The sequence below is a fragment of the Acetobacteroides hydrogenigenes genome, assembly GCF_004340205.1.
GTDB lineage: Bacteria > Bacteroidota > Bacteroidia > Bacteroidales > ZOR0009 > Acetobacteroides > Acetobacteroides hydrogenigenes.
In genome coordinates, this window is record NZ_SLWB01000002.1 from 57,672 (window position 1) to 115,342 (window position 57,671).

A 57,671-nucleotide genomic window follows, 5' to 3' on the forward strand; every position below is an offset into this window, starting at 1 on the left:
GCACCGCACTCAGGGCATTTAGTTCCAAGTTTTGCCTTGGTTCCGTTAGGAATAAAGCGCTTAAGGGCACGCTCTACACCGTTTCTCCACGAGTTGATGGTGTCACTATCCAACCGGAGCGAGGATACCAGATTCACAATGTCATTGATCGGCATTCCGTTGCGGAGTACACCCGAAATAAGTTTGGCATAGTTCCAGTACTCCTTGTTAAACATGTGCGATATGCCACCTAGGGTGTTGGTGTATCCGTACTTATCAACGTATTGGAAGTCGTAGCGGCTACCCTTATCATCCTTTACCTTAATAATTTTACCTTTAGTGATGGTCTTAGGGATTGGACGAACCTCTTCGTCAACAATACCGGTAAATATTTCGTAAGGTCGGTTGTTGATGATACCAACAAAAGCGATCCACTGCTCGTCGTTATTTTTGAAGCGGATTACCTCGCAGTCAACCGAGTTTGGACGCTTGTTAGGGAATTCTGCGCTATTCTCCTTGGTTTCTTTTTTGCTCGAAACAAGAACTCCAGCTCTTGAGCCATCGCGATATACGGTAACACCCTTACAGCCGCTTTCCCAAGCTGTTTTGTAAACCTTTGATACCATCTCTTCGGTAATATCAGCAGGGAGGTTAACGGTAACGCTGATGGAGTGGTCTACCCACTTCTGCATGCGTCCTTGCATCTTTACCTTGCTTACCCAGTCAACATCGTTTGAGGTTGCCTTATGGTATGGCGATTTGGCGATAACCTCGTCCATTTGTTCGGGATCGTACTGCTTTACCGCTTCTACATCGTAGCCGTTAATTTCGAGCCAGGTGATGAACTTGTGGTGGAATACGTAGTACTCTTCCCACGAATCGCCAACCTCGTCAACAAAGGTAACCACAACGTCCTTGTCGTTAGGGTTAACCTTGCGGCGGCGCTTGTAAACAGGAAGGAATACGGGCTCGATTCCCGAGGTAGTTTGGGTCATCAAGCTGGTCGTTCCAGTTGGAGCAATGGTAAGCATAGAAATGTTACGTCTACCAACTTCGCTCATCTCTTTGTATAGCGCAGGATCAGCCTCTTTTATACGGTTGACGAAAGGATTCTTCATCTCGCGCTTTGTGTCGTAGATTGGGAACGAGCCACGTTCGCGGGACATGATAACCGACGAACGGTAGGCTTCAACAGCAAGCATTCGCTGGATATTTTCGGAAAAGTCGATAGCTTCATCGCTGCCGTAGCGAATGCCAAGAGCAGCAAGCATATCGCCCTCCGCAGTAATTCCTAAACCTGTACGGCGACCGTTGATTGCCTTCTCACGAATTTTCTCCCAAAGATGGCGTTCAACAAACTTAATTTCTTCGTCTTCAGGATCATTATTTACCTTTTCGATGATGGCTTCAACCTTTTCGAGTTCAAGATCGATGATGTCGTCCATCATGCGCATGGCAATGATAACATGGCGCTTGAAGAGGTCGTAGTCGAACTTTGCCTTAGGAGTAAACGGATTTTCTACGTAGCTGTATAGGTTAAGAGCCAGCAAGCGGCAGCTGTCGTATGGGCAAAGAGGAATTTCGCCGCAAGGATTGGTGGATACGGTGCGGTATCCCAAATCTGCATAGCAGTCTGCTACCGATTCGCGGAGAATGGTATCCCAGAAAAGAATGCCTGGTTCTGCCGATTTCCAAGCGTTATGAACAATCTTTTTCCACAGCTTTTGGGCATCAATTTCTACCCTATACTTTGGTGTTGTTGAGTTAATTGGGTACTGCTGAACGTATTTTCGGCCAGTTTGTACGCACTTCATAAACTCATCATCAATCTTTACCGATACGTTGGCTCCGGTAACCTTTCCGGTTTCCATTTTTGCATCGATAAAGCGCTCTGCATCGGGGTGCTTAATGGATATGCTGAGCATAAGAGCTCCACGGCGGCCATCTTGGGCAACTTCGCGGGTAGAGTTGGAGTAGCGCTCCATAAAAGGAACAACACCTGTTGATGTGAGCGCACTATTTAGTACGGGGCTGCCCGTTGGGCGTATGTGCGATAGGTCGTGGCCAACACCGCCACGGCGCTTCATTAGCTGAACCTGTTCTTCGTCAATTCGAATGATACCTCCGTATGAGTCAGCAGGATTGTCTTGCCCAATAACAAAGCAATTCGAAAGAGAGGCAATCTGCATGTTATTGCCAATTCCGGTCATTGGTCCTCCCTGTGGGATAACGTACTTGAAATCTTTAAGCAGCTCGTAAACCTTGACGGCGGTAAGCGGGTTGGGGTAGTTTTTTTCAATACGCGCAATTTCGTTGGCAATCCGCCAGTGCATTTGATCGGGATTTAACTCGTAAATTTTACCGAACGAATCCTTTAAGGCGTATTTGCTTACCCAAACAGTAGCGGCAAGGTCATCGCCCCGGAAGTACTCTTTGGCAGAAGCAACGGAGTCCTGATACGAGTAAACCTTCAACTCGTCAGGTGTTGTTTCTAGTTTTGCTTTGGCTGATTTGGCTGCTTCCATTATTCTGTATTTATAGTTATCCTTTAATTGCTTTAGGAAAAAAGAGTTGTCGCTTTACGGCTCGTTTTACGAACACCTTTGCAAGATAGTAAGGTTATTTGGTGCAAGCCAAAGGCTTTTTACTTTAGATATCAACAATAAAGAAAAGTTATTAACAATACTGATTTTGAGGTATATAACCATTTATTAAATAAAATTTACCTCTTGCATTATTCGCTATCTTGATTAAATAATAGTTTGCTAAAGCCTTGCAATAGCAATCTTTTGAATTAACACGAATAAACAAAAACAGTAGTATTATCACGTAGATTAACACACAAAAAAGGCAGAGCTAATGCTATAACCCTGCCTTATCAATATACTTTATGTAAAGTAAAATTCTGCTTACTCCTTCCAGTCTCCGTTTTCTTTTATAAGGCTGATAAGCTCTTCCAATGCTTCTTCTTGAGGAATGTTTTTCTTAACGGCTATTTTACCCTTGTAAAGGGTAACTTTTTTAGGACCTGCTCCAACGTAGCCGTAATCGGCATCAGCCATTTCGCCAGGACCGTTTACTATGCAGCCCATTATGCCTATTTTTAGTCCTGTAAGGTGCTTAGTGCGCTCGCGGATAAGTGCAGCGGTTTGCTGGAGGTTAAACAGGGTACGGCCACATCCGGGACAAGAGATGAACTCTGTTTTGGAGATGCGGACTCTTGCTGCTTGCAGAATGGAGAAGGCTGTAGATACAACTTGAGCGCTGCCGATACCTCCATCATTAGATATCATAATGCCATCGGGTAGGCCATCAATAAAAAGAGGGCCACAGTCGGCAGCAGATTTGAGCTGCAACAGGCTTACATCGTTTTCGGAGTATTGGCGCTGTATAATAATCGGGTTAAACACCTTTTTGCTCCTTAGGTTGAGTATTGCTGCTCTTTGTTCCGCAAGTCCATTAATGTTTGATGTGCGAATAATTGCAATAGCCTGAGGATTCTGACTTAGGTTGCTAGCAATAGTATCCATGTTATCAGCAGCATCCAACCAAACAAACAAAGGTGTATTGTGTGGATTATCAATAATATAAAGGCCAGTCTTTGTGCTTAGGCTGATGTCTGCTTTCCCAACAAAAAGGTAGTCGGGAGCAGTATCAATCTCTTTTTCCCAGCCGTTTTCTTTTTCAGTAAGCTGATATCCAAGGTTGGAAATTATGTCGTTGGTTATAGACTCTTGTGCAGAGAGATCGCATACTACTACAGGTGGGTTATCTCCACCAATGTTTGCAACAGCCCTACTTTCGATTTTTAAATAGGAGTAGGGATTGTAAAATGATGCGTCAACTTGGGCAATCTTTCCATGGTTTTGGCGATTGTTGAAGTAGCCTACAAGAGCTTTAGCAACGGGAATTTCTGCTTCTGGTTCTTCGGTAAGCGAAACACGGATGGTATCGCCAATTCCATCGGCTAAAAGCGCTCCAATACCAACAGCTGACTTAACACGTCCGTCTTCGCCTTCACCAGCCTCCGTAACACCAAGATGTAGTGGGAATTGCATTTCTTCCTGCTTCATTCTCCTAACGAGCTGACGATAGGCGTGTACCATTACCCTAACGTTGCTCGACTTCATGGAGAGGACTACATTAAAGAAGCCTTCTTCTACGCAAATTCGCAGGAATTCTATTGCCGATTCAACCATTCCTTCTGGAGTATCGCCGTATCGGCTCATTATTCTGTCGGAAAGGGAGCCATGGTTTACGCCAATGCGAATAGCAGTATTGTTGTTCTTGCAGATATTAATTAGGGTAACAAACTTTTCACGGAGCCTAGCTAATTCTTCTGCATACTCCTCATCGTTAAGGTTAATGTCAATAAAGCTAGCTCGTTTATCAATAAAGTTACCAGGGTTAATTCTAACTTTCTCAACGTGGAGGGCTGCAACATCAGCTGCGTTGGGATTGAAGTGGATATCAGCAACCAGAGGTTTGTTGTAGCCTTGCTGCAGCAGCAAATGCCGGATATTTGCCAAATTTTCGGCCTCGCGAACACCCTGTGCGGTGAGCCTAACCAAATCGGCGCCTGCATCGAATATTCGCTTGCATTGAGCTACTGAATCTTCGGTGTCGAGCGTATTAGTGGTTGTCATCGATTGAACCCGGATGGGGAAATTACTACCCATCATAAGGTTTCCTATACAAACGTCGTTGGTTTTGCGACGCTTGTACTGGCTTAGGCTTTCAAAAAATTCCATAGCAATTAGTTGGCAATTATAAAGGCCGTTCGATAGGTTTTCTTAAGGGCTTTTAAAGGTTCCTTTGCATCTTCGCGGTTAGCAAATGATCCTACAAAAACTTTGTAAAGCGTTTTCTTTCTGTGCTTCACTTTTCGGAAGCTGGATGGCATTCCGTAGGTTTCGTTTAGCTTGTCGGCAAGCTTCTTCGCATTTTTAAGAGAAGCCACACTCGCAACCTGAATGGTAAAGAGATTTTCTACACTGGCTGTTGAATCGGTGGATGTCAATAGTGAATCAGCACCAACTTTTGCTGAATCTGCCATCTCGTTTTCGAGATAGAGAGATTTTATGCTATCACAAGCAACTTCTATTCTAACTTTTTGTACGCCTGCAGCAATCATGTCTATTTTTGCAGCAGCTGCACGGGATAGATCGATTTTAATTTTGCGAGGGGAGCAACGATCGTTTATCTTCACTATAACCGACTTATTGTTGCTTAGGTTGGTAACAAGCACATCGGTTCCAAAAGGAAGCGATGGGTGTGCCGCAGTAAGCTTTGTATGGCGATAAATTTCTCCGCTCGAGGTTCTTCTTCCGTTGAATTTCTTGCTATAGAAGGTAGCCAGACCCTCTTCGGTAGGCATTTGTGCGTAGTTCAAAAACGAAAATGCCGAAAAAAGAATAATCAGGACAACATTCCGCATAAATTTAGTTTTTGGTTAGCTTAGGTTCGTTCTTTGTGGACGATCCTAAGTTGTAAAGTATAGCTGCCGAAAATTGCAGCTGGTAAAGGCGCGAACCATATGGACGGTTGTTGGTATAGTCTGGATTATAAAGATTTGTAAGACCGTAGTAGTAGCGTGATTCTACCTGTATTGTAATAGGATCGAGTTTGAATCCTAAACCAACTCCACCTAAAACACCAAACTCGTAGCGTCGGTCGCGCTTAAGAAAGAAATCGTAGTCGTTCTTATAGGTAATGCCCTTGTTTTTTATTTGATCTTTTGAGTCGATCATGTAACTAGCGTAGGCGCCAAGGTTTAGCAAAACCGAAACCCTTTTATAGCTTACATTGCCTTGAGCCATTATTGGTAGCATGATTGAATTGTAGGTACGCGTGTAGATTGAATCGCCTATTTCAGGCTTTTTATAGCCTCTATGCGTATAGTTCAATTCTGCCTGAAAAGCCATGTACTTTTCAGCCATATACTTAAAAGAAAGTCCTCCGCTGTAGCTTCCTGCATATGATGTTTGCTTGAGATCGGGTTGAAACATAATACCGGCAATGCCATACCCAACGTTTATACCAACGTATTTTTTAGCAGGCTTACTTGGTTTTTGAGCAGCTGCAGTAGCTGCTATTCCAGCGATGAGGATAAGTGTATATAGTTGCCTTTTCATTAGCTCAAAATCAATTATTAACATTGCCAATTATTTGTTGGATTGCTTCCACCTTATGCTGCATTCTGTCGCTTTCTCCCTTTCGGAGATCTACGTTAATGCTAAGGTAAATGCGATCTGCAAAAGGCTCGATTGCCTGATTTGCTTTTACAACAATGGCAAGGGCTTCCTCCAATGTTTCCGTTTCGATAATGGTACTCATCGAGGTAAGTTGGTAGGGTACTCCTGCGCTTTTAACGGCCTCTATGGCTTTGCTTACGTAGCTGCTTACGCTTGCGCCCTTGTCGGTTGGGAATATAGAAAATTGTAGTATTACAGACATAAACTAGTAGTTAGAGAAAATTTCGTTAACATCAACGCTAATCTCATTCTCCCAACCCGAACGAAGTGTGAATATCTTTTCCTTTTCTTTTTGAAGGTAGCACACACGCTCGGGAGAAAGCTGGTTAAGGTAGTTTCCTGTATCCCAGAGGCCGTTTTTGTTTGAATCCTCGATGATGCGGATAAGGTAGGAATCTGCCTTAATGTAGGGGAATCGTATTACATCGCTCTTTGTTACCGTTTTTTGGCGGACAACCTTATTCTTTTTGTCGAGAACCTGAATGATTAGATTTTCTTTGACATTCTTTACATCGAAAATGAACATTCCGAATTTTGAAGGACTCGAGGTGTTAAAGGAAAAAAGTGTTGAGTCGTTTACCTGCCTTAGTATGTCTTCAACAGCATTAGAGTCAGCAACAATCTCGTAGCGGCTATCTTCCACCCACTTTGATGTTATTGAATAGGTGAGAAGATTTTTAGGGTCGACTTTAATGTTAAACGGCACCTTCGATTTTTTGTCGTTATCGTTGATATTGTAAAGGGTTATTTTGCTTGTGTCTATGCGGGTAAGCGGAACGCTTACTTGCATAAAGAATCCACCATCTTCGTTGGCAGTACCGTCGGGCATGCTAAATGAAAGCTTAACGGGCTGAACCTTTTCCTCTTCTTTTTTCTTTTCCTTCTTTACAGTTCTATCCGATTTAGAAAGAGGAAGCTCCCATGATATCTTTTCAAATGTTTCAACAGGTTTCCCGGTGCTGTCGCTCTTCATGTAGGTAAAATTGGCGAGAAGCGTATCGGCTATTTTTCGGGTTGCATCCTTTAGCCAATAGGTTATGGTGTCGCCTTCGGCATCATTTTCTACAAAGAAATCGTTTGTGGTTAATCCATCAAACTCGATCTTCTTTATTTCAGGTTTTGGGCTGTTGAAGAATAGCTGGAACTTGTATTTTTCAGGGCGCGTTTTTCCTGTGATATACTGTCGAGTTTTTGTTTCAGCGAACATTTTAAGCTTAACCTGAGGTAGTAGCTGCGAGCGCCAAAGTGAGTCTGGCATGGTGTCTGGTCGCGTTGAAATATCAATAGGGCCAAACATTTCTTTCTCAAAGGCAATTCGATCAACTCCAGGATCGAAGAGGTAGTTACGGTTTACATCTTCTATTGCAATAACCTTGTACTGCCTATTTTTGAGCGTATTGGCAATAAAGATTCCCTCTTTGTCTGCTTTTGTAATAATGCTAGGCTTGTACTTTAATGGCACCTGAATGCTGTCGTTTTCGTAGAAAAACACGTATGCACCAGCAGCAGGAAGCATTGTACGTGCATCATAAACGATTCCGTTGAACTTGAGGGTATCTATGTTGCTGCCGGTAGAAAAGGTAAGCGAGTAGTTAACAATAGGGTTACCCTCGTTATTGTCAACAATAGAGTTTCCAAAGTTAAAGGAGTAGGTGGTGTTCGCCTGTAAGTCCTTGTCTAGAACAATTTCTATTCTCTTCCCCTTTTCTCGAACCTCTGGGAGTTCTTCCATTGGGGGAGTAATGTAGAATGATTTTTGTAGATCCTTAAGGGTTACATACTCGTCAAATGTAATTTCGAACTCCTTGCCTGATACGTTACGGCTGAACTGGGTAGGAGTGCTTTTTAGAATAACAGGAGCAAGAGTGTCTTTAGGTCCTCCTGTTGGGCTAACCATTCGAGCGCATTGGCTAAACGAAAGCAGGAGAAGGCCTCCTATAATGAGTATAAATGGTGTATTTTTCAAAGCAATAATGTCTTTGTTTGAAGATAGTATTATCCCACAACTGGCAAAAGTAAGAAAGATTGCTTGATTTCTTAGGGATTTATTAGCTCTTTTAAGGATTGAATTCTAATTTCGAGGTTATATATTGCACTAATTTAGGACTTAATAATAAAGTTGATATATGTTTTCAGGAATTGTAGAAGAAGCCGCCAAGGTGGTTAGGCTCGAGAAGGAGAAGGACAACCTGCATATTACGGTGAGCTGCTCGTTTGCCGATAAGCTAAAAATCGATCAAAGTGTGGCTCATAACGGCGTGTGTCTTACGGTTGTAGATATTAAAGAAGGTGAGTATACTGTTACTGCAATCAAGGAGACGTTGCAGAAAACCAACCTAGGACTACTTGAGGTTGGCGATAAGATAAATCTGGAGCGAAGCATGCGCCTAGAAGCACTTCTTGATGGTCATATAGTACAGGGACATGTCGATCAAACTGCTGTATGTACCTCTATTGAGGAGGTAAATGGAAGCTGGTACTTTACGTTTAAGTACGATCCTTCTTTAGGGAATATAACGGTAGAGAAGGGATCTATCTCCGTTAACGGGGTAAGCCTAACCGTTGTAAACTCTAAGATGGATGCGTTTTCGGTAGCCATAATTCCGTATACTTACGAACATACAAACTTTCATCAGTTTAAGGTTGGAACAGTTGTAAACCTAGAGTTTGATATTCTAGGCAAGTATGTTACAAAGCTCATGAAGCAGTACGCTGGCAAGTAGCGGGAAGTACCATGCAAATTACGTCGCCAAAGCAGATGTCTGTACTGATATCGGGGATTACCTCGGTATTAGTAGTTGTGGTATTCTGGTGGTCGCATGCTTCGCAAAGCTTAGTTGATGAACTCTTATTGGGTATCGCAATTGCGCTTATTGCGTTTTTGCTTGTGTTTATTATTGTCTACTACTTACTTAATGAGCTTATATTCGGCAAGATAAATCCGATTTACAAAACTATTCAGCAGCTTAACCTCTCCGATTCGGAGTTGAAGGAGTTTCTGGAAGGAAAGGATATTGGAAAAGAACTTGAAGAGGAGCTGACAAAGTGGGCTGCCAAGCGGGGTAACGAGTTAACGCGCTTGCGCGAGATGGAGCGCTATCGCAAGGAGTTCTTAGGCAACGTATCGCATGAACTTAAGACTCCAATTTTCAATATTCAAGGATATATACTAACGCTGCTTGATGGGGGACTTGAGGACGAGTCGATAAACCGTGTATATCTCGAGCGTGCTGAAAAGAGCATCAACCGAATGATTTCTATAGTAAAGGATCTAGAGGAAATATCGAAGCTCGAATCAGGAGAACTGACGTTGAACCCTGAGAAGTTTAATGTTGTAGCGCTAGTTCAGGAAATTGCCGATAGCTTAGAAATGAAAGCGTTGAACCGTGGAATAAAGATAGTAATTGCACGGAGTAAGGATACGCCCATTTATGTGAGCGCAGACAAGAAGAGCATCTCACAGGTTATCGTAAACCTTTTGGTAAACTCAATTAACTACGGAAAAGATGGTGGAACTACAATCGTATCGTTCTCAGATATGTTCGATAGTATTCTTGTTGAAGTTTCGGACGATGGCGTTGGCATTGATCAAAAGGATTTAAACCGTATTTTTGAGAGATTTTTTAGGGCCGACAAAAGCCGATCGAGAGAGTCGGGAGGTACTGGCTTGGGGCTTGCCATTGTGAAGCATATACTTGAGGCTCACAGGCAGACTATTAACGTAAGAAGTAAGTTAGGGGAAGGCAGCTCGTTTGCTTTTACCCTCGACAAAGCATAAAAAAAACAAGCATGAATCTTTTGTTTATTAATTGGGATCTTGACCCGGTGTTTTTTACCGTTTTTGGATTTCAGGTTCGCTACTACGGGATACTATTTGCAATTGCATTTGTTGCCAGCTACTGGATCTTTACCCGAATGTACAAGTTTGAGAGTATAAAGGTTTCCGAAATAGATAATCTTGCATTCTACGTTGGAATAGGCGTTGTTGTTGGGGCTCGCTTGGGGCATGTGCTATTTTATCAACCCGATTACTACTTTTCGCACCCTTGGCATATACTTAATATTCGGGAAGGAGGGCTTGCTAGCCACGGAGCTGCTATCGGTATACTGATTGCTCTAGGATTGTATTCGCGAAAGTATAAGCGACCATTTATTTGGCTTTTGGATAGGATTTCGCTGGCTGTACCTCTTGCAGGGATGTTTGTGCGTTTAGGAAACCTAATGAATTCAGAAATCTATGGTCATGTAACCAACTTGCCATGGGGATTCGTATTCCTACGCGAGGGCGAAACGTTGCCAAAGCATCCAACACAAATTTATGAGGCATTAGCCTATCTTGCAATCTTTTTTGTACTATATTGGATGCACTTCAAAAAGGAATATGCCTTCAAGAAGCCAGGTATGCAGTTTGGCCTATTTTTAATGCTGCTGTTCTTAGCCCGTTTTTTAATAGAGTTTATTAAGAATGATCAAGTGGGGTTCGAGCAGGAAATGGCTTTAAATATGGGACAAATTCTTAGCCTACCATTTATTTTAGCGGGTATTGGTTTTATGATTTACGCAAATAAATATGCAAAGCCCAATGCACGTCCACAAAACAGTAAGGGGAAATAGGCTAAAAATAGCCTTGTTCTCTTTGGGTCTGTTTATTGTTGCAATAGCAGGCCTTTACTACTTTTTGAGCTTTAAAAAAACGCACATCACCCCAACGCTAGAGGGTACGTGGATTTGTCAGCAATTCTTAGACAGTATTGCCGCTAAACGTTCGGTTGCAGCAGTAAAAGTGTCTCCTATGTTTGTGCAGATATCCTTTAAGAAGGGATGGACCGATTCGGTTATGTGCACAGGTATAGCGTCTACCTATAGAATGCAGCTCATTAAGCAAAAGAAAGGTAAGTATCTTTTAACTCGTTTTACTGACACCCTAGGAACGATTAAGCTTAAGAAAATTTTCTCTTTTGAGGAAAAATGGAGCGGTATGAAGTGGACCTACATAAAGGTAGACTCCGTTTTTAAGGGAATGGATCAGGGGAAGGTATTTCATCGATCTTTAAATAGAATCCTTATTGCGGGGAAATATCAGCCATTAAAAGGGACATCCTTATTGAAGGAAATTGTATTTAGCGATTCGGGGTCGGTTGAGGGTATAAAAGGATTTGCAAAATATAAGCTCTGCTACGGAAAAGATTGCTTTAGAGGTACGTTGCCCAAAGATGTAATTTTTATGGAAGGTTCAAAGAGAACTGTTCACTTGGCCTTCGATTTAGCAGCCGATACGCTAAACGTATATACAGTTTCGCGATCAGATACTGTTACCCAATTTAAGCTATACTGGAAATTGCTTAGAATAAAATAGCACGTACTAGATAACGCTATCAAAAATGCTATCGGCAATTGCAAGATCGATGGGGTTTGTTATTTTTATATTTTCAACGTTACCCTCTACAATTGTTATTGGAATCCCGTAAGCTTCCACTACCGAAGCGTCATCTGTAAATGTGGAGGTGTACTGCTGCTTGTAGGCATTGGTAAGCATCTCAGAAGGAAATACCTGTGGAGTTTGAACCAATCGAATGGAACTTCTATCAATGGCCGAATTACCCTCGGCTGTAACCATGCGAAGTGAGTCGACTGCAGGAATTGCAGGAATAACCGCTTTGTTAGCGCTAGCCTCCTCATAGCACTTTTTAATTACAGCAGTTGAAACTAGGGGTCTAACACCATCGTGGATACCTACTATAGTGCCGTTTTCAGCTAGTGCCAATCCGTTTTTTACGGAATGGTAGCGCGTATCTCCTCCTTGAGCAACTTCATGCTGTATGGTAAAGTGGTAGTCGAGGCAAAGGTGATTCCATCGCTCAATTTCATTTTGAGGAAGAACCACAATAATTTTAATATTGCGACAGTAACTGTAAAAGCGTTCGATAGTATGCATGAGGATTGGCCTTCCGCGAAGCAGTAGAAACTGTTTAGGAATGTCGCTGCGCATGCGGCTTCCGCTGCCACCAGCTACAATTACAACCGCTTTTTTCATTACTTTTTACGATTACTATTTAGGTAACACCTGCAGGCGAAATCAATGGTTTGGCTAATAGGTGTATACTTTACACCAAATTGTTCTTCAAACTTTCTTCCACTATAGTAGCATTTTCGCCAAGCCGATCGAGCGCTTTGTGGCGTTACCAAGGGATCGCGACCAGTTATGTAGGAGTAGAAGCTACTTATGGTAGCAATCGATTTCAGCAGAATTGGATAGGCCTTAAACTTTGGGGTAGGTTTGTTGAGGCTTTTAGCAATGTTGCAGAATAGGTTGTAGTAGCTGATATTTTCTGCAGATAGGACGAACCTTTCTGCAGAAACCGTACTTTCTAAAGCAAGTCGGCTTGCGAGGGCAACATCGCGTACATCAACAAAACCGGTTACTCCGTTACTGTAGAACGAGAGCCCCTTTGCTATGGTAGATATAAAAGTTGAGCTGCTGGTCTTCCAATCGCCTGCACCAAGAATAACAGAAGGGTTTAGAATTACGGCATCTAATCCCGAATTTATGGCACGCCAAACCTCCATTTCTGCATAAAACTTGCTGGTAGAGTAGGCGCTTTGATCTTTCACGGATGCGAGCTTTGTTTCCTCTGTGATAGGTTCCCCATTAATGGTGCTTCCGAGTGCGGCAATAGAACTTATGTGGCACAGCTTCTTGATTCCGGCTTCTATGGCAGCATCGGCTATATAGGAGGCCATAAGCGTATTGTTCTCGATGATGCGGTGCTTGAATCTAGGGTTGAACGAAACTTCGGCAGCTGCATGTACTACGTAATGAACGCTCTGTACAGCCTTGAGTACGTCATTATAGTCGAGCATATCTACGTTTACCCACTCAACTCTATTGAAAAGCGCATCGGCATCTTCGTAGTATCCCAGAACTTGTTTTGCTTTTGTTTGTGATGCTTGGTTTCTGAAAGTCCCTTTTACATGGTAGCCGGCTTGTAGAAACTCTCGAACGACATGGATTCCTAAAAATCCGGTGGCTCCGGTAATGAGAACGGTTGGTTGCATGGTTACTTCTTCCAGATTAACTTCTTGCCGAATCCTAGCGTGCTATCGGTGTACTTAACAAAGGTAAGATCTATAACCCAAAGTGTAGTGTTCATGCCATGCGAGAAGGGGAATAGGCTACTGTAGGCTTTCTTTGCCTTTTCTGCAAGCACTTGGGATGGCTCCGAAATTACACCTTGAAATTGTACGCCTTTTACCACTGGGAGGTTGCAGGCATCAACAATGCTACCCGCTACGAATATGTTGTGCGATATATTTCTGATATGCTTTGTATTCATATCAGAGGTAACTACAAAGCAGTTATCTTCGGGTAAGAAGGCATAAAACAGATTAGCGCAGTAGGGCTCGTCACCGAAGCTGGTGGCCATAGTTAAAACCGAGTGGTTTTTTAAAAAGTTTGATATTCGTTGGTCTAGTGCGCTCATTGTTTTTTGTACGAGTAGCAAACTTATCAGTTTCCTGTCAATATCCAAAGGAATTAATACCTTTAAATAGCAAATCCTTATTTATGGTTGAGTAAATATAGCTGCGATTAGCATATAATCTATCTCAGTTATTCATGCTTCTGATGAATGTCCATGTAAAGAAAATAGACGTGACATTGGGGGCACGTCTATTTTCTTTCTATTTTGTAATGCTTAGTTTAGCGTGTAGGCAATGAATGCTATGTTACCGTTTTGTTCGTTGTCGGGGATTAGTGTTGTTTGGATTCTTTTAGGTTGCTTATTATGTCCAATAAGGGTTAGCTTGCTGGACACTACTCCATTATTTTGGGCTACCGAGAAATCGGAGTGAAGAGTTTGCCAGTCATCTTCGTGTACATGCTCCGTAAGAGGTTTCCCAATGATTGATGTTGTGTCGTGTCCTAGTACTGCCTTGGCTTTATCGTTTAGATCGAGCACAACCATGTTAGAATCTACAACAAGGGTAATAAAATTTTGATGTATTGCATTTTGGTATCGTTCTGCATAGCTAGCCTTGCGCCTCATTTCTTCTTGAGTAGCATGCAGCTCTTCGATATTCTGTCTCATCTCTTCTTCTTGAGCCTGCATTTCTTCGGCCTGAATTTTTGAGATGGCGAGCAGCTCGTTGGTTCGTGCATTTATTTTGATGGAGGTTATTGAAGATGCGAAGCTCTCGGAAATTCGTTTTAAATAGGTTTTGGTATAGGTGTCGAATAACTTGAATGAGGCTACTTCTATCATACCTACAACCTCTTCGTTGTGGATAAGTGGCGTAAGCATGAGCATACGAGGTCTTGATCCTCCAAGTCCAGAACTAATCTCTATGTAGTCTTCTGGAATTTCGGTGAGTTCAATTGGCGCTTTCTCGAAGTAGCAAGCACCCAGAAGACCTTCTTCTAGCAGGAATGTTTTTTTCTGCATCTTAATTCTGCTCCATGCAATGCAGGCAACCATCTCGAAGCATTTTTTTTTATCGTCGTCTTCTTTTACTAGGTATAGTGCTCCCTGGTTTGCTTCAATATAGTTTACGATAAGCTTGATAACATTGGAATAAAGGGTATTGGTATCTTCGTAGTCCTGTCTCAGCTCTTGTGCAAACAGGGATAAACCTTTTTCAGTCCAGCTTTGCCTTTCGTCCACAAGCTTTCGTTGGCGTTCCTCTTCTTCTGATCTAACAAGATTATCTCTCATCACAATAAGAGAGTTGCCGAGGATGTCACCTTCCCCTTTCGATTTTAAGGTTGCTGATAGATTTCCTGTTCCAATGGCTTTTGTGAAGCCAACAACTTCCTCGATGGAGGTATACAAGTTGTTGAATGATGTGGCCATGGCTTCAAGCTCATCACCTGTTTTAATGTCGACCTTGGTAACTTGGGCGTAGTTTCCCTCCCCAAGCTCTTTTAGGGCATTATTCACCTTATTAACGGGTTCAATAATCTTTCTTAGGATATAGGCTATGAGTAGGTAAAAAATGAGCAGGCCAATGGTTAGAAGTAAGGCGAGAGTGATTATGAAAATCTTTAAATTGGAAGTAGTTACAAAATTTCCGGGAATAAGAAGGATGCTTACCTCTCCCTTTTGGAGGATGGTGGTAGGGGTAAGATAAGCAATATACTCTTTCCCATTTTTGTCGATGAAATCGTAGAATCCGGAGGTTTTGCTTTGTATTGCATCAACCAACTCTTTGTTATCATTATCCTTTAAAAGCACTTTTGGGGCTTCTTGGCCAATTTCTTCTTCATTGTCGTAGATATTCAGCTTTTGGTCGGAACCAACAATAAAGAATCGTCCATCTTCTTCTTTCAGCTGTTCGATGATTTGCTGGTTTATTTGTGAGATGTTTAAATCGGCTCCAACTACACCTATAACCTCGTTCTTTACAATAATGGGGAGCGACATGGTGATGATCAGGTAGTTCTTTTCACCTTCGTAGTTCTCAAAATAGGGTGCTGATACGTAAATCTGTCTTGTGCTTTTGGGAATAGTGTAGTATTCGCCTTCTTCATCGTCATCGGAGTTGTAGTTGGCGGCTTCTATTAGGTTATCTTTTCGGTATAGTGTTGCGCAGAATTTACCAGAGGCTGTTGCTCCTGGTGTATTGAGCATTTTACTATCTAGGCTATCAACCGCTTCCTTTTCCCAGTCGGCCCAAATTGAAAGTAGTTCGGAATTGTTTTCTAGAAGATCTTTAAGCTTATCTATTACGATTGTTCTTCTTGCAGATCTAGGATACTGATGGATGCGCTCTAGGGATGTTCGTTCGGTGTTCAGTAGCGATTCTGTTCGGCTTAAGCTGGAGGATAGCTGTGAAATACTCTTCCCAGAAATGGCTTTAATGGTGTTATACTTTTCTTTTAGGAGCAACGATCGAATACTTTTGGTACAGATAATTCCGGTAAGCGCAAAGAAGAGAAAAACACCTCCGACTACTGCTACTAGTACTTTTCGTCGTAGGCTTTTGTTGATAAAGGCCATTAAGTTTTTCATATGTGCAAAATAGTAGTTTAAATTTATGCTAGCTTGTCCTCCTTCACTATAGGAATAACATCGTATTTGGGCTTAATTTTAGATATGCTACAAGGGCTTGTAGAGGTTAAAAAGATATGCAAATAGTAGATTGTTAACCTTAATGGATATAGAGGATGAAGTCAAAGAACTTTGGCTGATAGTTTAGCTAATTAATTTTCAAAAAAGTTACTATTTGGCAAAAGTATATAAAATAGTATAGATGATGTTTGTAAAAGCAGGTAGTGTTGTTAATTTATATTTAACAAAAACACCTGCTTTTATTGGGGATTGCTTTTTGATTTTGGGATGGCACCAATCAGCTTCTTGGTGTACTCCTGTTTGGGGTGATTGTAGAGTTCATCTGCTTCATTCAGCTCTGCTATCTGCCCTTTTTGCATCACCATAACGCGATCGCTAATGTATCGCACAACGCTCAAGTCGTGCGATATGAAGATATATGTTAGCCCCAACTCCTTTTTCAGGTCGTTGAGCAGGTTGAGTACCTGCGCCTGAACCGATACATCGAGGGCAGATACCGACTCGTCGCAGATTATCAGCTTAGGCTCTAAGGCTAACGTACGAGCTATAACGATACGCTGGCGCTGACCTCCCGAGAACTCGTGTGGGTAGCGTGAGGCTACTTCTAGAGGTAGCTCTACCTTTTTTAGCAGATAGTTCATTCGTTCCAAGCGATCCTTTTCGTTGCGGCCAACCCCATGTACGCGCATGGGCTCCATAATGGCTTCGCCAACGGTTATCTTAGGGTTGAGAGACGAGAAGGGGTCCTGAAAGATCATTTGGATATCACGACGTATGCGGCGTAAGTCTTCACCCTTGAGCTTATCAATGCGCTTGCCTTCGAACTCGATGCTGCCGCTTAGACTTTTTACCAGACCTACAAGAGTTCGGCCTAAGGAGGTCTTGCCACAGCCCGATTCGCCCACTAGACCAAATGTTTCGCCGGGATAAACCTCGAAGCCAACCTGCTTTACGGCCTTAAAAAACTTACGTGTTTTGCTGAATATCGATCCACCAAACGAGTAGCCAGCATCGAGGTTAGATACTTTTAGCAGCGGCACTTGAGCGTATAGCTGTTTGTGCTGATTACTTCTTTCAGTATTATTTTGAAAGGTTATGCTGGCGTTCTCTTGTTCTGTAAACTCCTTTACCGTAAGCAGCCGTTCGGGGCGTGCATCAATAGGTGGGAGGCAGCTGACGAGCGCCTTGGTGTAGGGGTGCTGAGGGTGGTGAAAGACGTCGTCGGACTTACCCTGCTCCACCAAGTCGCCGTGGCGCATTACCACAATTCGCTCGCAAACCTCGGCCACGATGCGCAGATCGTGGCTGATGAAGATGAGCCCCATTCCGTAGCGGTTGCGCAGCTGCTTGAGCAGCTCGAGGATCTCCTTCTGCACCGTAACGTCGAGGGCGGTGGTGGGCTCATCTGCGATAAGCAGCTGCGGGTTGCACGATATGGCCATGGCAATCATTACCCGTTGGCGTTGTCCTCCGCTGAGCTCGTGCGGGTACGATCGGTAAGCCTTTTCTGGATCGGGGAGAAGCACTTCGTCAAATAGCTGCAGCGTACACTCCTTAGCCTGCTGGCGGCTGTAGCCGAGGTTCTCGCGCATCATCTCGTCCACCTGTTCGCCGCAGCGGATGGTGGGGTTGAGCGCCGTCATTGGCTCCTGAAAGATCATGGCAATCTCGCGTCCTCGAATGCCTTCAGGGTAAGCGTTGCCGCTTACGGCCAGCTCTACGATAGTACCATCGGTCTTGGTAAACGATATGCTACCGCTCATCTTGGCCGTGGAGGGTAGCAGCCCCATCACCGAAAGCGAACTGATGGACTTGCCCGAGCCCGATTCGCCTACCAGGCCAACCGTCTCTCCCCTGCCTACGCTGATGCTGATTCCCTTTACCACTGGGCCTACGCCCCGAAACTCTACCGTAAGATTGCTGATTGTAAGCATGACCGTTTTCTTAAACCCGCTGCAATATCGCGAAAAATGGTGGAGGGGCAAAGCAAATGCTGCTACTTAAAGTTGATCGGTGTCTTTAACGTGGTTTAGCATAAAAAAACGGGGAGGATTTGACCCTTCGCGCATCACCCTTGTTTCTTGATATTGGTAGCTCGTTGAGATGCGATGGCGAGACGCTAACGATGAGCCAATATAGCAAATAACTTATGTCAAACTAAAACGGATTGTTTATGAAGAAGCTACTATGGCTTTTGGCAATAGCGCTAATGTTTTATGCCGCAAATGCTCAGACCACGAAGAAGGAGCAAAAGAAGGATATGCCTAAGATGGAGCAGAAGGCGCTAAAGGAGCACAAGTGCACCGAGGCCTGCTCCAATGGCAAGCACGCGTATGCCCATGGCGAAAAGGGCCACAAGTGCAGTAAGGAGTGCGCTAAGCAGTGCGAAAAAAAGGAGATGAAAAAAGAAATGAAGAAGGAGATGAAAAAGGAGGTGAAGTAGCAGCTCGATTGCCTAGCTGACTACATCATTTATAGAAGTTGCCTCACTTGGGCTTGTGAGGCAACTTTTTTTATGGCTAGCCCAAGTGTAAGTTGGAGAATTTTGAGATACTGTTGTAGATGGAGACATCGGATAGCACGCTAAAGCGTCGAGCTAGTTAACAGTGATGCTGGTAGATGATAAGTAGTTTAAGGAGTATTTAACAGAATGAACGTTAGCTGGCTAAAGGTACAGAACAGGGAGGGTTGTCCATTTATTTTGTAATGCCCTAGTGCTATAAAACCCTAACAGTTGGGCGTATGGCCTAGTTTTTGCCAACTTTGCATCGTATTTATTAAATTTAATTTTACTATGAGAAAGTTTAAGTTTTTAATGTTTTCGCTGCTGCTAGCAGGTGCAGCCTTCACCTCTTGCTCGAAGGATGATTTGCTAGATGTGCCAGAGATCGACAACCCTGTTGTTACCATTAAAAGGGATGGTGTTGCTATCACTACCATTAACGATAAGAATGCGGGTGAGGTAGTACCAGTTGTTGCCCGCTTCGATATGGGGGCTCAAGAAAGCCGCTTGGAAAAGATTAAGATCACTACTTTGGTCGGTGGACAATCCTTCGTTGTGCTCGATAGTACCCTAAACGATGGCTGGTTTAACCGTGGCGACAAGTTCGTTGAGCGTAAGTACAACATCGCTGTAGGACAATCAACATCTACCATTACCTTCGAAACTAAGGACGTGAAGGGTCGTGTAGGTTCAACCACAATTACGGTAGCTCCTGCTGGTACTCCTGTTCCTAAGGTAGAGCGCGTAGTTCTTCTTGCCGGACAGCTTAACACAACAGCTACCTATGGTGGCTTCTACTCGGTTGCAATCGACAAGTCGTTTAAGCTCGAAGATGCTGTTACCAATGCGCAGTACATCGACTTCGTGTACTACTACGGTAACACCAACAAGGCGACAATCTCTCCTGTTTCTGACCCAATCTTCAGCAAGTACGAAGGTGGATCATATGTTGGTCCAACTGGATACGAAAAGCCAATTGCCCAATTTGCCGTAAAGAATGCTACTAAGTTTGCTGCGGCAACTGCCGATAACTACACTGCTGGAACCATGCCTACTGCTACTTTTGCAGCAGAAGGACAAACCAACCTTGCGGTTGGGGACTACCGTGCATTTAAGACCGTACTTGGCCAAAAGGGTATCTTTAGGGTGGTTAAGCTCGAAGGAACCGATGGCTCTAACCGTTCGATTACCCTCGACGTAAAGGTTATTCAGTAAGCTTTAAGCATAACCTGAAATAGTTCCAAGGGCCATCTCCGTAAGGGGGTGGTCCTTTTTGTTGGATGATAGTGAAAGAGGAAAGAAAGAAAGAAGAGAAATTGAGCAAAATTTTGTACCACACTGCGCCCCTCACCTGCTGTATAGAGGAGTATTCTAAAGGGTCTTAAATCTCCCCTTTACCCATCGGCTCACCTTTTTATATAGCAGTACTCCCACAACAGCTCCTGCGGTATCGGCAACCACATCCAACCACTCGAAGCTACGCCCAGCGAAAAAGGCTCGCTGCAAAACCTCGATCAGCCAACCATATAACAGGCAGATAGTAATGGTAATGATATAGGTCCACCTAGAGGTCTTAAGATGTGAGTTGAGCGTTAGAACAGCCATTACCAGCATGGCTAATACGAAGTAAAGCGCAAAGTGTACGATCTTATCCATGTAAGGAAGGTCGAAGAACTTAACCTTATCAACATCCTGCGGAGGCATTCCGCATAGTACCAGAATAATAGCTGCCCATACCGTAACTAATAGCCAGTAGCTCTTTTTTACCATAAAATCGGCTTTAACTTCGTAATTTTACGGAACAAAATTAATATTTTATTTGGTGGCAGGATTTTACATTCATATCCCCTTTTGTAAAAAGCTTTGCAGCTACTGCGACTTCTACTTTTCGGTGTCGCTAGCCAATAAGGATGAAATGCTTACCGCCCTGGTAAAGGAGATTGCCGAACGGAAGGACTACCTCGGCGGAGAAACCATCCGCACGCTATACTTTGGCGGAGGAACGCCTACCGTGTACTCGCCCAACGAGCTGAAGCAGCTTGTTGATGCGGTTAAGGAGTGCTACCCTTGCCAGATAGAGGAGCTCACCGTAGAGGCAAACCCCGACGACCTTACTCCAGAATACCTCAACGAGCTTCGAGCAATTGGCGTAAACCGGCTTAGCATCGGCATCCAGTCGTTTGTTGAGCGCGATCTGGTTTTGATGAACCGTCGGCACGATGCACGAATGGCGCTGGACGTGGTGCCTATGGCGCAAGCTGCCGGATTCGACAACATCAGCATCGACCTAATTTACGGCATACCCGGCCAATCGGAAGAGGAATGGGTTGCGAACCTCGACATGGCCCTATCGCTCAACGTTCAGCACATTTCATCGTACCACCTGAGCATCGAGCCCAAGACGGTGTTCGGCAACCAGATGAAGCGTGGGCTCTTCCACCCTATCGACGATGAGGCCAGCGAACGCCTGTACCATCACCTCGAAGAGCGGCTAACCCGTGGTGGCTTCGAGCACTACGAGGTATCGAACTTTGCCAAGCCCGGATTCTACTCCAAGCACAACACCTCGTACTGGACCTATGCCAAGTACATCGGCGTTGGCCCATCGGCGCACTCGTTCGATGGCGTATCGCGCCAGTGGAATGTTGCCAACAACACCAAGTACCTGAAAGCCGTAGCCAGCAGCCTACCCTACTGCGAAAAGGAGCAGATGAGCATCGAGGAGCAGTACAACGAGCTTATCCTTACCTCGCTGCGTACCGTATGGGGGCTCAACAAAAAAGTGCTCGCCGATCGCTTCGGGGAGAAGCTAAATGGCTACTTTTATAAGGCCATCGAACCCTACACGAAATGCGGTAAGCTTATCGACGACGGTACCACTATCCGTATCCCAACCGAGCATTTCCTGGTTTCGGATGGCATAATGTCCGATCTATTCTATGTTGAAGCGTAAAAAACAGACCCTATGAGCCATATTTTCGATTTCCTGAACGAGCTTAAGGATAACAACAACCGCGAATGGTTTAACGACAACAAGGATCGCTACAAGGCTGCCCTTGGAGAGTTCGAAGAAGTAGTTGCCCAGCTGATTGCCTCGGTAGGACAGTTCGACGATTCGGTTAGGCTGCTCGAACCCAAGGAGTGCATCTTCCGAATCTACAAGGATATCCGCTTTAGCAAGAACAAGGAGCCCTACAAGACCAACATGGGCGCCTACCTGGCTAGGGGCGGCCGCAAGAGCCGATTCTCGGGATACTACGCCCACTTCGAGCCCAACGGGTCGTTCGTATCGGGAGGAATCTACATGCCGGAGCCCGCCGTGCTCAACCGAGTGCGCGAGGATATCGACCTCTACTACGACGATTTGATTAACATAACCAACAGCCCCTCGTTCCAGAAATTCTTCCCCGAGCTGCACGGCGATAAGCTTAAGACCACTCCTAAGGGCTACAGCAAGGATAATCCTGCCGCCGAAATTCTGAAGCATAAGAGCTTGTACGTCTACCGGTCGCTATCCAACAGTCAGGTGGATAGCCCAAGCTACATAGCCACCGCTACCGAAACCTTTAGGGTGCTAAAGCCCTTCAACGATTTTCTGAATAGGGCCATCGAGGATCTTTAGGATCGGAGGCGATTCCGAAAGAAAAGGGGAAGGCAGCCGAGAGCAAGCGCTCGTGCAACCTTTCCCTCGTTCGGCTCCGGCTCCTCAGCCGTCGTTTATCGAATCCACCGCAATATTGCCCGTTCCTGCCATGCTGCCAAGGTTCATGCTCTCTATAGCCGTGCTCGGAACAACCACAATCGTGGCGTTGGACTTCAGCCCCTCGTACAGCATGTTCATAGCACGAAGGTGGAAGGCGGTAGGGTTGTTGGCGTACGCCTTAGCCGCCTCCTCGAACTTTTGGGCAATCTGCCGCTCCGAATCGCCAAGGATAACCCGCGCCTGACGCTCGCGCTCGGCCTGCGCCTGCATCGACATGGCCGCCTCTAGCCCCTCGGGGATCAGCACATCCTTTACCTCCACCGATATCACGTTGATGCCCCACGGCTCGGTTCGCTCGTCGATGATGCGCTGCAGAAGGGCGCTAATCTTATCGCGCCCCTCCAGCATCTCGGCCAGCATCGTCTTGCCGATCACATCCCGAAGGGCGGTCTGCGAGGCCCAGCTGATGGCGCTCTTATAGTCGGCCACATCTAGGGCGGCCTTCTTGGCGTCAACCACCCTCCAGAACAGAACCGCATCAACATCAACCGGAACGGTATCCATGGTAAGCGTCTTTTCGGCGTTAAAGGCGGTGCTGATCACCCGAATATCGATCCAATACGGAATCCCATCAACTATCGGAATAATGAAGAATAGCCCAGGCCCCCGAAGCCTATGGAACCTACCCAGGCGCAGCACCACTGCCCTATTCCACTGATCGGCCACCTTGGTTGCCGCAGCCACAGCGGCCGCCAGAACTGAAAAAACAATTAGAATGACGGTGCTCGCGGGGGAAGAAAGGCTACCGTCGATGGCAAACGCCAAGCCCAGCCCTGCTGCAACAACAGCTACAAAGAGCAGCGCAGCAAACGATCCGTTGTTTCTCATCTCCTACCTACAATTTAGGGGTTAATAGCTACTGCAAAGGCTAGGAGGCAGATGCGAAGAAGTGCTAGGCCTGAATGTAAAACGGTTCGTGCCAACGATAGTTGCTATTTACGATGCAATTAGTATTAAAAGAAGCGCCCAACCAAGGACAGCCCATTGTAATGCGCCCCCCTCGAATCGAAGCAAAACCGCCTCCCCCTCGCTGGAGCTACTTATCAAGCTTTCAAAGAATATAATTTGATCGTAAAGTTGAAGCACAATAAATAGGCGGCATGCAATTGGTAAAAATAGCCCTAAGGCTATCCCGTAAATACCGTGGCGAAGCCACTCCACCAGGCCGAGAATCCCTGTCTGAGCGAGCGGAGCATCCGCAACGTTTCGAAAAGATAAGGCGATCCCGAAAGCAGCCCATTAATCGGTATAATATGGCCATAAAGCGACCGAGCGAGTTAATTCTCGGCAAGGTTTTTTCGTTCTTTTTTGCCTTCAAAAAAGAACAGAAAAGCTTACTATTCCACCTTATTCGGCTGATGTTTTTCCTCCCCCCCGCTGCAAACCATTGTCGCCCATCGTAAACCATGCTACGCTCGCGATAAGGAGTGTTACGCTGTCAATATTCCTTGTTACGCCAGTAGTAAATCGTGCTACGCTGATGATATTGTATGTTACGCCAGTAGTAAACCGTGTTACGCTGGTGATATTGCATGTTACGCTAGCAGTAAGGAGTGTTACGCTAACAACATTTCATGTTACGCTAGCAGTATAGAATGCTACGCTGGAAGCATAGCATGTTACGCCAGTAGTAAACCGTGTTACGCTGATGATATTGCATGTTACGCCAGCAGTAAGGAGTGTTACGCTAACAACATTTCATGTTACGCCAGCAGTAAGGAGTGTTACGCTGGTGATATTGCATGTTACGCCAGCAGTAAGGAGTGTTACGCTGGTGATATTGCATGTTACGCTAGCAGTATAGAATGCTACGCTGGAAGCATAGCATGTTACGCCAGCAGTAAGGAGTGTTACGCTGATCCCCCAAGGCGCTACAGCTTAAAGAAGGAGGCGTATCCCGTACAGCGACACCACTCCAACGATAATCCAAACCGTAACCCCCAGCACTATCGGCCTCACGCCTACGCTGCGAATAGCCTTAAACGATAGCCCCATCCCTATAAGGAATAGCGCCATGTTTAGCGTGCGTCGGGCAATGGCGGTAACGCCCATCAGCAGGGTTTCAGGAATAGGCAGATAGGTTCCGATAACCATTGCCACCAGAAAAAGGACGATAAAAAGCGGGAAGCTCGCCCTCTTCCCTCCCCCACCGTACAAGTACGAAAAGAGCAGCGAGATAGGAACAATCCACAAGCTGCGCTCGAGCTTAATGGTGGTGGCAATGTTCAGCGCATTGTCGCCAAAAACGCTGGCGGCACCCACCACCGAGCTGGTATCATGTATGGCGATGGCCGACCAGAAGCCGAACTGCAGCTCGCTAAGGTGTAGCAATCGGCCAATAGGCGGAAAGATCAGCAGCGCTACCGCATTTAGCAGAAAGATGGTGGCCAGCGACACCGAGGTCTCATCGTCCTTGGCCCCAACCACCGGGGCAACTGCCGCAATGGCGCTTCCCCCGCATATGGCCGTTCCCGACGATATCAGCAACGAAATATTCCTTTCGATGCCCAGCTTACGCCCTATTAGCATACCCACCAGCAGCGTAAGCACAATGCTCAGCGCAGTAACGCCCAACCCGGTAGCACCCGCCTTTGCGGCATGCACCAGGTTAATTCCAAAGCCTAAGCCTACAATGGAGTACTGAAGGATGTACTTGGATAGCCGCGATGTTACCTTCGGTATGGGATTATCCGACAGCTGGGCTACAACAACGCCCAGAAGAAGGGCTATGGGGGCATTTATAAGATCGAAAAGGCAAAGGATTGCAGCAATAGCGAGTATTGCATAGAAGTAGTGTGTTTTCTGCTTGAGCATAGCTGATTCTTTAGTTTGCCACAAAAGAACCTCAGCAAAAGGCAAAAATAAACTCAAAAGTAGCTATAAGCAATAGCTTAAAGCTATTGATAGATTCTCGCTTTTTAGATTTTTGACCAAGAAAAAGATCTATTAGCCTATTAAAACAGGACCTTCACTGTAGGGAGAGACTAACCAGCGGTAGGAAAGCTTAGCAACGTCTAACAACCTTCCCCCGTAGATACCATGGCGTAGCCATACCACATCGGCACGAATTCTGTTCGAGCGAGCGGAGCTGCTACAACGCCAATCCGCGCAATAGCGATGAAAGGACTAGAAGCAATCAATTGAGGTGGTGACATTCCACCGCGACCGAGCGAGTTAACTCGTGCCAAGGGTTTTTGTTTTTTTTTTTGCCCTTACAAAAAGAAAAGAAAAAAGGAGAGCACGTTCTTCCAAATTGCTAGTTGCGAGTAAAAGCTTCTTGATTCTTGCAGCTATATTTTAAAAGTGAAATTCTTAAAGCTATTGCTTAAGCAGCGCAAATTGAATAAACGACTCAGCAATTCCTGCTGCCACCCCGTGGGGAAGAATAAAGCATAGGGTTCTGTTGAATTCCACCTCGGCCAGCTGTAGCAGCCTAAACGACCCGTCACGCAGCTCATTCTTAATGGTCTCCTCCGATAGGATGGCAATGCAGGTTCCCGCCTCAAGGGCATTCTTTATGCTCTCGGTGCTGCCAAGGTAGAGCTTCACGTTCAGGTCGCTAATGCGCATGCCGCACCCCCTCAACGAATGCTCGATAACCTCCAGCGTACCCGAACCGTTCTCCCTAAGAATAAGCGGCTGCGTCTTAAGCAGCTCAAGGGTAATGCTCCCACGCGAGTATAGCGGGTTCGAACGGTGGCACACCACCCTCAACCTATCCTCCCTAAAAGGGATGTAGCGCAACCCGCTCCGGTGGGTAAGCCCTTCCACAATACCCAAGTCGATGGTTTTAGCAAGCGCCGCCTGCTCTATATCGTTGGTGTTACCGCTTAGCAGCTTAACCTCCAGCCTCGGGTAGTTGCCGCTAAACTGCAGCAGTATTTTAGGGATGATGTACTGCGAAATGGTGGTAGAGGCGCCAAGCGTAAACGATCCCATATGCTGGTTGGTAAGCATACCCAAATCGAAGAGCAGCTGCTTCTCTTCGAGGATCACCTTCTCTACATGCTCCCTATAGAGCACCCCGGCAGAGGTTAGGGCCAATCGGCTTCCGTTTCGCTCGAAAAGAGAGTGCCCCAGCTGCTGCTCGAGCTGCCGAATGGCCTTGCTTACCGCAGGTTGCGATATGTGGTTATCGTGTGCAGCCCGGGTAAAGCTAAGCGATGTAGCAGCAGAATAGAATACCTTAATCTTAAAATCGAGCATAGCGGCAAAAGTTGACGTTGGATATTAGACGCAAGATATTAGATTTTCCGTGTAGTTGCCTCTTTAATTACCGAGAGGAATTAGCAAATCCATCCGTTTTCGCAGCTCAAACATCACACATCTCACATCACATATCGCAGCTCAAAAAGAAAAGCCCCCAACATTGTGGAGGCTTTAAAGATTATGCTTCAACCTGATAAAGGAAGCGTTTTATGCTCTTCTTAGGCGTTTTCTCAAACTCTTCGTCGCGCAGCTTTAGCGCAGAGATCTGGCAAAACGCAGGCAGCTGCTTGTTGATTTCGTGCCGCTTCTTTTCGAAATGGCTATGCAGCTCTTCCTCGTTTATGCCCTGGCTCTTTGCAGCATCAACATCCGGAAATACCAGAGCTACAAGGCGCGAGTTGCTCTCAACAACCAGCGATTCGCTAACAAAAGGAAGGTTGTTCAGCTTGTTTTCAATCTCCTCGGGATAGATATTCTGCCCCGAAGGCCCAAGGATCATATTCTTGCTGCGGCCTTTTATGTAGATAAATCCTTCGCGATCTACAACAGCAAGGTCTCCGGTGTGCATCCAGCCATCCTGCTCGATAACAGCATCCGTTGCCTCCTCGTTCTTATAGTAGCCAAGCATCACGTTTTCGCCCTTCACCATAATCTCGCCCGGTACGTTGTACGGATCAACCGAATCAATCTTAAGCTGAAGCCTCTTAACGATCTTTCCACACGAAGCGATACGAGTATCGTCGAAAGGCGCATAGGCAATAATAGGACCACACTCAGTCATCCCATAGCCTACAGTATAGCGGAAACCGATCTTTTTGAGGAAAGCATCAACCTCTGGATTAAGCGCTGCTCCCCCAATAATTACCTCTATAAAGTTACCGCCAAATAAGTCCGTAATTTTCTTGTTTATTGCCTTATAGATAATCGATCGAAGGCCAGGAACAGCAAGTAAAGCCTTCATGGTAGGCGTCGAAATCTTCGGAAGAATCTCCTTCTTATAGATCTTTTCGAGGATAAGCGGAACCAAAAGAATAATACGAGGTTTTACATCGGCAAAGGCATCGAGGATTATCTTTGGAGATAGGTTCTTGGTAAGGAACACGATTTCGACACCCTCCAAGAATTCGTAGATAAACTCGAAAGCAGCACCATAGGCGTGTGCTAAGGGAAGCAAGGATACTACCTTTTCGCCTTTTTCTATGTTCAGCACATCTTTAGCGAATAGATAGTTAGCCATTAGACTTCGGTAGGGCAGCATAACCCCCTTAGAGAATCCTGTAGTACCCGAGGTATAGTTCAAAAGGCAGAGGCTTTCGGCACTCTCTTCTGCTTCGTAGGAGATATCCGATGCCCTTAGGCCATTAGGATACTTTTCGCTATAAAGCTCGTTAACCTTGCTGGTAAGGTGCTCAATCTCTTTGTTGAAAGCATCAAATACTATGCTGAAATCGGATAAGTTGACAATTGCATTGAGCTGAGGCATCTCCTTTTCATCGAACTGATCGATGTACGAATCACCTGCAAAAACCACCTTTGCCTCAGAATGGTTTATGATGTGCTGAATATTGTCAATCTTAAACTCGTGAAGGATGGGAACAATCACCGCTCCGTAGGATACTGTTGCAATAAAGGTTATTGCCCAGTTCGATGAGTTCTTGCCTACAAGAGCTATTTTATCGCCCTTTTCGACCCCGCAACGATCGAAGATAAGGTGTATCTTCTCGATTCTACGAGCTACATCTTTGTAGTAGTACGTCTCACCTTTATAGTCCGTTAAAGCTTTCCGTTCCCAATTTTCCCTAATCGTGCGTTCAAACTCTTTTATGAATGATGTCTCCATCAACAAGTCTTTAGTTAAACGTGTGTTATTCAAATAACGATCATGTTTCCAGCCTTTTAAAAAAGGCGAAAAACAAGCAAATATAGAATAAAAACCATTACACCACTCCTTTAAAGATGTTAGATAACATCTTTTTCTGTTGAATTGTACCAAAAAAAAATGAGGCTGTTACTAACAGCCTCATTTTTTTATCGTTGCCTAAACCCCCTACTTTAGGATAAACTGTGTTGTTCCTATCTGGGTTCCTTCTAGGAAAATAGCAGCCGAATAGGTTCCTGCTTTAAGTTCTCCTCGGGTATCGTAGAAGATACACATATCAACATCCTGATTCTGATAGTCTACCTCGCGTTTTGCCGAGTAAACAAGATTCTCTCCTCCAGCATTAAACACATCGGCTTGACTCTGCGCTAAAAGATATCCCTCTGGGCTTGTAATACGGAGGTAAACTACCTTAATGCCAGCCTTTGCAATGCTATTTTCAACAAGGGTAAAGCACACCTTCACCTTCTCCACACGGCTAGCACGTGTCATTTCCTTACCACGTGCATTAATAGGTGTTGCCTTTGTTCCGCGAGCTTTAATAATAGAGCCCTTAGCAACCTGCGTATTCAATGCCGTATTTTGCTCTGTAAGCTGTTGATTCTTGGCCTTCTCGCTCGAGTAGTTCTTTTTTACATCAATATTCTCAGCGATTAGGGCTTGGTTTAGGGTATTCAGCGAGTCTATCTGTGTGATATAGCTACGCATTACCGCACGAAGGGTTCCCAGCTCGCTCTGGTACTGCTTTATTTGCTCGTAGTTTACAGACTTTACGCGACGTAGCTCACCAAGAAGCCCCTCAACCTTTGCACGCTCGCCAAGAAGTTGCGTATTAATGGTGTCGTTGCTCGTTTTAAGATTCTTATACTCGCTTACCATTCGGGTCAGGTTAGCCTCAATAGAGTCCTTCTCCTGCGTTAGCTGTGCCTGCGTACTCTTCGATTGGTTCATCTGGTTCATATACATGATACCTAAAACCACAACGGCTACAACAAGGGCTGCTATTACACCTATCAGCACCTTGCTTGTCGATTTTACCTGGCTTTGTTCATTCATCGTATTCTATTTTCTTTAATTGTTACATATCCTTTTTACCTGTGAGCGAACGGAATACGCTTTCGAGATGCGCCTCATGCTCCTGCAGCTGAACGATGCTCAATCCGTTAGCAACTGCAAAGTTAAACAATTTAGGCCTAATATCAACATTATCAGCAGAGTTGATCGTAAAGACAGCGCCCTCATGCTTAACTATCCTACCAAACATCCTCAGTTGATCTACAATATCAGCGCTTGGCACTTCCGCGAATTCCACGGTTACCATCTTCGAATCAAGTGCCAAACTTGCAATCTCTTTGGTTGAGCCGTTTGCAACGATATCCCCCTTATCTATAATAATGATGTTCTGACATATAGCCTCAACCTCCTGCATAATGTGCGTCGAAAGCATTACGGTTTTTTCGCGACCAATTTGCTCAATTAGAGAACGAATTTCTACAATCTGGTTAGGATCTAGCCCAGAAGTTGGCTCATCGAGAATCAGTACGCTTGGGTTGTGCACTAACGCCTGGGCTAGTCCAACACGCTGCTTATACCCTTTTGATAGCGAGCCTATCTTCTTATTTTGCTCGTAGCCAATGCCGGTAATATCTATCACCTCAGCAACTCGAGCCTTAAGTTTTTCTACCTTATATATACTACCAACAAATTCGAGGTATTCCTTAACGTAGAAATCGTAGTATAAAGGATTATTCTCGGGCAAATAGCCAATTATACGTTTTGCCTCAATTGGGTTGAGCAGCACATCAATACCATCTACAAAGGCCTTACCCGATGTTGGCGGAATATAGTCCGTAAGAATTTTCATCATCGTAGACTTACCTGCCCCATTAGGGCCAAGAAAACCAACAACCTGGTTGGATGGTATGCTAAAAGATACACCGTTCAGCGCAACCTGATCGCCGTAAAGCTTGGTAACTCCCTCTACTCGTATCGACATCAACTTCTATTTTAGTCCTCAAAAGTAAGTATTTTATCAATCGTAGTAAAGAATACTAACCCTCGAGACCCTAGAATATGTAGTTGACGCATAACACCTTCATAGTATAGAGCTTTAGCACACAATTAATCATAAAAAAAGCTGTTCGTACAAGTCTACCAAAAATAAATACTTAGAATTTGTATCTTAGACGCCGCTTAAAATGAACCTATAATTACCTATTTTAATGAAGAGCGTTGTTGTTGGCATTGATGTTGGAGGAACAAATACCGTATTTGGTATTGTAGATAAAGATGGAAATTTCTACGGCGAAGGTTCTATTCCAACACAGGCATACCCCACTTTTAACGATTGGGCTCAATCTATTCACGATGCAATTATGCAAACGTTGAAAGAGCGGGATGGTGAAATAGAGCTCACAGGCATAGGCATTGGTGCGCCTAACGGCAACTACTATACCGGACACATCGAAAATGCGGTAAACCTTAGCTGGAGCGGCAACGTAGATGTTGTGGGAAAAATGAAGGAACTCTTTGGCAACGATAAAACTGCAGTTCTTACCAACGATGCCAACGCGGCAGCAGTTGGCGAAATGGTTTATGGTGGAGCCAAAGGAATGAAGGATTTCATCGTTATTACCCTTGGAACCGGATTGGGCAGCGGCGTTGTTGTTAATGGTCAAATGGTTCACGGATACGATGGAAATGCAGGAGAGCTTGGACACGTAATTATCGAAAAGGGAGGCCGTAAGTGCGGCTGTGGTCGTAATGGCTGCTTAGAGGCTTACGCATCGGCTACTGGTATTAAGCGAACTGTTTTCGAACTTCTTGCAAACGAGAATATACCAAGCACGCTTCGCGCATTTACCTACAACGATCTTACATCCGAGATGATTTATAAAGAGGCAGTTGCAGGAGACAAACTTGCCCTTATGGCTTTTGAGGAAACCGGGAAAAAGCTTGGACAAGCGCTTGCCGATTTTACAGCTTTCTCTACTCCAGAAGCATTCTTCCTTTTTGGAGGTCTGGCAAAGGCAGGAAGCCTTATTCTGGAACCAACCAAAAGATATATGGAAGAGAATATCTGTATCATTTACAAGAATAAGATTAAGGTTCTTCTTTCGGAGCTCAACGATAAAAACGCAGCCGTACTTGGTGCAGCGGCGCTTGCTTGGTCTGAGTTAAGCTAATTTACCTCTTTTTTAACATAATAAAGAGCGGTTGATTCCTCAACTGCTCTTTTTTCTATTTTACCAATAATATAAAAAGCTATTTTTACATCCGAAACATTATACGTATGCGTAAAGGATTGACATTTGTGACCTTACTGCTACTTTTAGTAGTAGCAACCTCATGCAATAAGCATAGCCAGCTGCTCTATCTGAAGAGTCAGAGCGCTGCTACTCTACCAAAAGCACAACAAGAGGATTACCGTATATCGCCCAAAGACGAGATCTACATCCAAATTACCAGTACGCTTAACAAGGAGATTAACGCCCTATTTAGCAACAGCAACACCACCCCTAACACTATGGGAAGTATGCTCAATAGCGATGTAGGCGTTTACATAAATACCTACTCAGTAAACGATTCAGGTTACGTAGAGGTGCCGCTTATTGGTAAAATAGATGCTGCGGGCAAAACCATTAACGAGTTCACCGCCTCCGTTAAGAAAAAGGCGCTGGAGTACATTAACGATGCCGTTGTTGTTGTTAAGCTTATGAGCTTTAGAGTTGCCGTAATTGGCGAGGTAAAAAAGCCAACCGTAATTACCAACTACCACGACAGGCTCTCCATCCTTGAAGCAATTGCGCAAGCTGGAGATATGACCGACTTTGCAGACCGACAAAAGGTAACCATTGTTCGTAACATCAAAGGCGAGAATACGACCATAGCGGTCGACTTAAACTCCCGATCGCTCCTAACCAATCCTGGATACAACCTACAACCGGGCGATGTGGTTATTGTTGATCCCCGAAAAGGGAAAACTACCCAAATGAATATTCCTACCTACTCAATATTCTTAACATCAATATCTACCTTAGTTCTCCTACTTAACTACATTCGATAACCCACATGGATTCAAGAGAAATAGAGCAGCTGCTGGCCGAGGAAACCCTCGATTTTAAAAAGTATGTAAACCTTGTACTTCGCTACTGGTACTGGTTTGTTATATCGCTAGCGGTATGCCTTGGACTGGCTTACGTAGTTACCCGAACAACGCACAACGTGTATCAGGTAGACTCTACCATACTTATTCGCGATGATAAGAATAGGGCAAATACCGGAGCCGAAGCGCTTCTTAGCGAACTAAGCCTAGTTAATAACACCAAAAGTATCCAGAACGAAATAGGCATCATAAAGTCGTATACCATTGCCTACAATACGGTAAAAGAGCTCGATAGCTTTCATACTACCTATAAGCAGCTAGGAAAGAGCGGATTTAAGCAGAATGTTGTATACAAAAATATTCCTTTCCGCATAGCGTACGACACCTCCTACAACAATCCTCACGGCACTAGCATCTCCATCGAGTTTACCGATGGTAAAACCTTTACCGCAAAGGTTAACAATGGAGACTTTTCTGATCCCAAAACCATAGGCCAAAAGGTTATTATAGATAACTTTAGCTTTACCGTTATACCTACCGCCAGCTACAGCGAGAAGGAGTTAGCTGGGCAAACCTACATTATTACCCGAAACGACTTAAATGAGCTCGCCAACGTATACCGCAACAAGGTAAAGGTGAATTTGGTTGATAAGAATGCCTCACTCATATCGCTGTCTACAACCGGACAATCAGCCGATCAGGAGGCAGAATATCTTAATAAGCTGGTAGAGGTTTACATCCGTCAAGGACTTGAGGAAAAGAATCAAATAGCAAAAAATACGATTGACTTTATTGATAACCAGCTATTCGGAATGCGCGACTCGCTGCAACGCGCAGAAGTACAGCTTCGAAACTTTAGAATGAACAACCGAATACTCGATATTGATAAGGAATCGAGTATGCTGCTGGACAACCTAAAAAACCTTCAAACCAGTAAAGCCACAGTAGAGATAAACCAACGCTACTACGCCTACCTAAAAAACTACCTCCAAAAGAGGGATAGCTACTCCGATATTGTTGCTCCCTATACATTAGGAATAAACGATATGCAGCTTATCAACCAGCTCAATGAACTATCGCAGCTTAGCACCGAGCGCGAGAATATGAAAATGAGCGTAAAGCAGAACAACCCAGCCATGCAGCAGCTCGAGGCGAGAATTCGTAACACCAAGAACGCGCTGATGGAAAAGGTAAACAGCCTTATTGCTACCAATAATATAACCAACGACGACATCAATGCTCAGGTAAGAAAAATTGAGTCAAACATTTCGTCGCTACCCATCAACGAGCAGATGCTTATCAATAAAACCAAGATGTACGACCTGCTCGATAAGATGTACACCTACCTGCTCGAAAAAAAATCTGAGGCATCCATTGCAAAGGCATCCAACATCTCCGATTGTAAGATTGTAGATCCGGCCCTTGCCATAAACGCAGAGCTTAAGCAACCCAAACCCAAGATGAACTATGCGCTTGGATTTATCCTTGGACTGCTCATTCCGCTAATTGTAATAATCCTGCGCGACTACTTCGACAATAAGATTCGCACCGTAAAAGATCTAACCGGTAAGCTACCAGAGGTGTCGATGCTCGCAACCCTCGACCACTCGCAGCTTCCCGTTGATATTCCCGTAATAGAACGTCCCAAATCGAGGCTATCCGAATCGTTCCGTACCTTGCGTACCAACATCAACTACGTTGCCCATGGTAAAAAATGCATGACACTGCTCACTACCTCGCTTATTAGCGGAGAGGGCAAAACCTTCTGTGCGAGCAACCTTGCTGCAATATATGCGCTATCTGGAAAGCGAACTCTTTTGGTTGGCCTAGATCTCCGCAAGCCAAAGATTCAGAAGGTTTTCGAATCGACCAACCACTATGGCATGAGCGGCTACCTTAGCGAGCAGAACTCTTTCGAAAAAGCATATAAGCCCACTTCTGTATCAAACCTATGGATTGCCGTTTCGGGGCCAATTCCACCAAATCCTTCGGAGCTGATTGGCTCTCCCCGTATGGAGCAGTTTTTGGCGGAAGCACGCGAACAGTTCGACTGCATTATTATTGATACTCCACCCGTTGGCATAGTTACCGATGCCCGAATTATATTCGAAAAAGTTGATCTAGTGCTTTTTATAACCCGAATGGGTGTTTCGCCTAAAGATGTGGTAGAGTACTGTAAGGAGCTGCACTCCTACCTAGGCAGCAAGCTGGCGCTGGTAGTTAACGACTTCGATTCGAAGAAAAGCTACACCAGCTACAGCAAGTACCACTACAGGTACAGCAAGAACTACCAGAGCGAATACTACGAGAATTAGCATAAAAGGCGCAAGATACAAGACATAAGCATCAAGACTAAGTTTACTACTTGATACTTATGTCTTATTTCTATATAATCTGTTTTGCTCTTTGAATTAAATATCTCAACTTTGAACAATAATCAGAAATAAAATGCTCGAAAGCGTTCGAATAGTAGACTTACCTAAAATACTCGACGAAAGAGGAAACCTTTCATTTCTCGAAGGTGACAGGCATATCCCTTTTACCATTATGCGCACCTACTGGATTTACGATGTACCAGGTGGCGAACAGCGTGGTGGACATGCGTTTAAGGAGCAAGAGGAGTTAATCATTGCACTTTCCGGGAGTCTTGACGTGGTAGTAACCGACGGGAAGCAGGAAAAACGCTTTTCGTTGAATCGATCGTACTACGGCCTTTACGTACCTCACGGCATTTGGAGGCATATGGAAAACTTCTCGACCAACTCGGTAGCCCTTGTGCTTTCGAGCACAACCTACAATGCCGACGACTATATAAGAGACTACAACCAGTATTTACAGCTAACCAATGGGTAAAAAGGTAACAGTTTGGGACAGCTCCATCGTACAGATCAAAAAGAATAGTAGGAGAGAAGGCAACATTTCGATTATCGAGAATGGAATTGATCTTCCATTTGATGTAAAAAGGGTATTCTACATCTACGATATCCCCGGTGGCGAATCGCGTGGTGCACATGCACATAAGGAGTGTCACCAATTTTTGGTTGCTGCCAGCGGTGCCTTCGAGGTACTGCTCGACGATGGTCGTACTCAAAGGCTTATACAGCTTAACCGTCCCTACCAAGGGCTACATATTCCTCCAGGATTATGGGCTTCGGAAATAAACTTCTCGTCGGGTGCTGTGTGCTTAGTTCTAACATCGCACCGTTACGCCGAATCGGACTACATTAGAACCTACGAGGATTACCTTAAGTACATAAACGAATAAGCAAAATGGCGGTCAAAATACATCCTACAGCCGATGTACAAACATCGAATATTGGCGATGATACCCTCATCTGGCAGTATGCCGTTATCCTTAAGGGAGCAACTATTGGCTCTAACTGTAACATCAACTGCCATACGTTTATTGAGAATGATGTTACCATAGGTAACAACGTTACGGTAAAATCGGGTATTTACCTCTGGGATGGCATAACCGTTGGTAATGACGTATTTCTAGGTCCAAACGTCACCTTTACCAACGACAAGTATCCTCGCTCGAAACAGTACCCCGAATCGTTTCAGCGTATTACCATCGAAGATGGCGCATCGATAGGCGCTGGAGCCATCATTTTGGGAGGATTAACCATTGGAAAGAAAGCAATGGTTGGCGCCGGCAGCGTTGTTACCAAGGATATTCCTGCAGAAGAGCTTTGGATGGGCAATCCTGCAAAGTTTGTAAAAAAACTAAAAGACTAATTCCAAGGGCACTAAAAAACGACGCGGAATTCGTGGACAGAAGAATTGTGATGCGAGATGCGAGAACCGTGAACAAGAAAATTTGTGATCGAGATATCGGCTCAAACGTGAAGCGTAATGCTGTGTTTTTTCATCTTTCATTCTTTTTTTCATCTTTTTATTGTGATACAAAACACTAGCAATGATAAAGTTTCTAGACCTGCTTAAGGTCAACCAGCTGCACGAGGCCGAGATAAAGAAGGCCATGAACGATGTATTCGATTCGGGTTGGTATATACACGGCGAATCGGTAAGCCGTTTTGAAAAGAATTACGCTGCATACTGCGGAACAAAGCACTGTATTGGCGTTGCCAATGGGCTCGATGCGCTTATCCTTATCCTTAGGGCATATAAGGAGCTAGGCATAATGTCCGATGGCGACGAGGTTATTGTTCCAGCCAATACCTACATAGCCTCTATACTTTCCATATCGGCTAATAGCCTTGTTCCTGTGCTGGTAGAACCCGATGCTAAAACCTTTAACCTCGATCCAGCTAAGGTAGAGGAACACATTACCCCAAAAACGAAGGCCATTCTTACCGTTCATCTGTACGGACAGCTATCGGAAATGGAGCAGCTAAACCAAATTGCCCAAAAGCATAACCTTAAGGTTATTGAGGATAGCGCCCAATCGCACGGGGCAATGCTTGCCAATGGCAATAGGGCAGGCAACCTTGGTGATGCCGCTGGACACTCGTTCTACCCTGGCAAAAATCTAGGAGCGCTTGGCGATGGGGGAGCAGTTACCACCAACGACGACGAGCTTGCCTCCTGCATAAGAGCCTTGGCAAACTACGGATCGCACAAGAAGTACCACAACATATACCAAGGCGTAAACAGCCGCTTAGACGAGATGCAGGCAGCCATACTCGACGTTAAGCTTAAGGGACTTGATGCCGAAAACGAGCATCGTAGGGAAGTTGCCCGCTACTATCTGGCAAACATCAGGAACCCTAAGGTAAGCCTCCCTGCTTGGGATGGTAGCAACAACCACGTATTCCACATCTTTGTTGTAAGGGTAGAAAACCGCGTAGAGTTTCAGGAATACCTTACCAGCAACGGGATACAAACGGTTATCCACTACCCAATTCCACCACATAAGCAGAATGCCTACGCCAGCTGGAACAGCCTAAGCTTCCCCATCACCGAAGCCATACACGAGGAGGTTATAAGCCTGCCAATGAGCCCTGTGATGACGGACGCGGAGATAAAGAGTGTGGTAGAGGTTGTGAATAGGTACTAGATACACGACACACGTACCAAGACACAAGTATCACGTATCACGACGCAAGACGGGAGAAATGAAAAACGAAAGGATGAAAAATGAAAGATTCCGCTTTACGGCTTCCGACTTCCGACTAACGACTCCCAACTTCCGATTCCGTGTTCCTCTGTGTCTCAGCGTCTCTGTGTTGGAATAATGAAATCTAACATCTAGCGTCTATTATCTAACGTCTAATTTTGTGACAAGCAATAAGGGATCATACCGACAGATATTTAAGGCTACATCGCTGTTTGGCGGGGTTCAGGTGTTCAACATCATTATCGGCATCATTCGCTCAAAGATTGTTGCCGTTCTGCTTGGTGCATCTGGTATGGGTGTGTTGGGCCTATTTACTACCACAATTGCCATGGTCCAGTCTATTACTGGACTTGGACTGTCATCGAGCGCTGTACGCGATATATCGGAGGCAAGCGGTAGCGGTAATTCTCAGAAAATAGCCTCATCCATAAAGATTCTTCGCCGATGGGTTTGGGCTACAGGACTTTTTGGTTCGGTGGCAACAGTTGCTCTGGCACCACTCCTAAGCAAATGGACTTTTGGTAACGAGGAGTACACGTGGGCCTTCATTTGGCTATCGGTAACGCTGCTACTTAATGCGCTTAGCAGCGGACAAACATCGCTGCTACAGGGTATGCGCCGCCTAAAGGATATGGCAAAGTCGAGCATGCTTGGATCGCTAGTCGGACTAATAACGTCTATCCCTCTTTACTACTTCTTTGGCATAAAAGGGATTGTTCCAGCCCTTATTGTTACTGCCGCTACAGCGCTGCTGCTTTCGTCGTACTTTGCCCGAAGGGTCAGCGTTGCTCCTGTAAAGCAAACCTGGCACGAAAGCTATAAGGGAGGCATCAACATGGCTAAACTGGGCATTGCCATGATGTTTAGCGGATTTATGGTTACGCTGGTTTCCTACGTTACCAACCTATTTGTTAGCCGAACAGGAGGCGTGTCGGATGTGGGAATGTACAGGGCAGCTTGGACCATCAGCGCACAGTACGTTGGCCTCGTCTTTACCGCCATGGCTACCGACTACTTTCCCCGTTTAGCAGGCTTAAACAACGACAGCAAGGCTCAGCATCAAACCGTTAATCAGCAATCCGAGATAGCCCTTCTGATTCTTGGTCCTATGCTGGTTACCCTTATCGGTTTTGCTCCCCTGCTAGTTCGTTTGCTATATACCCCCGAGTTCCTGCCCATCCGAACCATGATTTGCTGGAACATGATAGGCATACCATTTAAGGCTGCATCGTGGGCGTTGGGCTTTCTTGTTATCGCGAAAGGGAACAGCAAGCTGTACTTTATCACCGAAACTCTTGCAAACGCCATTATGCTGCTTTTTAATATCTTGGGTTATATGTGGGGTGGACTTGCCGGACTAGGTTTTGCATTCTTTGCCTCGTATGCCGCTTACCTCGCCATTATGGCAGCAATTGCTTATAGAGCCTATGGCTTTAGATTCGATAGGCAGCTTATCCGAATATTTGTCCTTCAGCTTGCAATGGTTTCTGCTACATTTGCAGCAACGTTTATTGTGTCGACACCAATCTCGTACGCTATTATAGTGATAGCGCTTATTGCTTCGACAATCTACACCCTAAAAGAGGTAAACAAGAGGCTTAACATCTTGGAGGTAGTTAAGAAATTCAGAAATAAGTAATGGACAAGCAAAATCCGTTAGTATCAATAGTCGTTATTGCCTATAATTCGGGCGAATATATCCTCGAAACGCTAAATAGCGCCTACAGTCAGACCTACGCCAACATCGAGCTTATTGTTACCGACGATTGCTCGACCGATAACACCGTAGAGCTTGCCCAAGAATGGATAAACGTCCACTCGTCGCGTTTTGTAAGCGCAAAGCTGGTCAAAACTCCCAAAAACTCGGGGATATCGGCCAACTGCAACCGAGGTTTCAACGAGGCAAAAGGAGAGTGGGTTAAGATTATTGCAGGCGACGATCTTTTGGAACCATCTTCCATACAGTGCTACATGGAGGCGCTTCCATCGCTACCTTCAAACCTAGCGCTAATACACGGTCTGGTTCAGAAGTTCACTTCGAAGAACGGAGCAAACACCTTTACCGATGTTTGGCCCCTCGATACCAAAACCAACAGCTTCTACTCAAATAGGCTGTCCAATAAGGAGATCCTCGCCATTATGGTAGATGGTAACCGAATTGCAGCTCCGTCCATACTCTACAACAGAACAGCAGTAGAAAGGGTAGGAGGGTTCGACGATCGATACCGCTTTATGGAGGACTATCCGCTCCATATCGCGCTAATTAGCAACGGATATAACGTTGCATTCATCGATAAGATAGTTGCCTGCTACCGCGTTAGCGACAGCTCTATCTCTCACCGTAATAGCCAGCGTATATACAGCACGCTCTACCTCGACTCGTACTACCGATTTATCTTCGAAAAGATTTATCCTTTAAGCAGCTTTGCCAACAAATTAAAGCACAAGGTAAAATATCTTACCTACAAAGCCGTGATTAAAGTAGGAGGGAACAAGCACAATTTCTTCACCTACTGCGTTCTAAAACTATCAACTCTGATTACTAGAACCATTGATAGGGTGAAGAGGGTGCAAGGGATCGCGTAAGCAGGAATCGTTAATCGTTAGTCGTGATGGGTGATGGGTGAAGAGTGAGTGGGGAGGCGAAAAATAGGGAGTCGTTAATCGTTAGTCGGGAGCAGTGAACCGTGAGAGGTGAGCCGTGATCGAGTGGAGAGTGTACCGTATACAAATTTTTTCATTTTTCACCTTTCATTTTTCATTTCCAAGCGCAGAGACACGGAGATACAGAGGAACACAGAGTTAGTCGGGAGTGGTTAATCGTTAGTCGTGATGGGTGATGCGTGAACTGTGAGGCGCGAAACTGAATTTTTCATTATTCCCTTTCTTGCTTCAAACGCCCATTTTTCCCTATCTTTGGGTACCTTATAAACAGCATGGCAAATACAAATAACAATAAAGAGCTACAATCGCGATGGCTGGTAGGCTACTGCGCGCCACGTTCCGAGAAGCAGGTTTACGATAAGCTTCTCAAACAGGGCTATACTGCCTACCTTCCGCTGGCAAAGTCTTCGCGCAAGTGGAGCGATCGAATAAAAATTGTTGAAATACCCCTTTTTACCTCATACATTTTTGTTTACCTAAACAACTTCGAGGTGTACGAAGCGCTAAAGAGTATCCCCCAGCTGGTTCGATTCGTCTACTCGCAGGGTAAGTTTGCCGAGATTACCGAAAAGGAGATCGAAAGCATTAAAAAGTTCTTAACCAAAACCGAAGGCTACCAGTTCTCGTTCGAGGAGAATCAGATGGTAGAGGTCCGCGAGGGAATACTAAAGGGCAAGAAGGGCATCATCACCAAGCTAGGGAAGACCAAAATGCAGCTCCGTATCGAGGAGTTTGGATGGGTGGTTACTGCCGAAATACTTCGTACACAGGCCAAATCGGTAGAGTGAAAGAGGGGGTAGGGAGTCGTTAAACGTGAACCGTGAACCGTGAGGCGTGAACCGAAATTTTTCATTCTTTCATCTTTCATCTTTCATCTTCTTTCAGCCACAAAGTGTAATTCGCGTAATTCGCAAAAATTGGTGGAATGAAAATAGCTCATTCTTTCATTTTTCATTTTCCCATCTTGTCTCTAACGTCTATCATCTAACATCTCCTTCTTTTAACAAATTATGTAAAGCTAAAAATTTAGATGGTGTTGCATATTTTCCAGTAGAGCTTACTTTTGCACCGTTATAGGGAATTTACTACTCAAATAAGGCTGTATGGAATTCCCCGTTTACACTCACTGTAATTCGCTACTCCTAAGTACAACAATTAGTTACAAGGCTAACAATGGGAGTGACGAGGCTTTGCTGTACCTGCTGCAATAGAGGCTGAAGACAGAAATCATCTCTCTTCCCTCAAGTTTTCGAGATTCATTTCTAAGAATAAATAAACTTTAACCTTAACAAAGGTAAGTCAGAGATAGATAAAAATAACCTACCATTAAATCTGTAACTTAATTGCAAAAATCGTTTCTTTATTTGTGTTAATTTGCTACATTTGTCTGCAATTACCTATACTATACGCCGAAAGTAACGCTACAAGTGTTGCATACGGCGTTTAGAGTAATACTTACAAAAGTACAGGCTGAAATAACTGTTGGAAACCACCGCTAAAAAAATAGCTATGAACAAGAAGCTAACCTTTTCGCTAATGGCAGCAGCAATGCTAGCGCTTGCCGTTACCTCGTGTAAGAAAGACATCTCGGAAGAGGAACTCCTAAAGAACCAGCTGGCCCAAACCGACTCGCTACTAAAGCGCGGTGGGGTAATAAAATATACCGTTAAGCTAGTATCGGCAGCAGGCTCGGCCATGCTAAAGGCAGGCGTAAGCATGGAAGGAGCAAAGGTTATGGCCTACCAAAACGATAGCATGTACACCGCCACGACAGATGCCAACGGCTTTGCCACGTTTAAAAACATGCGCATTGGAACGGTTGCCGTAAACGTTAAGATGGATGGCTATGCCGAGGTAGACTATATAGCCGACATTACACCAGCCGAGAGCCTGGTTAACCTCTCGCAAACGCAAATAATGAACACCATACGCTACGCCAGCACCATGGTGCCTATGTTCCCAATAGCCGATCCCGGATGTGCCACCATTACCGGTAAGGTAACAGCAGAGCTCGACCTTACCAACACAACACCCGAACCTGCACCTGGCGTTAAGGTAACAGCAACGGTTGATATTGACGATCCCGACTTTGTAGCCCGCTATATAGCCCCAACACAGGGCACCACCAGCAGCCCAAGCGCCGGACGCATACTAAAGTACGCCTTTAGCGATGCAAGCGTTACCGCTACAACTGCTGCCGATGGTACCTATACCCTTAAGGTTCCTGCCTCAATTAATGGACTACCCATTAAACTAAGTGTTGCCGACTTCCAAACAACCCAAAAGCTATACCTAGAAAACAACCCTATTGATGACTCCTTTGCACCTGGGGAATATACCGTTCCTGTTTTATTCACAAAAAATCAAAACTCTAGTCCAATTCCATTCGTAAAACCTTTATATATTAAAGTAAGTCCACCAGATGTACCGTTAGGGATAACATACAGAAATGCAAAGTTATCATTTACACTAAACTCTGAAGGAGGTGTTGAAAATATTAATATAATTGATGGCGGTACTTATTCTTCAAAACCAATCGTTGTTTTAATTGGCGGAGGTTTGGATGCTAGATTTAATGTAGATTGGAATCCAAATAATGGAAGTATTCAAGGAATTAGCATTATTAATAAAGGTAGTAGATATGATAATACGTCTACTTTACTTGCAAAATTAACCAACAAAGTTGAAAACATAATTCTAGAACCAATAATCGATAACGATAGAACTTTAAATCAAATTAAAATAATAAACAAAGGTATTGGCTATATTTACAAACCAGAAATAAAATTTATTTCACCATTTAATGGTTTTGTAGAACCACATATAAGCATTGGGATAAATTACTGGACAACTGAATGTTATAGCGCCTCAATAGATTCACAAGGTTCAGGTTTCAAAAATAAAACAAATATCCCTGAAAATAACATTAATGCCATTGAATATAATCTTAATGTATTATCGAGTAATAACTATATCCAATCACTCTCTTTAGGAACTGGTAATAGATAATATTAAATACATTTAGAGACATCGATATATTAAATAATAACTAATTATAATAATACAAAATACTATTTCTTTGCTATAAAACTATTTGACCATCTATCAAATCAACAATAACGCATTAAAAATATTAAATACAATAAATGAATAACGATATAGGCATTAAGTCTAGGTTATATTCATAATCAAAAAAACTATGAGGAACTCACATATTGCTAAAAACACTATTGCACTATATGTAAGAATGATTCTTGTTACTGGCATAAGCCTATATACAAGTAGGATAATTATTAATATTTTAGGTTTAGAGGATTTTGGTATATATAATGTCGTTGCAGGTGTTGTTGGTTTACTTGGGATACTAAATGGGGCTTTAATCTCAGCAACACAAAGATTTTTAACATTTGAATTGGGTAAAAATGATTTAAAAGCATTTCAAGAAACATATAGTATGCTAGTAATTATATTTTTAGCACTATCTTTTGTAATATTAATTATAAGTATAATTACTAGTCACTGGATAGTTTTTAACATATTAGTAATTCCATCTAGTAAATTATCTGTATCGCTTTGGATATATTATTTTGCAATTGTTTCGTTTGTTATTAATTTATTGACTATTCCCTTTATTTCATCTATAATTGCATATGAAAAAATGAATTTTTATGCATATTTAAGTCTAATTGAAGCAATATTAAAAGTAGCTCTTATATTTTTGCTAAATCTATCACAAACTGATAAACTTTTTACTTATGGTTTACTTATGATGATTGCGTCTTTTATTATATTCTCGATATATTATGTATATAGTTACAAATTTCTTGAGGGATGCAAATATCGCTTTTTTTGGTCTAAATCCATTTTTAATAAATTATTATCATACATTAGTTGGAATCTATTCGGCAGTATAACAAATGTATTAAATATTCAAGGACAATCTATTATTTTAAATATTTTTTTTGGACCAACAATAAATGCTGCAAAAGCTATTGCCGATAAAATAAATACTATTGTATATTCTTTCAGCAACAACTTTTATATGGCAGTTCGACCACAAATAGTTAAACGTTATGCCTCAGGCGAATTTGATTCAATGTATTCTTTAGTATATCGAAGTAGCAAATATTCATTTTACTTATTATTCTTAATAGCGTTTCCCTTAATATTAACCATAAAACCAGTACTTACTATATGGTTAGGAGCAAAAAACGTTTCTGAGGATACAATTACATTTTCACAACTCATTCTAATCTTCTCTTTGATAAATGTATTTGAACAACCAATTACAGTTTTAATGCAAGCAAGTGGTAATATTAAAAATTATCAATTAAAAATAGGTTTAGGTTCATTACTGTTTCTACCAATCTGTTACTCTATTTTCAAATTAGGAGCACCTCCATATTTTTCAATGATTATTCTAATATTAATCTTTTTTTTATTGCAAATTATAAGAATATTAATTGCAGAAAAAGAAACAGGCCTTTCTGTGCCAAAGTATTACAAATTAGTGGTTCTACCAATCATTATCCCTCTCACACCTATAAGCGTGATATCACTTTTTATATATAAATATACGCATCCATCTTTTATATTGACAATTACATTTTTAATTGTAATTACAATTGCTAATTTAATTTCTATATGGCTTTTAGGATTGTCTGATGATGAAAAAAATAAATTGCGTTGTTACTTAAATAAAATATGGGAAAACAAAATTTCAAAATAATGTACATTTTAGGACCAACTTTTAGAGCAGGTTCTACAATGTCATTCAAAATCATATTAGACAACATGATTGAGCGCGGACTACATATTATAATTATTATAAATGATAAAAATAAAAATATTGATTTTATAAATTACGGGCATAGCAAAAAATGTGTGATAGAGGAATTAAATCTAGAGATGTCAATCTTACCTAAACCAAAAAATATTAATGATTACATTAAACTTCCATATAGATTAATAAAAAAACTATACCATCTATATAAGAGCAAAAAAAATGTTGAAAAAATAATTTGCAAATATAAGCCTGATATTGTACATACAAATGTCGGAGTTTATCACCAAGCATACAAATTCTGTTATAATAATAATATACCGCATATTTGGCATTTAAGAGAATACCAAACAAAGGGTTTAGATTGGATTATTTTACCTAGTAAAAGAATGTTTGAAAAACGCTTACAAAAATCAAATGTTATAACAGTTTCAGAGGATATAAAAAAACATTTTAATTTAACTAAACATGGAAAATCAATATCATTATGGAATGGCATATTATCAAAAAAAGAACACATATACATACACGAAAAAGAACCATATTTTTTATTTGCAACTCGCATTTCTAAACAAAAAAATATAGAATTACTAATTAATGCTTTTGACAATATTTCTGATAAACTTCAAAAATACAAAATAATTATTGCAGGTGCTGCAGAAGATGAAATGTACCTTGAAAATCTTAAACAATGGATTGATTCATTAAACTGCAAAGATAGAATACAATTTTTAAATTATCGTGATGATATTACAGAACTAATGAAAAAAGCAACAGCTTTGATAGTGTCTTCAAATTATGAAGGTTTAGGAAGAATGACACTTGAAGCTACTTTTATGGGTTGTCTAGTTATCGGAAGAAATAATGGAGGAACCAAAGAAATATTATCTAAAACAAATAACGGAATACTTTTTAATACAGTATCAGAACTTAGTGAAAGCATGATATATGTAGATTCTATCGTTAAAACAAATGAATACAAGAAAAGAATATTAACCGCTCAAAATATTATTATAGATAAATGCTGTAATGAAAATTATACTGAAACTATTTATTCTTATTATAAGAGCATTCTTAATAATTAAAATAATCGGAACATGCATTATATCAAAAAATATATATATTATTTATTATTCTTAATAATAATGATATCCAACATATCTTTCTTTACATTAATATTAAACCCAACATACTTTGGCTGGATGATCAATTCTATTTTCCTAATTTCAATAGGAATCTTAGGAAAACATGTTTTAAAAAACATTACACCATACGAATTGACTTATTTACTTCTTTTACTAACAGGAACAATACTGCATTACTCTATTCTAAATATAGAAAAACCATATAGAGAATTTATCATATGGACAATTATAATAATACTAATACCACTATTTCGATTATTTAATATTCCGAAATTTTTTGTTTATTTATATTTTTCATTCTTTATAATACATATGTTATTATCTATCTATGAAATGAACAACCAAATACTTTTATTTAATTACAATTACACAGAAAGTTTTAGCATGTATGAAGACATAACAAAATTTAGATCATTTTCATTAATGGAACATCCATTACGTAGTGCTAATATAGTTGTAATTGCACTTTCTTTTGTTTTGGTAAATAGATACATAAATAACTATTATAAAGTTTTTTTTCTAGTTCTTGGCACAATTTCATTACTATGTTTTAATTCAAGAGCAGCTATAATTACATGGGGGTTCATTTTAATTTTATATTACTTATTATTTACCAAAATATCAATATTAATAATAACATTATCTTCAATAGCATTTGTTTTTTTTAGTGGAATAATAGATTTTTCAACTCTTGATCTTTCATTTCTTGGAAGATTAGCAGAAGAGGATAATCTATCAAACTCATCTTCAATCACAAGATTATTAAGTTATTACTACTTTTGGCATTCTGATTGGGATTTACAAAATGTTATTGTTGGTGGCAGGATTATATATATACCCGGAACAAATATTTCTTTAGAAAACGGTATATTACTAACCATTTCATGGTGGGGATGGATTGTTGGCATATTAAAAGTGCTTCTTGAATTAATTATTTCATATAATCTTATTAATATTTATAATGTAAGAGAAAAATTTATTTTATTATTTGGGTGTTGGGGATGCGCATTTGCAAACAACAACAATTTCAATACATTTGTTTTTGCATTTTTTATTATTTCAGTAATAATACATAAGAAATTATATCCAAAAAATAAAAATTTAAAACCTCCTATTCAATATAATTTTTACAATTTCTAATATAACAAACCCATGAAAAAGGCTAGAGTTATTGCTTTTTATCTTCCTCAATTTCATCCAATTCCCGAAAATGATAAATATTGGGGAAAAGGATTTACAGAATGGACAAATGTAGGCAAAGCAAAACCTCTTTTTAGAGGTCACTATCAACCAAGAATACCTGCCGATTTAGGTTACTACGACTTGAGAATACCTGAAATAAGAGAATTGCAGGCCCAAATGGCACAAGAAAATGGGATTGAAGGTTTTATGTATTGGCATTACTGGTTTGGCAATGGAAGAAGAGTACTGGAACGTCCTTTTAATGAAGTTCTAATTTCTGGCAAACCAAATTTTCCTTTTTGTTTAGGTTGGGCAAATCACTCATGGACAACACGTACATGGGTCAATCAAAATCAATGGAAGCATGATTGTTCCATTATTAAACAACTTTATCCTGGAAAACAAGACTATCTAAACCACTTTTACACAGTTTTACCAGCATTTCAAGATAAACGATATATCCAAGTAGACGGTAAACCTGTATTCTTGTTTTATGCACCCTTAGACTTTCCTGATATTAAACTTTTTATGGAACTTTGGCAAGATAATGCTATTAAAAATGGGCTAAATGGTGTGCATTTTGTTGGTTTATCAGGAGGCTGGATAGAAAATAATCAAAAAATACTAGATCTTGGTGTTGATGCAATTGCACCAGGTAATTTATGGCATGCTGAGTACAAATCAAAAGGATATATCAGAAAAATGCTAGAACACAAAATTCGTGATTTCTTTCCAAATATCCAATTAGACAGATACAAATATAAAACAATTATTAAAAATTATTTTACAGAATTTGATTATCATGATAATGTATATCCAACAATTATCCCTCAATGGGATCGATCACCTCGCTCGGGAAGAAAAGCTATTATATATACTGATTCTACTCCAGAACTATTTAAAAAACATATACAAGACGCTCTTTCAATTATCTCAAATAAGCCTGAAGAAAAAAAGATAATCTTCCTCCGTTCATGGAATGAATGGGGAGAAGGCAACTATGTCGAACCCGATTTGAAATTTGGACATGGTTATTTGAATGTTTTAAAAGAATGTATATTAAACAACTAATCGATTTAAGATGAAAATTCTTCAAATCATATATTCTCTATCATCTGGAGGTGCTGAACGCTTTGTGGTAGACTTATCAAACGAATTAAAAAATTTAGGGGAAGAAGTATATTTAACCACTATCAAATATAAAAATAGTGAATCAGACACGTTCTATTTACACGACTTATCTTCAGATGTAGAAATTATCAATCTTGAATCAAAGACTAAATATAGTTTAAAAGGCTTTCTTAAAAACTATTATCTCGTATATCGAATGAAACCAGATGTCGTTCATTTACACCTTAACTTAGCATTAATCAATTTTATACTCCCAATACTGTTTTTGAGAAGAAAAACTGTTTATGTACAAACGTTACATAACAAAGCTGAAAATTATAAAAATAAAACACTAAGTTTTTTCTTAATGAAATTTTTATACTCATTGAATCTTGTAAAATTAATCACAATTTCTGCCGATAATGATAAATCATTCGAAAGGGTGTTTAATCGAAAAAGCGATACCGTTATTATTAATGGAAGAGCAAAGATGCAGAAAACAAACTTATTCGATATTACTAATAAAGAGATAAATAAATTAAAACAAACAAAAAATACAATTATTTTTCTCCACATTGCTAGATGTGCTCCACAAAAAAATCAGAAACTTCTTATTTCTGCTTTTAATAAATTTATTGAAAATGGGGAAGATGCAATTTTATTAATAATTGGATCTGGCTATGACACTAAGGAAGGTGAAAATTTGAAATCAATTTCCAATAATAATATATTCTATTTAGGTCCTAAGCAAAATGTAGCTGATTACTATTTTTTATCTGATGCTTTCTGCTTATCATCATTATATGAAGGAATGCCAATTACATTAATTGAAGCATTAGCCTGCGGAATAACACCAATTTCGACACCTGTTAGTGGTGTAATTGATATTATAAACGATGGAGTTCCTTGCTATATTTCAAGTGACTTTTCAGTTAATAGTTACTACAATGCATTAAATAAGTATATACTTAAAAGAAACAACATTGATAATAAATTATTTACAAGATACTATGAGAATAATTTATCAATGGATAACTGCGCAACTAAATATTTAAACTTTTATAAAAATTGTATAAATAAAACTAAGTCGCGAAAAACATTCTCCATCTTTACTATAAAATAATGCTATTTATCCAATTTAATCATAATAAGCGTTTTATAAATTTTAGTTTTGAGTTCATTTAAAATAAATTCAAATGCAAAAATTGCTAATAGTTTGTGATTCCATCAAATTTCCAATTGATGAAGGTTTAAAAAAATTTACCTACAATTTTATTCATTTTTGTCTGAAAAACCTACCAGAATCCAAAGTTCTGGCGAGTCCATCAAATTTAGACAATCAAGAAATTAAAACCTTTAAAAGATCAAAAACTTTTCTTAACCTACAACTTTACCGAGAAATATATCATTACAATCCACAACGGATTATTTATATACCAGAAGCATCTAGTACTTTTTTTAGTTTTATTAGAGTAATAATTTTAAACCTCTATGCTTGTAATGCAAAGGTTATCATGATTAGCAGCCAAAAAAGAAAACACAACTACCTTACCCAACAATTCATTAAGTTTGGAAAATTTAATCTAATCACTTTTTCTAAATCAGGACAGATTCAATACCAAAATTTGGGTGTAAACACTTCTTATATACCTTTAGGTGTCGACACAAAGACATTTGAGCCATGCAGCAAAATAGTTAAAATGGAATTAAGAAAAAAGTATAATTTAAATTGTACTACGAAATATGCTCTGCATGTTGGTCACATTAAAAAAAACAGAAATATCGACTCTCTAACTGCTTTATTGGATATTGGTTATAAAGTGATTATTGTTGGCAGTAGCAGTACAGAACAAGACATTTCATTAAGTAACTATTTAAAGAACTTGGGTGTTATTATATTTGACCAATACATTGAGAAAATATCAGAATTATATCAACTTGCTGATGTTTACATTTTTCCTGTCAAAAATGCAGATGGAGCAATCGAATTCCCACTTTCTGTTTTGGAAGCAATGTCGACAAATATACCTGTAATCAGTACAAAATTTGGAGGATTAATAGATACATTTCAGGAATCAGAGCATTTTAAATTTTTTAGTTCCAAATCAGAGATGATTGAAAAATTCAAAAATCTTAATTTAGAATTAGCCTGCAATAACAGAAAAATAGTTTTAAACGAATTCAAATGGGAAAAAATATTTGAAAATATATTACAAAATTAAACTATGAATATATATATAACAGGCATAGATGGAGCTGGAAAAACTACTATAATAGAACGAATCATACCTGAATTATTTCCAAATGAAAAAGTAGAAGTAATCTGGGCAAGATATGAACCTAAACTAATTCGTTATTTAGTTGCTCCTTTAAAAAAGTCACAAACAAATGGAAGTACTAACTTCAACGACATGAATGAACAACAATATAATAAATGGTCATCATTCAAAAAGAAAATAACAAAAAGTAAAGTTTTATCATGCGTTATTTTTACAATACAATATATTGAATACTCAATTACAATAAAAAAGGTATTTTCGAAACTACGAAAGTCCCCTAACAATACCATAGTGGACCGCTTTATATTAGATTTCTTAGTTGATCAGTCGGTAAATCATGGACTTAATTTAAACAATTGGATAGTCAAACGGTTGCTATTCAAACTAAATGCCTTTTCCTATGTCATTTTTATAGATGTAGAAGAACACATTGCATTAGTACGTAAGAACGATATTCCTTCAAAAGAATACCTGTCGGTGAGACGAAAATTTTACAAAGAATATATTGAATTGCTTGGGAATGCTGTTATAGTCTGCAATAACAATTCACTTGAAGATACTATCGCTAACATTTCAAAAAAAATAAAAAAAAATGAGTCTGTATATACTAGGAATTGATGGCCTTGATTTAGATATAATAGATCACTATATTGAACAACTCCCAAATTTCAAGAAAATAAGAGATGCAGGATATTTGCAAACAATCGAAACAGTTTTTCCTGCAGATTCTGTTCCTGCTTGGTCTACTATTTTTACTGGATTAAATCCAGCAGAACATGGTATTATTAGGGGGAAAGATTATGTAGAGTCTGTTGAACAATTTAAAAAAAACAACAAGATTGACATAACTGGTAAAACATTTTGGGATGATCTTTCAAAAAATGGTAAAAGATGTCTTGTTTTGAATCCATTTTTAGCTTATCCATCATGGCCAATTAATGGGATAATGATATCAGGTCCCGCGTTTGTAGAAGGAATCGTTTCAAAACATCCTAGCAATACAATAACATATAAAGATCATGTATATGGTGGTTACAAAGCTTTAGGTAATGTTTCGAATCTAAAAAATGACATGGACATTGCTTTTCAAGATATAAAAGATCTTTGGCATGAAACAAAATTTCATTTGGATAAAGAAAAGTATGATTTGATTTTCGTAACTTTTACAACTCTAGATAGAATACAACACTATACATGGAGATTTTTTGATAAAAAAGACCCTCTTCATGAATATGAAAATTTTTTATCAAATTTAATTTTAAAATCATTGAAAGAATTTGACAAAATAATTGAAGAAATAATCTTTAAACTAAATGAAAATGATAAATTACTAATAATTAGTGATCATGGATTTGGTCAAAGACCTTACGATCTTATAAATCTAAATGAATTATTAAGAAGAGAAGGACTTTTAATTGTAAATAATAGTGCATCATCAGGTCTTTATTGGATTAAATTAAAACAAAAAGCAAGAAATTATACAATTAAATTATTATCAAAAATGAGAATATTGGATTTTGTTGCTTCTAAGGCAAAGAAAATACCTGGTGCAATGAAATATAAAAAATCAGATCATTTGATTGATAAAGTAAATTCAATTTGTTATGTTGACGAACTATTCTGCGGAAAAAAACCATATATAGGTTTAAATTTTGGAAGCAAAATTAAAGGAAATAAACAATTAGAAGAAGAATTGTTTAACCGTATCATTCACATTCTTGATAATTGTGTTGAATTTCCAAAATACAAATGGGTCAAACGAAATTTTGAGTTATACAACGGCATGCATTATGATAGACTTCCTGATATTTGTATAGAATTACCTATGAATTATGGCATTGAGTATGATCTATTTGGAGACATACTTACCACTAGTTCTACACATTATAAAATATCAGGAGGGCATTATTCATCAGGAACACTAGGAATATTCCCTCATCACTCAGGAAATAGAATAATTAATAAAGTTGAAGATTTTAAAACTTATATTCAATCATTGATTTAAAATCTTATAGAAATGAAAATTCTACTCTCCAATAAATTCTTCTACCAACGAGGTGGTGATTGTATCCATACCATCCAGCTAAAACAGCTACTAGAGCAACATGGTCATAGGGTTGCTATTTTTAGCATGCAGCATCCGGATAATATCGAAAATAAGTATTCTAGCTATTGGCCATCTATGCTAGAGTATTCTGCTAAGAAACCGGGTAATCTACTGGAGGCAATGCTTAGGCCAATCTATTCTAGAGAGGTTAAGCAGAAATGGAATAGGCTATTAGACGATTTTCAACCGGATGTTGTTCATTTACACAATATTCATAGTCAGCTATCGCCAATAATAGCACAAGAGGCTCATAAACGGTCGATACCCGTTTACTGGACCTTACACGACTATAAACTTATTTGCCCCTCTTACTCGCTACTACGCGAAAATAGGGTATGCGAAGAGTGCCTAAGCGATAAATCGAGCGTAGTAAGGCATCGTTGCATTAAAGGTAGCCTTATAGGGAGCACCATTGGATACTTTGAAGCCCTAAAATGGTCAAGTTCCAAATTACTTAAGTTTACTCGCTTCTTTATTTCACCTTCAATTTTTCTGCAAAACAAAATGGGCGAAGGGGGATACCCAAAAAGCCAGATAAGGCATATCTACAATTTTGCTGATGTCTCGAAATTTAGACCTGAGCTATCGAAAGAGAACTACTACGTCTATTTAGGTAGACTATCGAGAGAAAAAGGTGTTGAAACGCTGTTAATGGCAGCATCAGAACATCCTAACTATAAGCTGAAAGTAATTGGAGATGGCCCTTTAAGAACGAATTTGGAAGAAAGGTACAGCTCTGCCAACATAGAGTTTATGGGCTACCGTAAATGGGATGAAATAAAGCAGATACTAGGTAAAGCTCGCTTTATGGTACTACCATCTGAATGCTATGAGAATAACCCCTTAAGCATAATAGAGTCTTTTGCGCTTGGAACCCCTGTGCTGGGAGCATCAATTGGTGGTATACCGGAGCTGGTTGATTCATCAAATGGAATGCTATTTAGGGCAGGTGATTCGAAAGATTTGTCCAATAAAATAGACGAAATGATGGCTGTTGATAGCTGGAATTACCAAAAAATATCTGACGATGCGAGCATAAAGTTTTCGGCCGAAAGCTACTATAACGAACTGATGAAAATATATAAAGGAGAATAAGCGTGAAAAAATTACTATACCCAACAGACGTTTCTATAATAACTACCTATCGCTGCCAAATGCGCTGCAAAATGTGCGATATTTGGAAGAACCCAAGCGATAGGCAAAAGGAGATTACAGCAGACGACCTTAAGATACTTCCTAGCTTTAAGTTTGTAAATATTACGGGCGGCGAACCCTTTCAACGCGACGATTTGGAAGAAATCGTGGAGCTGATGTTTACCAAATCGCCCCGCATCGTAATATCAACATCGGGGTGGCACTACGATAGGGTAATTAAGCTCGCCAAAAAGTTCCCCAATATTGGAATTAGGGTAAGCATCGAGGGCCTAAAGGAAACGAACGATCTGCTAAGGGGTAGGGCAGGAGGTTTCGATAAGGGTTACTCTCTGCTTAAGGAGCTGCAGGGCATGGGGATTAAGGATATTGGGTTTGGTATGACCGTATCTAACCATAATCATCACGATCTGCTGCCCCTATATGAAATCTCCAAGGAGCTTAAGATGGAATTTGCAACTGCCGCCTTCCATAACTCCTTCTATTTTCACAAGTACGATAACCTGATAAGCAACAAATCGGCTGTTAACGCCGACTTTGAGAAGCTGGTAAATGCCCTGCTAAAGGAGAATAACCCCAAAAGCTGGTTTAGGGCATTCTTTAACCTAGGCCTTATAAACTACATAAATGGTGGACGAAGAATGCTACCATGCGAAGCGGGTTCGGCAAACTTCTTTATTGAGCCTTATGGAGAGGTTTACCCCTGTAATGGCCTTGAGGAAGGTATTTGGAAGCAGAGTATGGGTAACATCCGCGAGGTTAAAACATTCGAAGAGCTATGGTTTAGCGAAAGAGCACAACAGGTAAGAGAGCGCGTATCCAGCTGCCCCAAAAACTGCTGGATGGTTGGTACAGCAGCCCCTGTAATGAAAAAGCACATACAGCACCCCGCTCTTTGGGTTGCTAAGAATAAAATTAAAAGCTTGCTGGGTAAACCTGTTTGCGTAGATAGTATTCCTTGGTATAATGTGGGTCAAGATCCTAGACAGGGCGACTTAAACTATAGCCGCATAGATCATTACAACGACAACACAGGCGTTAAACCAGATCCTTCAATTCCACTAGTTGAAGAATAGAAACATTTTTTACCTATAGCTAACACTATCCTACATTGAAAGTATTCGTAACCGGTACTAGAGGTATACCCGATATTCAGGGAGGCGTAGAAACCCACTGCGAGCAGCTTTACCCTCCAATGAAGGTCCAACAGGACATTGACATTACGGTAATTCGCAGAAGCGCCTACGTAACACCCGCTAACAATATTGGCATCTATAAGGATATCAGAGTTAAGAACCTTTACTCTCCAAAAAGCAAAAGCTTTGAGGCAATAGTGCATAGCTTTCTAGCCGTACTATACGCTGCTATTAAACGCCCGGATATTCTTCATATTCATGCCGTAGGTCCCAACTTAGTTACACCGCTTGCCCAGTTGTTAGGTCTTAGGGTTGTTATGACGCATCATGGTCCCGATTACGAAAGGAAAAAGTGGGGTAGGTTGGCTAAAACGTTCCTTAAGCTAGGCGAGTGGGCAGGCGTTAAGTTTGCCAGTAAGGTTATTGTAATTTCAAACGGCATTGGCAAGGGTATTGATCAAAAATATGGTAGAAAGGATTATATTCTTATACCCAATGGCGTACCGAAAGCTGTAAAAGATAATGGTGTTGACTACATAAGCAGCTTAGGCTTAGAGCCTCAAGGTTATATTTTTGCCTTAGGCCGTTTTGTACCCGAAAAGGGATTCGACTACCTAATTAAAGCATGGAAGCAATCGTCAGCATCAAAAGATTTTAAGCTGGTAATAGCTGGCGATGCCGATCACGAAACCGACTATTCGTTAAAGCTTAAAGAGCTGGCAAAAAAAGAAGGTGTTATCCTTACGGGATTCATAAAAGGTAGTCCACTATATCAGCTCTACACGCACGCTAAGCTATTTGTTATACCCTCATTTTACGAAGGTTTACCAATAGCCCTTCTTGAGGCTATGAGCTACGATTTAAACATTCTTGCAAGCGATATCGAGCCAAACCTAGAGGTTAAGCTCCCCAGCACTACCTATTTTAAAACGGGTAGCATAGAAGATTTATCGACTAGAATAAACGAGAAGTTGGCAGATTCTACAGCTTCCTGCTCATACGATATGTCGAGATATAATTGGGATAGCATTGCAAAAGAAACCTACTTCGTATATAAAAAAGTACTAGAATAACTACCGTACCTACCCCACAAATTCAACCAGAATGGTAACACGATGTACGTGAAAAATGAAAGATGAAAACATGAAAAATCTCAGTTCACGACTCACGGTTCGCACTTAACGCATCACGCATCACAGTTCACGCCTTCCGACTAACGACTAACGACTAACGACTAACGACTCCATTCTAACTATTCCTCACCACCCAATCACCCAATCACAAGATCACTTGTTCCCTATTCCCGACTAACATCTCCCGGTTCACGCCTCACCCGTCACGCCTCACTATTCCCTTCTCCCTACTCACTTTTTTAAAACCACAGCAATTCCAACTAGGTACTACCACGTGTTTTAGCTTGGTATCACCCGAGTAGCATGCCGTTATTACTGCTGTTCGGGGTTGGTATCACCGTAATATCAGGCGCAAATCACTACGAGTTTCGAGTCAAAATCATATACTGTTTGGGGTTGATTTCATAGTGATATTAGGAGCAAAATCATAGTGAAAACAAAAGGATGAAATATTTTCATTCCCCGAATTTTCACGAATTGCGCAAATTACTCCCGGTGTTCCCTTATGCTATTCCTTTGTGAACTTTGTGGTTGGAAGAAAAATGAAAGATGAAAACATGAAAAATTTCGGTTCACGGTTCACTGTTCACGCCTCGCGCCTCACGACTAACGACTAACGATTAACCACTCCCGTCTAGCTCGGTGTTCCTCTGTTCCTCAGCGTCTCTGTGTTGGGAAATGAAAAGTGAAAAATGAAAGATGAAAAATTCGTATACGGTACACTCTTCACTCGATCACGGCTCACCTCTCACGGTTCACTGCTCCCGACTAACGATTCCCTACTCACACAATCACTCGTTGAACATATCGGAGTAAACGGAACCGGCATTAATTCCTGACTAGTTCAAGTTAATGCTTCTTTTTCCCTTTTCTTACCATTTTAGTCGGTTGTTCTACCCCTTTTTCAAGCTTCTTAATGCTATCAGCAACGGGTAAGTCTTCAGGCATAGTTCCCCCTATTTCTTCTATTGTTTTCCTCACCTTCTTACCTACCTCAAAGTGGGTATTATTTGCATTTGCCTTACCTTTAATCTTGTCCCTTTTAAGTTTCTCTTCAGTTTGTGTTGCTCGAAATAAATTTGCGGCTAGTTCAGTACTACCCATGTGATCTAATATTTGTTGACTCTTTCTTAGGCCTTTT

General features: G+C 41.5%; 49 protein-coding genes (2 of these 49 cut by a window edge). 30 read left to right on the forward strand and 19 right to left on the reverse strand.

The genetic code is table 11. The annotated features are described in order from the left end of the window. The 6 genes from CLV25_RS03020 to CLV25_RS03045 all read right to left on the reverse strand — a co-directional run. Window positions 1-2,504, reverse strand: the 5' portion of a protein-coding gene (locus CLV25_RS03020; protein WP_131838162.1) for an adenosylcobalamin-dependent ribonucleoside-diphosphate reductase. It extends 67 nt beyond the left edge of the window; 2,504 of the gene's 2,571 nt are visible here — the first part of the coding sequence; it begins with the start codon at window positions 2,502-2,504; its stop codon lies off the left edge, out of view. A 384-nt stretch (window positions 2,505-2,888) separates the two neighbouring features. Then, window positions 2,889-4,730: a (E)-4-hydroxy-3-methylbut-2-enyl-diphosphate synthase gene (gene ispG, locus CLV25_RS03025; protein WP_131838163.1), complete on the reverse strand. Its 1,842-nt coding sequence runs from the start codon at window positions 4,728-4,730 to the stop codon at window positions 2,889-2,891. Between the two features lie 5 nt (window positions 4,731-4,735). Then, entirely contained in the window at window positions 4,736-5,416 is a 681-nt protein-coding gene (locus CLV25_RS03030) for a septal ring lytic transglycosylase RlpA family protein (protein ID WP_131838164.1), read from the reverse strand. Window positions 5,417-5,420: 4 nt separating this feature from the next. Further along, window positions 5,421-6,113: an outer membrane beta-barrel protein gene (locus CLV25_RS03035; RefSeq protein ID WP_165876968.1), complete on the reverse strand. Its 693-nt coding sequence runs from the start codon at window positions 6,111-6,113 to the stop codon at window positions 5,421-5,423. 10 nt (window positions 6,114-6,123) lie between these two features. Then, window positions 6,124-6,435, reverse strand: coding sequence for an MTH1187 family thiamine-binding protein (locus CLV25_RS03040; protein WP_131838166.1), 312 nt, complete (start codon window positions 6,433-6,435; stop codon window positions 6,124-6,126). 3 nt (window positions 6,436-6,438) lie between these two features. Next, the gene (locus CLV25_RS03045; RefSeq protein WP_131838167.1) at window positions 6,439-8,199 is read right to left on the reverse strand and encodes an Ig-like domain-containing protein; all 1,761 of its coding nucleotides are present in this window, start codon (window positions 8,197-8,199) and stop codon (window positions 6,439-6,441) included. A gap of 160 nt (window positions 8,200-8,359) precedes the next feature. On the opposite strand from CLV25_RS03045, the gene CLV25_RS03050 reads away from it, so the two are divergent. The 4 genes from CLV25_RS03050 to CLV25_RS03065 are packed head-to-tail and all read left to right on the forward strand — an operon-like array spanning window position 8,360 to window position 11,589. After that, window positions 8,360-8,956 carry a riboflavin synthase gene (locus CLV25_RS03050; protein ID WP_131838168.1) on the forward strand — a complete coding sequence of 199 codons (597 nt, stop codon included), beginning with the start codon at window positions 8,360-8,362 and terminating at the stop codon, window positions 8,954-8,956. 35 nt (window positions 8,957-8,991) lie between these two features. Beyond that, complete coding sequence (locus CLV25_RS03055) at window positions 8,992-10,011, forward strand: sensor histidine kinase (protein WP_243649590.1); 1,020 nt, start codon at window positions 8,992-8,994, stop codon at window positions 10,009-10,011. Window positions 10,012-10,022: 11 nt separating this feature from the next. Beyond that, complete coding sequence (gene lgt / locus CLV25_RS03060) at window positions 10,023-10,847, forward strand: prolipoprotein diacylglyceryl transferase (protein ID WP_131838170.1); 825 nt, start codon at window positions 10,023-10,025, stop codon at window positions 10,845-10,847. 22 nt (window positions 10,848-10,869) lie between these two features. Continuing rightward, entirely contained in the window at window positions 10,870-11,589 is a 720-nt protein-coding gene (locus CLV25_RS03065) for a hypothetical protein (protein WP_131838171.1), read from the forward strand. A gap of 6 nt (window positions 11,590-11,595) precedes the next feature. On the opposite strand, the gene CLV25_RS03070 is transcribed toward CLV25_RS03065, so the two are convergent. The 5 genes from CLV25_RS03070 to CLV25_RS03090 form a co-directional block, all read right to left on the reverse strand. After that, on the reverse strand, window positions 11,596-12,267 hold the full coding sequence (locus CLV25_RS03070) for a 2-C-methyl-D-erythritol 4-phosphate cytidylyltransferase (protein WP_131838172.1): 672 nt from the start codon (window positions 12,265-12,267) through the stop codon (window positions 11,596-11,598). Further along, complete coding sequence (locus CLV25_RS03075; protein ID WP_131838173.1) at window positions 12,267-13,289, reverse strand: NAD-dependent epimerase/dehydratase family protein; 1,023 nt, start codon at window positions 13,287-13,289, stop codon at window positions 12,267-12,269. Before CLV25_RS03075 ends, CLV25_RS03070 begins: the two co-directional genes overlap by 1 nt. A gap of 2 nt (window positions 13,290-13,291) precedes the next feature. Continuing rightward, window positions 13,292-13,714 carry a pyridoxamine 5'-phosphate oxidase family protein gene (locus CLV25_RS03080; RefSeq protein WP_131838174.1) on the reverse strand — a complete coding sequence of 141 codons (423 nt, stop codon included), beginning with the start codon at window positions 13,712-13,714 and terminating at the stop codon, window positions 13,292-13,294. Window positions 13,715-13,927: 213 nt separating this feature from the next. After that, a complete protein-coding gene (locus tag CLV25_RS03085) occupies window positions 13,928-16,240 on the reverse strand; it encodes a PDC sensor domain-containing protein (protein WP_131838175.1) in 2,313 nt (770 codons plus the stop codon). Window positions 16,241-16,539: 299 nt separating this feature from the next. Continuing rightward, a complete protein-coding gene (locus tag CLV25_RS03090) occupies window positions 16,540-18,234 on the reverse strand; it encodes an ABC transporter ATP-binding protein (protein ID WP_131838176.1) in 1,695 nt (564 codons plus the stop codon). A 239-nt stretch (window positions 18,235-18,473) separates the two neighbouring features. On the opposite strand from CLV25_RS03090, the gene CLV25_RS03095 reads away from it, so the two are divergent. Together CLV25_RS03095 and CLV25_RS03100 are read left to right on the forward strand one after the other, a co-directional pair. Further along, window positions 18,474-18,743 carry a hypothetical protein gene (locus CLV25_RS03095; protein WP_131838177.1) on the forward strand — a complete coding sequence of 90 codons (270 nt, stop codon included), beginning with the start codon at window positions 18,474-18,476 and terminating at the stop codon, window positions 18,741-18,743. A 351-nt stretch (window positions 18,744-19,094) separates the two neighbouring features. Further along, window positions 19,095-20,018 (forward strand): hypothetical protein, encoded by a 924-nt coding sequence (locus CLV25_RS03100; RefSeq protein WP_131838178.1) that lies wholly within the window; start codon window positions 19,095-19,097, stop codon window positions 20,016-20,018. 156 nt (window positions 20,019-20,174) lie between these two features. Here the strand turns inward: CLV25_RS03100 and CLV25_RS03105 are convergent, their stop codons facing one another. Beyond that, on the reverse strand, window positions 20,175-20,573 hold the full coding sequence (locus tag CLV25_RS03105; RefSeq protein ID WP_131838179.1) for a VanZ family protein: 399 nt from the start codon (window positions 20,571-20,573) through the stop codon (window positions 20,175-20,177). 52 nt (window positions 20,574-20,625) lie between these two features. Here CLV25_RS03105 and hemW point away from each other — a divergent pair, with 52 nt between their 5' ends. Together hemW and CLV25_RS03115 are read left to right on the forward strand one after the other, a co-directional pair. After that, window positions 20,626-21,756 carry a radical SAM family heme chaperone HemW gene (hemW, locus tag CLV25_RS03110; RefSeq protein ID WP_165876969.1) on the forward strand — a complete coding sequence of 377 codons (1,131 nt, stop codon included), beginning with the start codon at window positions 20,626-20,628 and terminating at the stop codon, window positions 21,754-21,756. A gap of 12 nt (window positions 21,757-21,768) precedes the next feature. Continuing rightward, on the forward strand, window positions 21,769-22,425 hold the full coding sequence (locus CLV25_RS03115; RefSeq protein WP_131838181.1) for a DUF2461 domain-containing protein: 657 nt from the start codon (window positions 21,769-21,771) through the stop codon (window positions 22,423-22,425). A gap of 84 nt (window positions 22,426-22,509) precedes the next feature. Here the strand turns inward: CLV25_RS03115 and CLV25_RS03120 are convergent, their stop codons facing one another. The 6 genes from CLV25_RS03120 to gldA form a co-directional block, all read right to left on the reverse strand. After that, window positions 22,510-23,394: a slipin family protein gene (locus CLV25_RS03120; RefSeq protein ID WP_131838182.1), complete on the reverse strand. Its 885-nt coding sequence runs from the start codon at window positions 23,392-23,394 to the stop codon at window positions 22,510-22,512. A gap of 1,050 nt (window positions 23,395-24,444) precedes the next feature. Beyond that, complete coding sequence (locus CLV25_RS03125; protein ID WP_131838183.1) at window positions 24,445-25,380, reverse strand: YeiH family protein; 936 nt, start codon at window positions 25,378-25,380, stop codon at window positions 24,445-24,447. 504 nt (window positions 25,381-25,884) lie between these two features. Next, window positions 25,885-26,772, reverse strand: a complete 888-nt coding sequence (locus CLV25_RS03130) for a LysR family transcriptional regulator (protein ID WP_131838184.1) — start codon at window positions 26,770-26,772, stop codon at window positions 25,885-25,887. Between the two features lie 181 nt (window positions 26,773-26,953). Then, entirely contained in the window at window positions 26,954-28,615 is a 1,662-nt protein-coding gene (locus CLV25_RS03135; RefSeq protein WP_131838185.1) for an AMP-binding protein, read from the reverse strand. A 207-nt stretch (window positions 28,616-28,822) separates the two neighbouring features. Then, a complete protein-coding gene (locus CLV25_RS03140; protein ID WP_131838186.1) occupies window positions 28,823-29,710 on the reverse strand; it encodes a hypothetical protein in 888 nt (295 codons plus the stop codon). Between the two features lie 22 nt (window positions 29,711-29,732). Continuing rightward, entirely contained in the window at window positions 29,733-30,650 is a 918-nt protein-coding gene (gldA, locus tag CLV25_RS03145; RefSeq protein WP_131838187.1) for a gliding motility-associated ABC transporter ATP-binding subunit GldA, read from the reverse strand. Between the two features lie 226 nt (window positions 30,651-30,876). Here gldA and CLV25_RS03150 point away from each other — a divergent pair, with 226 nt between their 5' ends. The 22 genes from CLV25_RS03150 to CLV25_RS03255 all read left to right on the forward strand — a co-directional run bounded on the left by CLV25_RS03150 (window position 30,877) and on the right by CLV25_RS03255 (window position 56,470). Continuing rightward, complete coding sequence (locus tag CLV25_RS03150) at window positions 30,877-31,839, forward strand: ROK family protein (protein WP_131838188.1); 963 nt, start codon at window positions 30,877-30,879, stop codon at window positions 31,837-31,839. Window positions 31,840-31,946: 107 nt separating this feature from the next. After that, the gene (locus CLV25_RS03155; protein ID WP_131838189.1) at window positions 31,947-32,720 is read left to right on the forward strand and encodes a polysaccharide biosynthesis/export family protein; all 774 of its coding nucleotides are present in this window, start codon (window positions 31,947-31,949) and stop codon (window positions 32,718-32,720) included. A gap of 5 nt (window positions 32,721-32,725) precedes the next feature. Then, window positions 32,726-35,074, forward strand: a complete 2,349-nt coding sequence (locus CLV25_RS03160) for a GumC family protein (RefSeq protein ID WP_131838190.1) — start codon at window positions 32,726-32,728, stop codon at window positions 35,072-35,074. Between the two features lie 133 nt (window positions 35,075-35,207). After that, the gene (locus tag CLV25_RS03165) at window positions 35,208-35,612 is read left to right on the forward strand and encodes a sugar 3,4-ketoisomerase (RefSeq protein ID WP_131838191.1); all 405 of its coding nucleotides are present in this window, start codon (window positions 35,208-35,210) and stop codon (window positions 35,610-35,612) included. Continuing rightward, window positions 35,605-36,024, forward strand: coding sequence for a sugar 3,4-ketoisomerase (locus CLV25_RS03170; protein WP_131838192.1), 420 nt, complete (start codon window positions 35,605-35,607; stop codon window positions 36,022-36,024). Before CLV25_RS03165 ends, CLV25_RS03170 begins: the two co-directional genes overlap by 8 nt. A 5-nt stretch (window positions 36,025-36,029) precedes the next feature. Beyond that, window positions 36,030-36,497, forward strand: a complete 468-nt coding sequence (locus tag CLV25_RS03175) for an acyltransferase (RefSeq protein ID WP_131838193.1) — start codon at window positions 36,030-36,032, stop codon at window positions 36,495-36,497. A gap of 181 nt (window positions 36,498-36,678) precedes the next feature. Further along, on the forward strand, window positions 36,679-37,779 hold the full coding sequence (locus CLV25_RS03180; RefSeq protein ID WP_131838194.1) for a DegT/DnrJ/EryC1/StrS family aminotransferase: 1,101 nt from the start codon (window positions 36,679-36,681) through the stop codon (window positions 37,777-37,779). A 220-nt stretch (window positions 37,780-37,999) separates the two neighbouring features. Further along, window positions 38,000-39,478, forward strand: a complete 1,479-nt coding sequence (locus CLV25_RS03185; protein WP_131838195.1) for an O-antigen translocase — start codon at window positions 38,000-38,002, stop codon at window positions 39,476-39,478. Further along, the gene (locus CLV25_RS03190) at window positions 39,478-40,425 is read left to right on the forward strand and encodes a glycosyltransferase family 2 protein (protein WP_131838196.1); all 948 of its coding nucleotides are present in this window, start codon (window positions 39,478-39,480) and stop codon (window positions 40,423-40,425) included. Before CLV25_RS03185 ends, CLV25_RS03190 begins: the two co-directional genes overlap by 1 nt. Before the next feature lie 350 nt (window positions 40,426-40,775). Further along, window positions 40,776-41,291, forward strand: coding sequence for a UpxY family transcription antiterminator (locus tag CLV25_RS03195; protein ID WP_131838197.1), 516 nt, complete (start codon window positions 40,776-40,778; stop codon window positions 41,289-41,291). Window positions 41,292-42,012: 721 nt separating this feature from the next. Next, a complete protein-coding gene (locus tag CLV25_RS03200; RefSeq protein ID WP_131838198.1) occupies window positions 42,013-43,512 on the forward strand; it encodes a carboxypeptidase-like regulatory domain-containing protein in 1,500 nt (499 codons plus the stop codon). 190 nt (window positions 43,513-43,702) lie between these two features. Beyond that, window positions 43,703-45,232, forward strand: coding sequence for an MATE family efflux transporter (locus CLV25_RS03205; protein ID WP_131838199.1), 1,530 nt, complete (start codon window positions 43,703-43,705; stop codon window positions 45,230-45,232). Further along, on the forward strand, window positions 45,232-46,371 hold the full coding sequence (locus CLV25_RS03210) for a glycosyltransferase (protein WP_165876970.1): 1,140 nt from the start codon (window positions 45,232-45,234) through the stop codon (window positions 46,369-46,371). The genes CLV25_RS03205 and CLV25_RS03210 overlap by 1 nt, the downstream gene beginning before the upstream one ends. Before the next feature lie 444 nt (window positions 46,372-46,815). Next, window positions 46,816-47,571: a hypothetical protein gene (locus tag CLV25_RS03215; RefSeq protein WP_131838201.1), complete on the forward strand. Its 756-nt coding sequence runs from the start codon at window positions 46,816-46,818 to the stop codon at window positions 47,569-47,571. A gap of 12 nt (window positions 47,572-47,583) precedes the next feature. Then, on the forward strand, window positions 47,584-48,684 hold the full coding sequence (locus CLV25_RS03220) for a glycosyltransferase WbsX family protein (protein WP_131838202.1): 1,101 nt from the start codon (window positions 47,584-47,586) through the stop codon (window positions 48,682-48,684). A gap of 10 nt (window positions 48,685-48,694) precedes the next feature. Beyond that, the gene (locus CLV25_RS03225) at window positions 48,695-49,846 is read left to right on the forward strand and encodes a glycosyltransferase (RefSeq protein WP_131838203.1); all 1,152 of its coding nucleotides are present in this window, start codon (window positions 48,695-48,697) and stop codon (window positions 49,844-49,846) included. Window positions 49,847-49,919: 73 nt separating this feature from the next. After that, window positions 49,920-50,945, forward strand: a complete 1,026-nt coding sequence (locus CLV25_RS03230) for a glycosyltransferase (RefSeq protein ID WP_131838204.1) — start codon at window positions 49,920-49,922, stop codon at window positions 50,943-50,945. 3 nt (window positions 50,946-50,948) lie between these two features. After that, window positions 50,949-51,620, forward strand: a complete 672-nt coding sequence (locus tag CLV25_RS03235; RefSeq protein WP_131838205.1) for a nucleoside/nucleotide kinase family protein — start codon at window positions 50,949-50,951, stop codon at window positions 51,618-51,620. Then, window positions 51,595-53,007 (forward strand): alkaline phosphatase family protein, encoded by a 1,413-nt coding sequence (locus CLV25_RS03240; protein WP_131838206.1) that lies wholly within the window; start codon window positions 51,595-51,597, stop codon window positions 53,005-53,007. Before CLV25_RS03235 ends, CLV25_RS03240 begins: the two co-directional genes overlap by 26 nt. A gap of 12 nt (window positions 53,008-53,019) precedes the next feature. Continuing rightward, complete coding sequence (locus CLV25_RS03245; protein WP_131838207.1) at window positions 53,020-54,204, forward strand: glycosyltransferase family 4 protein; 1,185 nt, start codon at window positions 53,020-53,022, stop codon at window positions 54,202-54,204. After that, window positions 54,201-55,337 carry a radical SAM protein gene (locus tag CLV25_RS03250; protein ID WP_131838208.1) on the forward strand — a complete coding sequence of 379 codons (1,137 nt, stop codon included), beginning with the start codon at window positions 54,201-54,203 and terminating at the stop codon, window positions 55,335-55,337. The genes CLV25_RS03245 and CLV25_RS03250 overlap by 4 nt, the downstream gene beginning before the upstream one ends. A 35-nt stretch (window positions 55,338-55,372) precedes the next feature. Continuing rightward, window positions 55,373-56,470 carry a glycosyltransferase family 4 protein gene (locus CLV25_RS03255; protein WP_131838209.1) on the forward strand — a complete coding sequence of 366 codons (1,098 nt, stop codon included), beginning with the start codon at window positions 55,373-55,375 and terminating at the stop codon, window positions 56,468-56,470. 909 nt (window positions 56,471-57,379) lie between these two features. On the opposite strand, the gene dinD is transcribed toward CLV25_RS03255, so the two are convergent. Beyond that, window positions 57,380-57,671, reverse strand: partial view of a DNA damage-inducible protein D gene (gene dinD / locus CLV25_RS03260; RefSeq protein WP_131838210.1) — the final stretch only. It continues 575 nt past the right edge of the window; the window shows 292 of its 867 coding nt (coding positions 576-867); its start codon lies off the right edge, out of view; it ends in the stop codon at window positions 57,380-57,382.

What these genes read in the sequence shown, in the direction of transcription:
- ispG (WP_131838163.1), bottom strand. Translation starts at nt 4,730, where the DNA reads ATGGAATTTTTTGAAAGCCTAAGCCAGTACAAGCGTCGCAAAACCAAC.
- CLV25_RS03030 (WP_131838164.1), bottom strand. Translation starts at nt 5,416, where the DNA reads ATGCGGAATGTTGTCCTGATTATTCTTTTTTCGGCATTTTCGTTTTTG.
- CLV25_RS03035 (WP_165876968.1), bottom strand. Translation starts at nt 6,113, where the DNA reads ATGAAAAGGCAACTATATACACTTATCCTCATCGCTGGAATAGCAGCT.
- CLV25_RS03040 (WP_131838166.1), bottom strand. Translation starts at nt 6,435, where the DNA reads ATGTCTGTAATACTACAATTTTCTATATTCCCAACCGACAAGGGCGCA.
- CLV25_RS03050 (WP_131838168.1), top strand. Translation starts at nt 8,360, where the DNA reads ATGTTTTCAGGAATTGTAGAAGAAGCCGCCAAGGTGGTTAGGCTCGAG.
- CLV25_RS03055 (WP_243649590.1), top strand. Translation starts at nt 8,992, where the DNA reads ATGTCTGTACTGATATCGGGGATTACCTCGGTATTAGTAGTTGTGGTA.
- lgt (WP_131838170.1), top strand. Translation starts at nt 10,023, where the DNA reads ATGAATCTTTTGTTTATTAATTGGGATCTTGACCCGGTGTTTTTTACC.
- CLV25_RS03070 (WP_131838172.1), bottom strand. Translation starts at nt 12,267, where the DNA reads ATGAAAAAAGCGGTTGTAATTGTAGCTGGTGGCAGCGGAAGCCGCATG.
- CLV25_RS03075 (WP_131838173.1), bottom strand. Translation starts at nt 13,289, where the DNA reads ATGCAACCAACCGTTCTCATTACCGGAGCCACCGGATTTTTAGGAATC.
- CLV25_RS03080 (WP_131838174.1), bottom strand. Translation starts at nt 13,714, where the DNA reads ATGAGCGCACTAGACCAACGAATATCAAACTTTTTAAAAAACCACTCG.
- CLV25_RS03085 (WP_131838175.1), bottom strand. Translation starts at nt 16,240, where the DNA reads ATGAAAAACTTAATGGCCTTTATCAACAAAAGCCTACGACGAAAAGTA.
- CLV25_RS03090 (WP_131838176.1), bottom strand. Translation starts at nt 18,234, where the DNA reads ATGCTTACAATCAGCAATCTTACGGTAGAGTTTCGGGGCGTAGGCCCA.
- CLV25_RS03095 (WP_131838177.1), top strand. Translation starts at nt 18,474, where the DNA reads ATGAAGAAGCTACTATGGCTTTTGGCAATAGCGCTAATGTTTTATGCC.
- CLV25_RS03100 (WP_131838178.1), top strand. Translation starts at nt 19,095, where the DNA reads ATGAGAAAGTTTAAGTTTTTAATGTTTTCGCTGCTGCTAGCAGGTGCA.
- CLV25_RS03105 (WP_131838179.1), bottom strand. Translation starts at nt 20,573, where the DNA reads ATGGTAAAAAAGAGCTACTGGCTATTAGTTACGGTATGGGCAGCTATT.
- CLV25_RS03115 (WP_131838181.1), top strand. Translation starts at nt 21,769, where the DNA reads ATGAGCCATATTTTCGATTTCCTGAACGAGCTTAAGGATAACAACAAC.
- CLV25_RS03120 (WP_131838182.1), bottom strand. Translation starts at nt 23,394, where the DNA reads ATGAGAAACAACGGATCGTTTGCTGCGCTGCTCTTTGTAGCTGTTGTT.
- CLV25_RS03125 (WP_131838183.1), bottom strand. Translation starts at nt 25,380, where the DNA reads ATGCTCAAGCAGAAAACACACTACTTCTATGCAATACTCGCTATTGCT.
- CLV25_RS03130 (WP_131838184.1), bottom strand. Translation starts at nt 26,772, where the DNA reads ATGCTCGATTTTAAGATTAAGGTATTCTATTCTGCTGCTACATCGCTT.
- CLV25_RS03135 (WP_131838185.1), bottom strand. Translation starts at nt 28,615, where the DNA reads ATGGAGACATCATTCATAAAAGAGTTTGAACGCACGATTAGGGAAAAT.
- CLV25_RS03140 (WP_131838186.1), bottom strand. Translation starts at nt 29,710, where the DNA reads ATGAATGAACAAAGCCAGGTAAAATCGACAAGCAAGGTGCTGATAGGT.
- gldA (WP_131838187.1), bottom strand. Translation starts at nt 30,650, where the DNA reads ATGTCGATACGAGTAGAGGGAGTTACCAAGCTTTACGGCGATCAGGTT.
- CLV25_RS03150 (WP_131838188.1), top strand. Translation starts at nt 30,877, where the DNA reads ATGAAGAGCGTTGTTGTTGGCATTGATGTTGGAGGAACAAATACCGTA.
- CLV25_RS03155 (WP_131838189.1), top strand. Translation starts at nt 31,947, where the DNA reads ATGCGTAAAGGATTGACATTTGTGACCTTACTGCTACTTTTAGTAGTA.
- CLV25_RS03160 (WP_131838190.1), top strand. Translation starts at nt 32,726, where the DNA reads ATGGATTCAAGAGAAATAGAGCAGCTGCTGGCCGAGGAAACCCTCGAT.
- CLV25_RS03165 (WP_131838191.1), top strand. Translation starts at nt 35,208, where the DNA reads ATGCTCGAAAGCGTTCGAATAGTAGACTTACCTAAAATACTCGACGAA.
- CLV25_RS03170 (WP_131838192.1), top strand. Translation starts at nt 35,605, where the DNA reads ATGGGTAAAAAGGTAACAGTTTGGGACAGCTCCATCGTACAGATCAAA.
- CLV25_RS03175 (WP_131838193.1), top strand. Translation starts at nt 36,030, where the DNA reads ATGGCGGTCAAAATACATCCTACAGCCGATGTACAAACATCGAATATT.
- CLV25_RS03180 (WP_131838194.1), top strand. Translation starts at nt 36,679, where the DNA reads ATGATAAAGTTTCTAGACCTGCTTAAGGTCAACCAGCTGCACGAGGCC.
- CLV25_RS03190 (WP_131838196.1), top strand. Translation starts at nt 39,478, where the DNA reads ATGGACAAGCAAAATCCGTTAGTATCAATAGTCGTTATTGCCTATAAT.
- CLV25_RS03195 (WP_131838197.1), top strand. Translation starts at nt 40,776, where the DNA reads ATGGCAAATACAAATAACAATAAAGAGCTACAATCGCGATGGCTGGTA.
- CLV25_RS03200 (WP_131838198.1), top strand. Translation starts at nt 42,013, where the DNA reads ATGAACAAGAAGCTAACCTTTTCGCTAATGGCAGCAGCAATGCTAGCG.
- CLV25_RS03205 (WP_131838199.1), top strand. Translation starts at nt 43,703, where the DNA reads ATGAGGAACTCACATATTGCTAAAAACACTATTGCACTATATGTAAGA.
- CLV25_RS03210 (WP_165876970.1), top strand. Translation starts at nt 45,232, where the DNA reads ATGTACATTTTAGGACCAACTTTTAGAGCAGGTTCTACAATGTCATTC.
- CLV25_RS03215 (WP_131838201.1), top strand. Translation starts at nt 46,816, where the DNA reads ATGTATGAAGACATAACAAAATTTAGATCATTTTCATTAATGGAACAT.
- CLV25_RS03220 (WP_131838202.1), top strand. Translation starts at nt 47,584, where the DNA reads ATGAAAAAGGCTAGAGTTATTGCTTTTTATCTTCCTCAATTTCATCCA.
- CLV25_RS03225 (WP_131838203.1), top strand. Translation starts at nt 48,695, where the DNA reads ATGAAAATTCTTCAAATCATATATTCTCTATCATCTGGAGGTGCTGAA.
- CLV25_RS03230 (WP_131838204.1), top strand. Translation starts at nt 49,920, where the DNA reads ATGCAAAAATTGCTAATAGTTTGTGATTCCATCAAATTTCCAATTGAT.
- CLV25_RS03235 (WP_131838205.1), top strand. Translation starts at nt 50,949, where the DNA reads ATGAATATATATATAACAGGCATAGATGGAGCTGGAAAAACTACTATA.
- CLV25_RS03240 (WP_131838206.1), top strand. Translation starts at nt 51,595, where the DNA reads ATGAGTCTGTATATACTAGGAATTGATGGCCTTGATTTAGATATAATA.
- CLV25_RS03245 (WP_131838207.1), top strand. Translation starts at nt 53,020, where the DNA reads ATGAAAATTCTACTCTCCAATAAATTCTTCTACCAACGAGGTGGTGAT.